Genomic DNA, 55623 nt, shown 5'->3' on the forward strand with positions numbered 1-55623 from the left:
GACTCGGGCAGGCGCTTGCGCAGCCACCAGATAAACAGCGCGAACACAGCGCTGGCCAATACAACCCAACGCCAGCCGGCCACACCCAATGGCGCCTGGGGCACCAGCCACCAGGACATCAACGCTACTGCTGGAACAGACAGGAATTGTACGAAGAAGGCGAAGGCAAAGGCCGCGCTGCGCAAGCGCTTAGGCACCAGTTCGCTCAAGTAGGTATCGATGGTCACCAGTTCGATGCCAAGGCCTATGCCTACGAAAAACCGGCAGAGAATAATCCCCATGGCGGTGCTTTGCAGGCCCATGACCACGGTTGCCAGGGTGTACCACACCAGCGCGAAGGTAAAAATGGCTCGTCGCCCGAACCGGTCGGCGATAGGGCTGAGCAGGCTGGCGCCGATGAACAGGCCAAGGAAGGTAGACGAGGCAAACGCGGCCTGATCCGATACTCCGAATGCGCCCTCAGCACCCTTTTTAAAGATGCCTGCGTCGAACAGGCCCGGGCTGATGTAAGCGGTCTGGAACAAATCGTAGAGTTCGAAGAACCCGCCAATGGACAACAACGCTACCAGACGCCAAAGGGTTTTCACCGAAGGCAACCGGTCAATGCGCGCGGAGATGCCTGATGCGCGAGCGTGGGCAGGGTCAGTAAAGGCCGATGACGTCATTGGGCGGTTATCCAGTCAGTTGAGGCTACCCATAGTACTGAGTGCTCAAGGAATAGCGTGTGCAAAGATAGGGAGCGAACCAGAAGATTGAGCAACAAAGCACTCATTTTTATTGTTTTATTAAAATAAAAAACCAATATCAGCGCGACGTTGGCTTTTCCAAAGTTGCATCAATCTTAATGATTCTTACCATCGGGGTAATGAAATTCCGAATTCCGCTCAGGCGCGTAACATTGGCACTACGAAATACAGCATTCCTTCAAAAGGTAGACAGATTATGAAACGCGCATTCGCACTGAGTATTGCACTCACCCTTATGGCCAGCGGCAGTGCCTACGCACGTTCCCAGGCTAACCACCCGCTGGACCACGTCACCAGCGCGCACAGCTCCAGTTATAGCCAGACCGTAGCCGAAGATGGCGCCGACCGCCGCCTCAACAGCGTGGCCGAAGATGGCGCCGACCGTTACCTGAACGCCATTGCCCAAGACGGCGCCGAGCGCCAGCTCAATAGCGCTAGCTGAAGCCTGCCGTTAGGCATCGGGCACGGTTTGAACCCGTGGGCACGCACTTGATGGGTCGTTCACCCAGCGGCTTGCGGTGCCAGCAATGGCTACGGCCAGTTTGTCGATTAGCTGTTGGTGTGCCAGTACCAAGTCATTGATGCTGCCGTTGGCGTTCTGCCGCAGTAGCGTAGAGCAGGTGAGGGTACGCTGACCCGATGCGGCAGGTGACCTCAACCCTAGGCTCCACACCACGTCTACCAGCGCATATTGGCCTGGCACGGTTTCGAACCTACGCACATCGGTACGCAGCGACAATAACGGCATGCCGGGCGTACGTGGCATGCCCGCGATGTCTCGGGTCCCCAGCCGCTGTTCCAGGCGCTGGGTCAGGGCATCGTGGTACTCATCCGCCAGCGGCGCCCCCCAACGTTCACTTTCCAGTATCGCCAGGCTGCCTTGGCCTTGGCGCACGACCAGTTGTGGCTGGTCCACTTGCACCGGCATGCGCACCTGTTGCACCTCGAATTGAAAGCCCGGGGTAGCTACCGGGTGTGCATCAGGCACCGCCTGCGGCGCCAGCAAGGTGTGGTAGCCGGTAGGGGCGGAGGCGCACGCGGCCAAGGCCAGGGGGGCGAGCCACGTCAGGGCACGAAAGGAGTTAGCGTTCATCGGGCTTGGGCTTCCCTTGAAGTGGGTGTGGTGGAGCGATAGGCGTCGGGTTGCCCTTCACGGGTACGGCCGCGGATCAAGGATTCCGGATGGCGCCCCAGGTAGTCAGTCAGTGCCCGCACGGATTTGGCCGTGCGCTCCACCTCGCCCATGGCATCGCTCAACTGCTGACGCTGAGGCGAATCCTCGCCCAGGGTTTGCTCGGCGGCGGCCAGGGTTTTGCGGGTTTGGTCCAGCGTGTCGTTAAGCTGTGGCAACATGCGGGTATTGACCTGCCGAAGGGTTTTGCTCATCTCGCTCAAGCTGCCGTTGAGGTTAATGGCGATCTGGTCCAGAGGTAGCTTGCTGAATTTGTCCACGATGGCTTGTAGTTGCTCCTGAAGTTTATCCAGGCTGCCAGGTACCGTCGGGATCAACAGAGGCCGCGCGGCCGTGTCGAAGTTGACCGGCGCGGCCCGGGGAACGAAGTCCAGAGAGATATACAACTGCCCGGTGATCAGGTTGGCGGTACGGGCCTGGGCCCGCAGGCCTTGCTTGACGAAAGCGGCCATCAATTGTGCGGAACGGCTGTCGTCCTCGGCGCCCCACTGGGAGAGAATTTTCTCATGGGCCTTGCCCAGGCGGGCGGGGTAGATCACCGCACCCACCATGGTAGGGAAGTTCTTTTTGTCCTGGTCGTAATCGAGGTCCACCGACACCACCCGGCCCAGGTTCACGCCGTGAAATTCCACCGGCGCATTGACCGTCAGGCCCCGCAGGGATTGCTCGAAGCGCATGCGTATATACCGTGGCTCGCCATCTGGCGGCGCCAAGGCAGACTCTTGGTCTCCATACAGCTGGAACTGGGCGTGCTCTTCGGCCGGGGTGGCGTCCGGGCTCCAGCGCGGCTCCACGAAAGCGATGCCGCCAGCCAGAATCGACGACACCGACTGGGTGTTGACCTTCAGCCCATTGGCGCCGAGGGAAACGTCCACGCCGCTGGCGTTCCAGAAGCGGCTATCGGACGAGACGAACTTGTCATTGGGCGAATTGATAAAGACTTCGACATCCACCCCCTTGCCGTCTTCAGCCAGTTCATAGCCGATCACCTGGCCTACCTGAATCCGCCGGTAGTACACAGGCGAGCCGATATCCAGCGAGCCCAGGTCTTCGGTGTGCAGCATAAAGCGCCGGCCTTGCTGGCCGTAGATGATGGCCGGCGGTGTTTCGCTGCCCACGAACTCCTTGCGGCGTTCTTTCGAAGAGCCCGCATCGGCCCCGATAAAGGCACCGGAGAGCAGGGTGTCTACCCCGGACACACCTTGGGTGCCAATACGCGGGCGTACCACCCAGAACACCGAGTCGGCGGCGGTAAAGCCTGCTGCCGAAGCGTTAAGGGCAACGCTGGCCACCACATGGCTGCGGTCTGGGGCCAGCTCGATGTCGGTGACGTGGCCGATGACCACATTCTTGTATTTGACCTGTGTTTTATTGGCTTCCAGGCCTTCGGCGGTCTGGAACTGCACGGTGATCTTCGGGCCAGCGGAAAGGGTGTCGTGTACCAGCATCGACAGCCCCACCAGGGCCGCGGCAATGGGCACCAGCCACACCAGCGACACATTGAAGCGGCGCTTGCGCACCGTGGGAGGGGTTACGCCCCGAGGCTCGTCGGGGTGGCCGTGTTCATTCATCGTCAACCTCTGCGTCCCAGATCAACCGGGGATCGAAACTCATGGCGGCAAGTATCGTTAGCACGACCACCAAACCGAAAAACAGAATGCCCAAGCGTGGCTCTATGGAGCTTAACGCGTGAAACTGCACCAACGCGGCCACCAAGGCCACGACCAGTACGTCCAACATGGACCAATAGCCGATCAGTTCGATAAACCGAAACAGCCGAGAGCGTTCGCGCATTGCCCACAGGCTGCGCTTGCGAACCGTGATCAGTAGCAGCGCCAGAGCAAAGAATTTTAAGCTCGGCACCACCACGCTGGCGAAAAATATCAACAGGGCGATGTCCCACGAGCCGCTTTCCCAGAATTCCAGCACCCCGCTCATAATGGTGTTTTCGCTCGCGTTACCGAACATGTTGGTGTTCATCACCGGCAACAGGTTCGCCGGTATGTAGAAGATCAGGGCGGCGATCAGCAAGGCCCAGGTGCGTACCAGGCTGTTGGGCTTGCGCCGGTGCAAGGGCGCATGACAGCGCAGGCAGTGGGTGTCGCTCAAGGGGCAGGCTTGGCCGCACAGGTGACACAACTGAAGACCGGCCTCCCTGGCATATGGCAGCCGACTCATGGCAGGCGCCCTTCGAAATCGTCCCACAGGTAGCGGATCTCACGCCCACCCAGTGCAATGAGCAGCACCGTTAGCATTGCCAACGCCCATAACCCTACACCAGGGTGTACGTTGAGCATGCCCCCAAGCTTGATGATCGCCACCAGAATGCCCAGCAGGCACACTTCCAGCATGCTCCAGGGGCGCAGGTACTCAAGGGCCCGCATGCAGGCGCGAAAGCCCGGCGCGGCTTTATCTTGGCAGGCAAAGCCCAATACCCAACACAGCAACGTGACCTGCAACAAAGGCGCGAGAATGATGGTCAGGCCGGTGACTGCCGCCATGGGGGTGATACGGCCGTGGTTAAGGGCCTGTACCGACTGCAACAGGGTTGCGGCGTTGTTCAGCCCTTCCAGGCTGATGCCCATCACCGGGAAGGCATTGGCGAACACGAACAACAACGCGGCGGTCAGCGCCAGAGCAAAATGCTGCTGCACCGAAAGCCGCCGTGCCCGACTCAGTACCGCGCCGCAACGGCAACAGCTAGATGACTGGCCGCGCCCCAGGGTGATGGGTTCATAGAGGGTGTCGCAGTGCTCGCAAATCAACCATGAAGGGGTATTCGCGCGAGCAGCGGACGGGGGCGAGCTGGAGGTCAATGGCATGGAACAGCATTCTCGTTAAACTGGCTTGCCCTGTCCATAAGGGGCCGCCGATAGCGGTTGGATAGCAGCGCCGGGCAAATGATCCACCCGAATGACAGCAGATTCATCCCTTGCCCCAACCGCGCTTTAGCAGATGCCGCAGTCCCTCCAGTACCAACACCGCTACCGCGGCCCATATCGCGGCATAGGTGGGCCATTGCTCGTTGCTGATGGTTTCGCCCAGCAGTAATGACACGGCAACCAGCAGTACAGGCTCCACATAGCTGAGCAGACCGAACAGGCTAAACGGCAGTTGCCGGCTGGCCATGACGTAGCTGACCAGCGCCAAGGCGCTGATAAGTCCCAATCCCGGAATCAGCCCCCATAGCGCCGGGCGCAGGGCTACGTCCTGAACCGATAGCGGGCCGGTGATTACGAACAGCAACGCCACTGGCGTCATCAATAGCATGTCCGTCCATAGCCCGCCTAAGTGATCGGTGCGAAAACGCCGGCGCAGAATAAAATACAACGGGTAACCCAGGGTGACCACCAGTGTTTCCCAGGCAAAGCTGCCGTGACGCAACAATTCATGGCCCACGCCCAGTGCAGCGAGCAGCACGGCCAGGGTTTGCGCCCTGGACAACGACTCGCCCCACATCACCTTACCCGTCAATACCATGGCCAAGGGCAGCAGGAAGTAACCCATGGACACTTCCAGGCTGCGCCCGTGCAAGGGCGCCCAAAGGAACAGCCAGAGCTGTACGCCCATCAGGCCTGCCGTGGCTGCCGGGCCAGCCAGCCGGATGGGTTTGTCAGCGATTCGTCGCAGTACCCCAAGGGCCAGCCGCCAATCGCCGGTGATCAACAAAAACAGGGTGACGCAAGGCAGGGTGAGGAGCATGCGCCAGCCAAAGATCTCTTCCCCGGTCAAGGGGCTGAGCAAGGAGGTGTAGTAATACATCAGCGCAAACAGCGTAGACGCGAGAACGGATGCAGCGATACCTCGGGACACAACGACCTCTTGAGCGAAACAGCGACAGCGTGGGCGCGGCACGTTACCCCAGCGCGGCCGCCGATGCCAGCGGGGGCTGTGGTACCCGCAAGCCGGCCCGTGCGTAGCTGGCGAACAGGTCCGCGGGCATGGGCTTGGCGAACAGATACCCCTGCAGGTAGGCTACGCCTTGCCCGGCCAAATACTGCTGCTGCTCCGGGGTTTCCACCCCCTCGGCTACCACGTCCAGGTTTAGCTTGCCGCACAGCTCGATGATGCTGTCCAAAATGTGCCGGCCAAGGGCCTGACTGCCGATCATGGTAACGAAGCTGCGGTCGATTTTGAGGTAGTCCATGCTGAATTGATGCAGGTAGGACAAGCTCGAATGGCCGGTACCGAAGTCATCCAGCGCGATCCGCACGCCCATGTTGCGTAATTGCGCGAAGATAGCCAGGGTATCAGGCGCGGGCACCACCAGTTCGCGCTCGGTCAGTTCCAGCACCAGTTGAATACGGCCAGGGGGGAAGTTATCCAAAAAGCGCTGGCAATCGACGACTAGCGAAGGCTCGCGAAAATGCGCCGCGGCGATATTGATTCCAATATGAAAGCCATCATCGAGCACTGGTGCTAGAGGCAGCAGGGCCACGGCGGTTTGCTGCATCAAATGGCGGGTCATGGGTACGATCAAACCATTGGCCTCGGCATAGGGAATGAATAAGTCGGGCTTTACCAAGCCTTCCCGCGGGTGCCGCCAACGCATAAGCACCTCCGCGCCAGTACAGGCGCCGTTTGTGCTGGTAACCACGGGTTGGAAGAAAGGTACGAACTCACCGGCGGCCAATGCACGGAGCAACTCCTGGCGCTGGGAGCCGGCCCGGCGTTGTAGCCAGTGACAGCTGACACCTGCCGCAAGCCCTAAAGCGGCCAGCAAAGCAAGGGTCGCATAGTCGCCCCATACCCGTTTCCAAGCGGCGCCTTCGGCAAAACCTGCGTGGAGTCGCAAGGGGTAGGTGGGCGAGGTTAGCGTGGCCTGGCCAGACGAAAAGCCTGCGGGCACGCCCTGGTGGACCTCACCCTGGGCTTGCATCCAACTGCCCCCGACCTGTAACACTAGCGCTTCGTCTGCTTCAGCTGGGACCAACAGATTGGCCAGATGCTGCCCGTCTACCGTAGCCAAGGCCGAACCTGCCGGGGTGGTTGCTCGATATATCAACAGGGCCCGGCCTGGGGTAACCGTATCGGCGGCGAACAAGCGCAAGCGGCCGTCCGCATAACCTTCCTGGCTAAATACTTCTTCAACGGGCCCGTAGAGCGAGCTGCAATAGGCGTGACCCTGGCTGACCAGGCTGGTGGAGCGTACGTAAGGGTTACGCGTGACCTGCTCGCGCAATGCCAAGGTAGCGCTGGAGCAACCTCGGCCCGCCAGAGGGGCCAGCGCATGCGCGGCACTGGCGGCATTGTCCACAATAACCGTAAGGCGCTTAAGGGCGGCGGCGACAGCCTGTTGGGATTGGGCCTGCAAATTGCGTTCGGCCTGCCAGGCCAGCAAGGGCAAGCCCAGCAATAAGGGCATCAGGGTAATCAAAACGGCCGCAGCCCTTCGAGCGAAACGCTGCGGCAAAGCCGGTAGTGCCATTGCATGTTCCTTGCGCCGGAAATTCGTAACCGGCGGGAGCATAGCGTTAACGGCTCAAGGCATCACTTTTTCTGATCGTCCTTTTGTTGCATCTGCACAGATCCCGGGGCGCTGTCGGCATTTTTCTGTGTCGTGTTCTTTTCACTGCTGTCAAAGCAGCCTGTCAGCAATACAAAGCTTGCGATAAGTACGGTAGAGGCAAAAACTTTCATTAAGGGCGCTCCAGTAAAGCAGGGTTCGCTACTGTGACCCGAACAGGCCCAAAGGGTTGCGCCGGAAAAAGGCCAACGACAAGTTCAATTACGCTGGGTAGAATCGATTTGCGCCTATAACAACAATCGCCCTTGGAGGCGTTCAATGCACCGGTACGGCTTCCTACTCTTGGTCGGCCAACATTTGGCCCGAAGCACCCGCGGTCTGCCGGGCGCGCCACCCTGTCACCCTCGTTAAGCGTTGTGTCTTTCCAATCGCACGAGGTGTACACCATGTCGGACATCTACGAAAACCCTATGGGCCTGCAAGGCTTTGAGTTCATTGAGCTTGCCTCGCCCACCCCTGGCCTGCTTGGGCCGGTATTGGCCATGATGGGCTTTACTCTCATCGCCAACCACCGCTCCAAGCAGGTACAGTTGTATCGCCAGGGCGGCATCAACCTGATCGTCAATAACGAGCCCAGGAGTGTAGGGGCCTATTTCGCCGCCGAACATGGGCCATCGATTTGCGGCATGGCGTTCCGCGTGGACAATGCGCAGCATGCCTATGCCAGGGCTTTGGAGCTGGGGGCGCAGCCGGTCGAGATTGCCACCGGGCCCATGGAGCTGCGCCTGCCAGCCATCAAGGGCATAGGCGGCGCGCCCCTGTATTTGATCGACCGCTTCGGCGAGGGCAGTTCGATCTACGACATCGACTTTGTATTCCTGCCTGGCGTTGACCGGCATCCCAAAGGCGCGGGGTTGAAAGTGATCGACCACCTCACCCATAACGTGTACCGAGGGCGAATGGCGTACTGGGCTGGGTTTTACGAAAAACTGTTCAACTTCCGCGAGCTGCGCTATTTCGATATCACCGGGGAATACACCGGCCTGACGTCCAAGGCGATGAGCGCGCCGGATGGGCTTATTCGCATTCCGTTGAACGAAGAGTCATCCCGGGGCGCGGGGCAGATCGAAGAGTTTTTGCTCAAGTTCAATGGCGAAGGCATACAGCATGTGGCCTTCCTGACCGATGACTTGATTGCGACCTGGGATGCGCTCAAGGCGCTGGGCATGCGCTTTATGACGGCCCCGCCGGCTACCTATTACGAAATGCTCGAAGAGCGTTTGCCCGGCCACGGTGAGCCTACCGAAGCACTGCGGGCGCGTGGCATTTTGCTCGACGGGGCCACTGCTGCGGGGGGTCAACGATTATTACTGCAGATCTTCTCCGAAACCCTATTGGGGCCGGTTTTTTTTGAGTTCATCCAACGCAAGGGCGACGATGGCTTTGGCGAGGGTAATTTCAAGGCTCTATTCGAATCCATCGAGCGTGATCAGGTACGCCGGGGCGTGTTGGCCCCCGAACCTTCGTAAGGCCTTTCGCGAGCTAGCGCTCACGCCTACACACGGGCGGGGCTGGCAACCCGTACCGTGTAGGAGCGAGCGCTAGCTCGCGAACATCCTCAGCACCCAGTGCGGTAACCTATGTCGCCTGTCGATGCCGTGTCAGCAGCCAGTGGCACAGCCAGCCGGTGAAGATGGACACCATGGTCAAGGCGCCTAGCACGGTAATCAATTTTTCGGTCAGCGAGCCCAGTACGTATTCAGCCGATACGCTGCTGTGCATGGCGTAGTCGAAGCGCATCGAGGGTGTGCTGGCGCGGTAACGAGGGTTTTGGCGCAGTTCGCCGCGCAACAGTGAGCCGTCATCCCAGAGGTATACCCCATTCACATGCAAGGCCACATCCGTTGTGCCGCTCACCAGATCGAGCCGGTCTACCACTAAACGGTTGTCCAGCGTTACGCTGATGCCAAAGGCTTCGCCGTTGTTACGCAGGGTGAGGGCGCCAAAGTCGTTGTGTAGCTTATCCGGGCCAAGCAAGGCCAGGTTCTGGTTGTCGAGCAGCACGGGCTCTCGGGCGATCGGTGGCGGCCGTGTCGAAGGCTTGCCACTGACGCTATCGCAGTAGGGTTCGCCTTTATAGAGCAGTGTGGCCGAGCGCAGCCATGGGTTTTGCGCAACCTGTTGGCGCATGACCGGCAAAGCCCTTTCGCAGCCTTGCCCGACCGAGGGCGCCAGGATTTCAGTGGTCTCCAGCGCCGCGCTCAACAAACGGTCCACTTGCTCCACGGCCGCGGTGCCTACCCGCAGGTTTTCCTTGCGTAACGATCCATCGGCCAGCGATAGCGTCAAGCTAACCCCTGCGATCATCGGCAAGGTGCCGGCAGTCAGTGACCACAAGGCCGTGGCAAGGGGTGAGCGGTGTTTGCCTATCCGTGACATAACTGATCCCTGTGAAATTTCGCCGGGCCAGGGTAGTGGGTGCCTGCCACCACTTCAGGGGCTGGGAGCAGGCAGGGTGTATAGGAAATTTCCCCTTATGTTGAGCGAAGTCCATAAAAGGGCAGAAAGGGGATCCGTTTCGTTGCGGTTGCCCGGCCAATGGTCAAGAATGCCAGGGTTAGTTGCATCCAGAGCCTGACCATGCCCTATACCGCACCTTTGCCTTTCCCGTATTCGTTAGGGGTAATGAGTGACCGCATCCGTGCCTATCCATGGCAGGACAGTGCGCTGGGCCCTTGGCAGCGTTGGCCTGAGCCGTTGCGATGCTCTGTGGTCAATGTATTGGCCTGTGGGTTTCCCCAATGCGTGATCTGGGGGGAGCGTCAACTGACCCTTTACAACGACGCTTTCGCCGATTTGCTCGGGCAGGGCGCGCCTGTGCTTGGGGAAACCTTCGAGCGCTTGTGGCCACATGCCGGGCCTCGGCTGGCGCCCATCGTGCGTCGGGCATTCGCCGGGCAGGCCTGTCATGACGAAAACCACTGCTTGCCCGTGCAGCGCAATGGCCGCTGCGAGCCCGCTTGGTACACCTTTTGTTTCAGCCCCCTGCGCGATGCTGCCGGTACGGTCGTCGGTGTATTGGGCACGGTCGTGGAAACCACCACCACCGTAGAAGCAGAGCGCGAACTCAAGGCCCTGGCCAGCCGCTTCGAGCGGGAAATCGCCGAGCGCACCGCAGACCGCAACCGGCTGTGGCAACTGTCCACCGACATCATGCTGGTTACCCGCGCGGACTTATCCATTACCGCCGTCAACCCAGCCTGGGAAACGGTATTAGGCAGGGCTGAGCCAGAGTTGCTGGGCCTTAGCGTCTTGGACTTGCTGCACCCCGATGATGTGGCTGTGTGTCGGCAGGCAGCGGTGGACCTGGGCGCGGGCCGCACCTTGCGTGACATGGACTGCCGCTTGCGCCACAAGCACGGCGGCTATCGTTGGATCAACTGGGCGGCCGTACCGGGCGATGGGTTTTTCAATGCCGTGGGCCGGGACGTAACCGTAGAACGTGAGCGCGCCGCCGCGTTGGAGCAAGCCGAAGAACTACTGCGTCATAGCCAGAAGATGGAAGCGGTGGGTCAACTGACTGGCGGGCTTGCCCATGACTTCAACAACTTGCTCACCGCAATATCCGGCAGCCTGGAGCTGATGGGGCGGCGCATCGAGCAAGGGCGAGTCGATCAACTCAGCCGCTATATCACCGCGGCACGTGGAGCGGCGGACCGTGCGGCATTGTTGACCCATCGCTTGCTGGCCTTTGCTCGGCGGCAAACCCTCGATACTCGCCCAGTAACGGTCAGCTCGCTGGTAACAGGGCTCGAAGAGCTCATACGGCAAACCCTAGGGCCGAAGATTCACTGCGAGCGCAACTTGGGCGAGCAGCCTTGGTGCGTACTGGCTGACGCCAACCAGTTGGAAAGCGCCTTGCTCAACCTATGCATCAACGCCCGGGACGCCATGCCGGATGGCGGCACGCTGACCGTGGAGTGCAACGGCCATGTGCAAGCCACCGCCGGAACCGATAGGGACGGGCTCAGCCCAGGAGAATATGTAGCCATCAGCGTTACGGACACCGGCCATGGCATGGGGCCGTCAGTGCTGGCCAGGGTCTTTGATCCGTTTTTCACCACCAAACCGCTAGGGCAGGGCACAGGGCTTGGGCTGTCGATGGTGTATGGGTTCGCCCGGCAATCCGGGGGCACGGTACGAATCGACTCAGTGCCAGGGCAAGGCACCCGAGTCACGGTGCTGCTCCCTCGGCACTGTGAGATCGTTGATACACCTACCGCGCCCTTGGAGGCGCAGCTGGCCGAACCTGCTGCCGGTGGTGAGTGCATTTTGCTTATCGACGACGAAACCACCATTCGCGAACTGGTAACCGAAACCTTGGAGGGCCTGGGTTATGAGGTGATCAGCGCGGGTGACGGCGCCACTGGGTTGGCGGCCTTGGGGCGGGCCACGCATGTAGACTTGGTGATCACTGACATTGGTTTGCCTGGAGGCCTTACCGGCCTACAAGTTGCCCAGGCCATGCGCGCGATCAAGCCTACGTTGCCCGTGCTGTTTATCACCGGCTATGCAGAGCAATCGTCCTTGATCAGCAATGGCCTGGAGGCGGGTATGGAAATACTCACCAAGCCCTTCTCCCTGAACGATTTCGCCCAGCGGGTAGCGCAGATGCTGAGTCAGCCGGGAGGGTGATACCGTCTTGATCCGCATCGCAAAAGCGCGATTGCCGTAGGAGCCAGCAGAGCTGGTGAATAGGGCCCCGAGGGTTGCCTGAGCCGTATGTTCGCGAGTTTGCGCTCGCTCCTACGGACGAGCGTTAGTCGCTGAGGCTGGAGCTTCATTCGTAACGCCACGCCTGCTTTTGCGTTCCAGCACCAGGTACACCACGCAGGCGATCGCTAGCGGCATCAGGAAGTACAGAGCCCGATAGGCGATCAGCGCCGCCAGCAACGCGCCTTTGCTGTACTGCCCTTGCAGCAAGGAAATAAAGATCGTTTCCAACACGCCAAGGCCGGCCGGAATGTGGGTAATGACCCCGGCAATGCTGCTGATCAGCAAAATTGCCAGCACCGTAAGGTAGCCGACCTTCTCCGGCAGCAGGGTAAAGATCAGCGCGCCCATCAGCGCCCAGTTGCATGCGCCAAACAGGGCTTGCAAAGCCGCCAGGCGGAATGATGGAAGGGTGATTTCCTGCTTGCGGATCGTCCACGTACGTTTTTTGGCAAAACGGCAAGCCAGCAAATAGGCAATACCCACGGCCACCATCGCCACGCCGATCAGCCTCAGCCCGGTGGAGCCGATTTTTACGCTATCGGGCAAGGCTGGCAGGCCCATGGCGAACACCACCCCGCCGAGCAGCAGATAACCCAGCCAATTGGTCACCAACCCCAGGCTCAGGATTTTGGTGATGGTAGAGACGCTCAGGCCCAGCTTGCCATACAGCCTGTAGCGCAACGCAATGCCACCGACCCAGGAGCTTAAGTTGAGGTTAAACGCGTAGCACACGAAGGCCAGCGGCACTACCTTGCTGGTAGGCAGCTTATGGCCGGTATAGCGCCGGGACAGCAGGTCGTACGAGCTGAACACCAGGTAACTGGCCAGGGCTATCAAGGCGCCAAACGCCAGCGTGCTGCCTTTGTACGAACGCAGCGCGTGAGTCACTTCTTGCCAGTCCAGATTGCGTACCAGCATGAACAACAGCACAGGCACCAAGATGAAACAGCTCCACGTCATCAGGCGCTTGGCCCATAACCATTTGCGCGACTTGGGTGTGTTGGCGCTGCCCTTGGCCTGCGGGTCGGCGGCAGGGTCTACAGAGCGGCTCATAGGCTTTTTTCCGCGTTCAAGGGGCTGCTCTGGGTTTGAGGTTCGCTCACCGTGGTCCAGGGTTTGAGCCTAGGGGCGTGCGCCGGCAGCAGGCCAATCCAGGCAGGGAAGTGCCTTAGGAAGTGAAAGCTCAGGAAGATCAACGGCGCCCGCCACCAGTAACCGCGCAACACTCGCTGCAAGGTAATGCTCTTGCACTCATGTTCAGCCAACGGCGCCAGATGGTCGTAAAGCCGAGCATTGAACGCGGCGTCGTCAATCATCAGGTTCGCTTCAAGGTTCAGAGACAAACTCAGGGGGTCCAGATTACTGGAGCCCACCGTCGACCATCGGCGGTCGATCAAAGCCACTTTGCCGTGCAAGGGCCGGGTGGTGTACTCGCGGATCACCACGCCGTCGCGCAGCAAATAGTTGTACAGCAGCCGAGAGCACAAGCGTACCAGCGGCATATCCGGCATGCCCTGTAGAATGAGCGTGACCTGTACGCCACGGCGAGCAGCGTTACGCAACTCGCGCAGCACGCGGTAACCCGGGAAGAAATAGGCGTTGGCGATCAGCACCCGCTCCTTGGCGCTTTTAATGGCGTTGAGGTAATGGGTTTCGATGTCGTCGGTGTGCTCGTTATTGTCTCGGATGCTCAACAATACCCGCGCCTGGGCGGTATCGGCCTGCAAGGGCACCCGGTCGGTCAGCCAAGGCTTGGGCTCACGCTTGACTCGGCTGGTCTGGTCCATCAGCGTCAGCGAGGCCTTGTGCAGGTCTGCCACGATGGGGCCGCGCACCTGTACCGCGTAATCCTGCTTGGCCATGGGGCCATAGTCGCCCAAATGGTCGGCGCAAAAGTTGATGCCCCCCACAAAGCCAATCTCGCCGTCGATGACCACGATCTTGCGGTGCAGCCGGCGGAACAGGTTGGTACGCATACCTAGGGTCGGCTTGCTGGGGTCGAAGGCTAGCACCCGCACCCCGGCTTCGGACAAGGTTTTCAGGGTAGAGGGCGACAGCTCGGCACTGCCATAGCCATCCACCAGCACTTCGATTCGCACCCCACGGCCCGCGGCGGCGGTCAGGGCTTCTTGCAGCTGATTGCCGACCTTGTCGTCACGTAGGATAAACGTCTCGATCAGCACCTCTTCCCGCGCCTGGGCAATGGCCTCGAGCACGCTGGCGTAGAACTCCTCGCCATTGATCAGCAACTGCAAGGCATTGTTGTCGCGCCATTGTTCATTCATAGGCACACCTCCACCGCAAGCGGCACATGGTCTGACAAGTGGGACCAAGGCTTGCGCGCCAGGGCCAATGGGGCCTTGGCGCGGGCATTGCGCAGGTAAATGCGGTCCAGCCTTAGCAAGGGCAGGCGTGCCGGGAAACTGCGCGCCGGGGCACCGTAAGCCTCCACAAAGGCCTCGTGTAGGCCACAACCGGCCAGTAGTTTGTCTGCCTGTTGGCGCCAGTCGTTGAAGTCCCCGGCCACAATCACCGGTTCCTGTGGGGGCAAGCCTTCAAGCAGCTCGCACAGCAGCTTGAGCTGTTGATGGCGCTGGCGCTCCTGGAGGCCCAAGTGCACGCAAATGGTATGCACCTGAGGGTGGCCCGGTACCGCCAGTATCGAATGCAACAGCCCACGCTCTTCCTGGCCCGCTACCGTCACGTCGTGGTTCTGGTGATGCAAGATAGGGAATTTCGACAGCAGCGCGTTGCCATGGTCCCCGTCGGGGTACACCGCGTTACGACCATACGCAAACACTGGCCAGATGCTGTCAGCGAGAAATTCATACTGAGGAACGTCGCTCCAATTGTCGTACCGCTCCCCATGACGGCGGTTCACGCCCAATACTTCTTGCAAAAACACCACATCCGCCGAAGTAGCCCGCACCGCCTCGCGTAGCTCGGGCAATACAAAGCGGCGATTCAGCGGGCTGAACCCCTTGTGGGTATTGACGGTAAGAATGTGCAGCGAAGTGACCGCCGCAGCACCCCGCGCAAGTACATCTTCTGCCTTGACCTGCTCATCCAGCGGCCGGAAATCCTGTGTTGCCATCGGCCAAGCTCTCCAAAAGCTCTCGGTTTAAAGTCCTGATAGTCGGACTGAGCAAGGTAGGGATGGTTCATACCGGCGGTGAGCAAGCTTTTAAAGGGGTAACTGCTTGTGTGGGGGCTCAAGATTCCTCGTCGAATCGGGCTTTAAAGGGCCTGAATAGCAAACCTGTAGCATAGGGTAGAAGGGAATCTGTTTTAAATCTAATATACTGGGCGTTAAGTGCTTAAATTTAGGTTTAGCCACAATATGTTGGATTTAGAATTTACCAAACCGAGCGAAATCGTTCAGCGGCTATGCAGTCGTATGCGGACCGAGCGCCTGGCACTGCAAATGACCCAGGTCGACGTGGCAGGGCGAGCGGGCATCACCGTCAATACGCTGTCCAACCTGGAAGCAGGCCGAAACGTGGGTTTCGAAAGCATGGTGCGGGTAGCGGTGGTGCTAGGTCGGGGTCAGGAGCTTGAAGCACTGTTCTTGCCCAGGCTGGACAACCTTGATGATATACGGCGGTATCATGCGACGGCCGAGCGCAAGCGTATCAGGAAGAAGTCCGATAATGCTTGAGCAAGTCAAGGTGTATTACAACGGCTGGGGCGAGCGCTGGCTTTGGGGAACGTTGGTGTCTACCACTGCGTTCGGCGGGCGCCCACACATTGCGTTTGAGTACAGTGATGCGGCAAGGCGTCGAGGTTTGGAGCTTTCCCTTTATAAACTCCCCCTGAAGGGGCCGCGGTTGCAGCGCAACTTCCCGCCTCACCAAATGGGGCTGCCGGGGCCGGTCTATGACGCTTTACCAGATGGGTGGGGCATGCTGCTGATGGATCGCTTATTCAAGCGCAGGGGGTTGAATGCCGCACGTGTAGGGCCTTTAGAGCGTTTGGCGTATGTTGGCAACAACGCCATGGGCGCACTGTCATTCGAGCCCGTTACCCCCGAGGGGCTGGAGCCCAGCGCTCATATCCCCCTTGAATTGCTGTCCGCCGAGGTCGAAAACGTTCTAAAGGGCGAGGGCGGCGAGTTTTTACAGAGTTTGCTCCTGGTAGGGGGGTCACCCCAGGGCGCCAGGCCCAAAGCGCTGGTTTACCGCGACCCTCAAACCGGAACGCTGACCACCGCAGCCAAAACAGGCTTTGAGGCCTGGATGGTCAAGTTCCCGGCAAAGCAGGAGCATCCCGAAGTGTGTGCCATCGAGATGGTATATGCCGAATGCTTACGCTTATGTGGCATTCAGACCCCAGATACGCAATATTTCAGCCTGCCCAACGGGCTCGCGGCATTCGCTACCAAACGCTTCGACCGTATGGGCGGGCAGCGGGTGCCAATGCAGAGCCTCGCAGCGTTTACGGGGGCTGATTATCGTGCCCCAGGTGCATTGGATTACGTTAACTTCCTGCGGGCTACGCAGATGTGTACCAATGACATGCGGGAAAAAGCCATTGCCTTTGAGCGAGCGGTTTTCAACGTGGCATTCAATAACCGGGATGACCACCCCAAAAACTTTGCTTATGTCATGTCGGCCACTGGGACCTGGAGCTTGGCACCGGCCTTTGACGTTACCTTTTGCGAAGGGCCTGGGGGATATCACCAGATGGACGTAATGGGCGAAGCGTTGGCCATTGGTCGAGCAGCGATGCTCAAATTGGCAGAGGAGGCAGAAATTGGCTTAACCGATGCCTGCGCTACCATTGACGGTATTTGCCAGGTGGCGGCTCACTTTGCCGAGATCGCTGAAAGGCTGTACTCCGGCGTGATCACTAACGATACGCTGGAGACGATTCAGGGCCGGATCAATGAAAATATTCAGCTATTAAACAAGTGATCATTGAGTTGAAAACTGAAAACGCATGCCATGCCAGCCTCCACAGGTGAGGGGCCTATCTGACATGACGTCATGCAAGGCGCTGTGAACCACTACATAAGTGGTTGTATTGATCATTTATGCGCCTTTGTCGCGGTGGTAGCCGATTCCATGAACTTCGCCAGATCGTGATTGAAACGAGGGGCCTCTTCCAGGAAGGGGGCATGACCTGAGTGTTCATATACCTTCGTTTGAATATGACCATTCAGCTGTCTGGCACGGGCCATGCTGGGTTGAACCTGGACAAGCTCATCCTTTGCGCCATACAGCATCAATACAGGTACGCGCGCCTTCGGCAAACCCTCAGCGACAGAGACGGTCATTGAAGGTGTGGCGCGGGTCATTGTCCAGGAAGCCATGGAAGCATTGGTTAATAGCAGTTCGAATGTCGATACATCTGGCTGGGTGTGAAAGCAGAGTGCAAGGAACGTGCGTACAGATTCCAAATGGGTCTTCAGATCGTCAGACGCCAGGCCGGCATACACGCCGGGGTGGGATGTAATCTGCGCAGCGTTAAGTTCGATTACGCCGTCGACATACATGACGCCACCAATATCAGCGTCACCATAAGCGGCAAGGTAATTGGACATGACCACGCCGCCCAATGACCAACCGACCAATACCGGGTGATTGCTGCCTGTTGCCTTGACCACCGCTGCCAAATCATCGGCATACCGGCGCCCGTCGCTGTATGCATCCCTATTTGCGGGCATATCAGAAAGACCATGGCCGCGCAGGTCATAGGTGACCATCCGGTAGCGTTGCAGCTCGGGACTATTCGTCTGCCTTTCCCAATTAAGGCGACTGCCAAGCAGACCATGAATGAAGATGATGGTGGGGCCGTTGGGGTTTCCTGACTCCTGCACCGCGAGTTTAACCCCATCCGGTGCCGTCACTGTGTAGCTCTTGTCTGCCGCCATGGTCATTGACGAGAGGCCTGCTAACAATGCGACAAGCCAAACGTTACGTAATAGCCGGGTGCGAAGAGAGTGATTCATGAGATTGCTTCCAGACTCAGGGGTGATGAAAAGAGTCTAGGTAGTGGAACCAGGACGGTCTATGATCTCAGGTATGTAGATATTGATCATTCGTCCTGACACCGCAGCGGTCTTCATTTGAAAACTATTTCCAGTGAGCTGATCAGCGAATTGCTGATTGGCATGCGCCTTTTTGGCGTTCAATTTCGCAGAATGGAAATCCCAGAATCGCTAGGGGTTGGCTTCAGCAACGAAATGGGACGAGCACAGTTTCATTTCGTTGGACGTGGGCCAGTCTGGCTACGCAGCCCGGGGGGAGATAGGTATAGGCTCGATACCGGGGATGCAGTGCTCATCCCCCGTGGAGGGCCCCATGTAGTGTTGTCCGCTGAAGACACGCGTGATTCAGATGTAAGGCCGCTTGCCTTGGATGTTGTGATTGAGAATGAACGCCACGAGCAGTTCGCCGCCGATGAGAAGAGCACGCAGCACGATGCGATTATCTTCAGCTGCTGCATGGAGCTGGAACTTGGCGGGATGCAGCCTCTCGTTGCTGCGATGCCGGAGGTACTGCTGGTGAGCACGCTACTTGAAACATCACCTGAGATCCGCCCCATGCTCGACGCAATGGAGCGGGAGTCGCTGACACTACAACCTGGGCACATTGGCATCTTGGCGCGCCTTGCCGAAGTGGTTGCAGCGCTTATCGTAAGAGGCTGGGTGGCGGGCGGATGCGGTAGCGCCACCGGTTGGTTAAGCGCGTTACAGGATCCCCGACTGAGCAGGGCGATCGTCATGATGCATAAGGATCCTGGTAAAAGGTGGACAGTGGCGACGCTTGCGAACGAGGCCAACCAGTCTCGCTCGGTTTTTGCACAGCGTTTTCTTCTGGCTACAGGCGTTTCTCCACTTCGATACCTGACAGATTTGAGAATGCGTTTGGCTTTTCTAAGTTTAAGCCGAGAGCATCAATCCGTCGAAGCCGTTGCCAGCCAACTAGGGTACGGCTCATTGGCCGCCTTTAGCCGAGCGTTCAAACGTTCAATGGGCTTGTCTCCAGGTGCTGTCCGTACCATGAACCCCGTAGCGGATTAGACAACGTCAGAATAACTTGATTATTCCTAACCCCAACCATGCGGCGCCCTTTCGGTCGGCCACTTCCTTGGAAGTGGATGGATATCCATGTCTATGGAAGGCAGAAAGAATCCGTCCTGCGGTCAACCCGACGACACCTAGAGACTATCCGGATCCCCAAAAAACATCTGCAACCTTGACCGCAACCAGCGCTCGCTAGGGTCGTTGTCCTGGGAGCCGCGCCAGGCCATGTGCAGCTCGAAGGTCTGAATATCCAGGGGCAGGTCCTCGGCCCGTAGCCCGCCAGCGGCGGTGAGGGCATCGGCGGTGTAGTCGGGGACGATGGCCAGGATGTCGGTGCCGGCCAGCAAGGTGCCCAGGCCGTTAAACTGAGGCACGGCCAGGACCACATGGCGCTTGCGCTCGATTTTCTCCAGGGTGATATCGATAAAACCGCTCAGGTCGCCGGCATAGGAGACCAAGGCGTGGGGTCGAGCGCAGAAGTCATCCAGGCTCATGGCCCCTGGCATGCTGTCGGCGCGCAGCAGGCGAGGGCGGCTGCGGCGCAGCACCTTGCGCTTGGCGTTGGCGGGCAGCTCGCTGGTGTAACTAACGCCTACCGAGATTTCCCCAGAAGCGAGCAATGCAGGCATAAGGATGTAATTGGCGCGCCGTACTACCAAGACGATGCCTGGCGCCTCGGCGCGAAGGCGCTTGAGCAATTGCGGTAGCAGGGCGAACTCCACGTCGTCGGACAGGCCGATACGAAACACGGCGTTGCTGGTGGCCGGGTCAAACTCTGCCGCCCGGCTTACCGCCGTGGAAATCGAATCCAGCGCCGGGGAGAGCAGGGCAAAGATTTCGGTAGCACGAGCGGTGGGCTCCATGCTGCGGCCGGTGCGTACGAACAATGGGTCATCGAACAGGCTGCGCAGGCGAGACAAGGCCGCGCTGATGGCAGGCTGGCCCAGGAACAGTTTCTCCGCCGCTCGGGTTACGCTGCGTTCATGCATCAGGGTTTCGAAAACAATCAGCAAATTCAGATCGACACGGCGCAGGTCGTTACGATTCATCTGGTCGCTCGGCAAGGTTTTTTCTGCGCTGAATAGTAAGGGCAATGCTTGCCTGGGTGCACGGCAAATATTAAATCGGCTGACTGACCATTGATCCGTCGATCAATCTTAGGCATGTTGACTATCAATTCCCCTCGGTGGTGTACCCGGCAAAGCCCGGATAACCTACGTGGTATTAGCAGTGATCAGACGAGGTTCGCGATGTCCCGCACAATCCGTTTTCACAGGTTTGGCCCTGCCGAAGTGCTCAAGTGCGAAACGCATGAGCCGCGGCTGCCTGGCCCCGGCGAAGTGCAGGTGCGGGTCGCGGCGATCGGTATTTCCTGGTTCGATATTCTCTGGCGGCAGAACCTTGCGCCGTCCCAGGCGCGCCTGCCCGCGGGCATAGGCCAGGAAATGGCCGGGGTAGTCACCGCGGTAGGCACCGACGTGCAGGGTTTCAAGCCAGGCGACGCGGTAGCCAGCTTCCCGGCGGCCAATGCCAATGATTACCCGGCCAGTGGCGAGTCAGTGGTCATGCCCGCCGCCGCGCTTATCCGTTACCCTGATGTGCTTACCCCGGCTCAGGCCGCGGTGCATTACACCCCGTTGCTGATGGCGTGGTTCGGCTATGTGAAACTTGCCCACGCGCAACCGGGGCAAACGGCATTGATCACCGATGCCAGCCATTGTTCAGGCCCCGCGTTCGTGCAGTTGGGCAAGGCCTTGGGCGTGAAGGTAATCGCTGCTACCCGTGGTGAGACGCAGCGCGAGCCCTTGCTGGCCCTGGGGGCAGACAACGTCATTGTGACCGACGAGCAAGACTTGCTGATGCAAGTGAACAAGTACACCGATGGCAAGGGTGTGAACATGGTGTTCGATGGCCTGGGCGGCCCGCAAATGTCCCTGCTTGGCGATGTGCTGGCGCCACGGGGTAGCCTGGTGCTGTATGGGCTGCAAGGGGGCAACCAAACGCCGTTCCCCGCGTGTGCGGCCTTCCAGAAGAACATTCAGTTCCATGTGCACTGCTTGGGCAACTTCACCGGCAAGCCGGAACTGGGCATTACCCAGGATGCCGAAGCGGTAAGCCAGGCTCTGACGCAGATCAACCAACTGACGGCCGACCGTGTGCTGTCTGCCCAGGCCATACGCGAGTTCCCCTTTGAGCAGTTCGTAGAGGCTCACCGGTATATGGACGATTGCCCATGCTGCGGCCGCGCGGTGCTGGTGGTTTCAGGGCAATAACGCGGCTCCCTCAATCTCGCTGCTAACCTCCCCAAAGCCAGGCCACTTAAAGTGCCCTGGCTTTTTTATTGCCCGCCGTTGCGCTTAATAAAAAAGTACTGGTCAAATATACAGTATTGGGGTAAAAATATACCCCATGACTACCCATGACCTTAACCTCCGTAGCCGTACCTTGCGTGCGTTCATTCGTAAGCATATTGCCCTGTACGGCCAATCACCGGGCATCAGCACGGCCTTGGGTATCGCCTTGGGTCACCTTGACCCTCTGGCTGTTAAAGCTATGCCACCTCATAGCCTGGTAGGCAAAGGCAGTTGCCGTGGGTGGATGGGGCCATGAGCGCCGCCGTGGTGAGCCTGGAGAGCCTGCTTGACGCCCGCCGCGTGTGGAAGGGGCGGCCGGCCCAGGCAGATGCCACCACTCAAGCGCCTCAAACCACCGGCCACGCTCAACTCGATCAGGCGTTGCCCTCTGGCGGCTGGCCTGCCGCTGCCCTGAGCGAAATCCTTGTGCCAGCCCCTGGGGGCGGGGAACTGCAACTGCTCTGGCCCACCTTGGCCCGACTGACCACCGAAGCTCGCCGCGTGGTGCTGGTGGCCCCGCCGTTCATTCCCTACCCTCAAGCCTGGGAGGCGGCAGGGGTAGACCTGCGCTGGCTTACCCTGGTGCGGGCCGAAGGTAGCGACGCCCTCTGGGCCGCCGAGCAATGTTTGCGCTCGGGCAGTTGCGCGGCAGTGGTGTGCTGGCCCGCTAGCGCGGACGACCGGGCGCTGCGGCGCCTGCAGGTGGCCGCCGAAGCGGGGCAGGCGTTGGGTTATGTCATTCGCGATGGCCAGGCGGCGGCAAACCCGTCCCCGGCTGCGCTGCGTATTGCCATCAGCCTGCAACCTAACGGCTGGCGTGTGCTCAAGTGCCGGGGCGGGCTCCCTCCGGCGCGGCCTATCAACTGGACGGCATACGCCTGAGGTCGCCATGGTGTGGGCTTGTATCCTTCTGCCTCAATTGGCCATGGATGTTGCCCTGCGGCAGCAGCCCGATCCCAATGCCCCTTTGGCGTTGGTCACCGGCACCGCGCAAAAACGCGTACTGCGGGCAGTCAACCCCGCTGCCCGCGCACTAGGGCTAAAACCTGGGCAAAGCCTGATTGCTGCCCAGGCCCTAAGCCGTGACTTCATACCGCTCGAATACGACCTTGCCCAAGTAGAGCGCGCCCAGCAGTTACTGGCGGCCTGGGCGTACGGCTTCAGTGCCCAGGTCAGCCTGCACTACCCGCGCGCAGTGCTGATGGAAGTGGCGTCCGTCATGGGGCTGTTTGGGCCCTGGCCCGCGTTCGAAGCCCGCTTGCGCCAGGAGCTGGCCGCCTTGGGGTTCGAGCATCGTATCGTGCTGGCCACCAACCCGGTGGCGGCGCGCATGCTGGCCAATGCCCATGATGGCCTGGCCGTTACCTGCGCAGCCGGGCTGGAACAAGCGCTGGGCCAATTGCCGGTGGACCGCATAGGCTTGCCGCGAGAGCAGGCCCATGCCCTGATGCGAATGGGGCTGCGCACCTTCGGGCAAGTATTGCAACTCGAGCGCGCGGCACTGAATCGGCGCTTCCCCGCGCAATTGCTCACCCAGCTGGATGTGTTACTGGGCGCGCGGCCCCTGGGCATGACCTATTTTGTTCCCCCTGAACACTTCGATTGCCGAATCGAGCTGAATTTCGATGTGGAGTCTACCCAGGCGCTGCTGTTCCCCCTACGCCGTTTGATCAACGACCTTGGGGTATTTCTGGCCAATCGCGACGGCGGTGTTCAGCGTTTCGTGGTGTACCTGGAGCACGCCCAGGGCGCACCGACCCAGGTGCCGGTGGGGCTGTTAAGCGCCGAGCGAGACCCTGGTCTGCTGTTCGAGCTGGCCCGTGGCAGGTTGGAGCCGGTGCAGGTTACCCAGCCGGTGCGCACTGTTCGCTTGCTGGCCGAAGAGCTGCCGGCCTATGTGCCAATGGCGCAGGGGTTGTTCGAGGCCCGCGGCGCGGCCGGGCAGGGGTGGGAGCAGCTTCGCGAACGCTTGCGCGCGCGCTTGGGGGACGATGCGGTCTATGGGCTGCATCGCCAGGCCGACCACCGCCCGGAGCGCGCGTGGTTAATAGATGCACCGGCCAGGGGGTTTCAGGCGCCCGCCCTTGGCCCCCTGCGCCCAGGCTGGTTGCTGCCCCAGGCCCAGCCACTGCCCGAGCACACGTGGGACTGCCTCGCCGGCCCTGAGCGAATTGAAAGCGGTTGGTGGGATGGCGGCGATGTACGCCGGGATTACCTGCGCGTGCGCTTGCCATCCGGCCGCCAAGCTTGGGTATACCGCACCCTGGGCGATGACACCCTTTGGTTGCAGGGGTGGTTTGGATGAGCGCTTACGCTGAGCTGCATTGCCTGTCCAATTTTAGTTTCCAGCGTGGTGCCTCCAGCGCGCTTGAGCTGTTCACGCGGGCCAAGCGCCTGGGCTACCAAGCCCTGGCCATCACCGACGAATGCACCCTGGCCGGGATCGTTCGCGCGTGGCAGGCGGCACGGGAGTGCGACTTGCCGTTGCTGGTGGGTAGCGAGCTGCACGTGGACAATGGCGCCCGAGTGGTACTGCTGGTGCGGGACCTATCCGGCTATCAGGCGCTGTGCCAGTTGATTACCCAGGCCCGACGGCGGGCGAAGAAGGGGAGCTATCAGGCCCTGGCCGAGGATTTTCTTGCGGTGGACCGCTCAGGCCTCTTGGCCTTATGGCTGCCCTCGGCCTTGCCAGCCCTGCGGCATGGCCGCTGGCTGCTGGAGCTGTTCGGCCCGCGCCTGTGGCTTGCGGTAGAACTGCACCGAGGGGCGGACGATGCTCAGCGCTTGGCGAGCCTGCAGGGCGCGGCCAAAACACTGGGCATTCCCTGTGTGGCCAGCGGTGACGTGCATATGCATGCAAGGGGCAGGCGCGCGTTGCAAGACACCCTGACTGCGATTCGCCATCATGTGACCCTGGCCGAAGCCGGGCCCTGGCTGTTCCCCAATGGCGAGCGGCACCTGCGCACCCTGGAGCAACTGGCACAGTTGTACCCGCCTGAGTTATTGGCGCAAACCCTGACGCTCAGCCAGCAGTGCCACTTCGACCTGGGCCAGTTGCGCTACCAGTACCCCCACGAAGTCGTTCCCCTTGGGCACACCCCCGATGGCTGGCTGCGGAAGTTGACCTATCGCGGCGCCAAGGCCCGCTGGCCCGAAGGCACACCCGCTCAGGTGCGGGACATGCTGGAGCGCGAGCTGGGAATCATCGCGGGCCTGAACTACGCGTCGTATTTTTTGACCGTTCACGACATCGTGGACTTTGCCCGCCGCCGGGCCATTCTCTGCCAGGGCCGGGGGTCGGCGGCCAACTCGGCCGTGTGTTATGCCCTGGGCATCACAGCCATCAACCCCGCCACTACCAGCATGTTGTTCGAGCGGTTCATTTCCCCCGAGCGCAACGAGCCCCCGGACATCGACGTGGATTTCGAGCATGACCGGCGCGAAGAGGTCATCCAGTATGTGTTCAAGCGCTACGGCCGGGACCGCGCCGCGCTGACCGCCATTGCCAGCACCTATAGGGGCACCGGTGCGATACGCGATGTGGCCAAGGCCTTGGGCCTGCCAGCGGACTCCATCAACGCCCTGGCTGCCTGTGTTGGGCGTTATAGCGATGAACCGCCGCCCGCCGAGCGTCTGGTAGAGGCGGGCTTTGACCCCGCAAGCTTGGTGCTCAAGCGCGTGCTGGCGCTGACTGGCGAGCTGATTGGCTTCCCACGGCACCTGTCTCAGCACCCCGGTGGGTTCGTAATCTCCGAACAGCCACTGCACACCCTGGTACCCGTGGAGAACGCCGCCATGGACGGCCGTACGGTGATCCAGTGGGATAAAGACGACCTGGACCTGGTCGGCCTGTTGAAGGTGGACCTGCTTGCCCTGGGCATGCTCAGTGCCCTGCGTCGGTGCCTTGACCTGATCAGGGACCACCGTGGGCGCCAGTGGACCTTGGCCAGCATCCCTCCGGACTGCCAGGCCACCTATGACATGCTCGGCAGGGCGGACACGGTAGGGGTGTTCCAGATCGAGTCACGCGCGCAGATGGCCATGCTCCCCCGGCTCAAGCCACGTAATTTCTATGACTTGGTCATCGAGGTGGCTATCGTGCGCCCAGGGCCTATCCAGGGGGATATGGTCCATCCCTACCTGCGGCGGCGCAACCAGGAAGAACCGGTCAGCTACCCTTCGCCCGAATTGGAAGCGGTGTTCAAGCGTACCCTGGGCGTACCGCTGTTCCAGGAGCAGGTGATGCAACTGGCCATAGTGGCGGCGGACTACAGCCCAGGGGAGGCCGACCAGTTGCGCCGAGCCATGGCTGCCTGGAAGCGCCATGGCGGGCTGGACGTTCATCAGGTACGGCTGCGCGAAGGCATGCTCAGGAACGGCTATAGCGAAGCTTTCGCCGCGCGCATCTTCGAGCAGATAAAAGGCTTTGGCAGCTATGGTTTTCCAGAGTCCCATGCCGCCAGCTTCGCCTTGCTCACCTACGCCAGCAGTTGGCTCAAATGCCATGAGCCCGCTGCCTTCGCCTGCGCTCTGATCAACAGCTGGCCCATGGGCTTTTACAGCCCAGACCAGGTACTCCAGGATGCCCGCCGCCACGGCATCGAGGTGCGCCCGGTGGATGTGCGCTATAGCGGCTGGGCCTGCGCCCTGGAAGCTACTGGCGAAGGGCAGCCGGCGCTGCGCCTGGGCCTGCGGATGATCCGCGGGTTGGCCCAAAGCGCTGCCCTGCGCCTGAGTCAGGCTCGTGCCGAGCGGCCCTTTGCGAGCGTGGAAGAGGTAGTATTACGTGCTGACCTTGACCAGCGTGCCCGCGCCCAACTGGCCGACGCCGGCGCTTTGCGCGGGCTGGCTGGGCATCGGCACCGGGCGCGCTGGGAAGTGGCCAGCGTGGCTCGGCAACTGCCATTGTTCGAAGGCATCGACTCGCCTGGCGAGCAAGAGGTCAGCTTACCGGTGCCCAGCGTGGGCGAAGACATGCACGCCGACTACGTCGTACTGGGCACTACCCTGGGCGCGCACCCCTTGGCCTTGTTACGCCGCGCCTTGGCCAAATGGCGCTGCCGACACGCCAAGGAGCTTGCCACATTCGGCCATGGTCGCTCGGTGAACATGACCGGGCTGGTCACCAGCAGGCAGCGGCCGTCTACAGCCAATGGCGTTACCTTCGTTACCCTTGAGGACGAATTCGGCATGGTCAACGTGATCGTGTGGCGCGACCTTGCCGAGCGCCAGCGAGGCGTGCTCATGGGTGCTCGCCTGCTCCAGGTGCAAGGCCGCTGGGAGCGGCAAGGGGACGTCTGCCACCTGGTGGCCCATCATTTGATGGATATGACATCGCTGTTGTCCGAGCTGGATGTCCGCAGCCGGGATTTCCACTGAGTTGGCAGTCCAGAGCGCTTACGGGTGCGTAGTGCTTACACAACCTGTAGCCTAAGGCGCTGTCACAGAGGGCTTAATAGCAGGCGGATGCAACAGTGAACATCAAAGGCGTGATTTTCGATTCGGACGGTACCTTGGTCGACAGCGAGCGTATGGCCGCGGGCCTGTTGTGGGAAATGCTCGCAAAGCGGGACATTCAGCTGCCTCAAGAAGAAGTGCTTCAGCGTTTTCGAGGTGTGCAGTTCGCGGTGTTCACTCAGCGCCTGGCCGAGGCCTATCCCTGGCTAGAACCTGAGCCGTTTATGCGCGCCTTTCGCGAAGACAGCTTGACGCTATTCGCCCGCGGCATGCGCCCCATGCCGGGCGCCGCGGCCTTCGTCAGTGGCCTGCGCTTGCCCAAATGCGTCGCCTCCAACGGCCCGCGGGCGAAGATCGAAACCTGCCTGGGCAGCGCGGGTTTGCTGTCGTATTTCGAGGGCCGCCTGGTCAGCGCTTACGAAGTCAACGCCTGGAAGCCTGCCCCTGGGCTGATCCTGGCCGCCGCCCAGGTACTGGGGCTGCCACCTGAAGATTGCCTGTTGGTGGATGACAGCCATGCTGGGGTAGAGGCAGGCCTGGCGGCGGGCAGTTGGGTGGCAGGCTTTGGCGATGAAGACTTCAGCGCCTACGCCCACGAGCCTCGCTTCCATATCACGCCAACCTACGACCAGGTGGCGGCATTGATAGCGGCGCGCTAAGTCACCCTGGCCGCTTATCGGTCCGTGGTTGAGCGGTTCAATCCACCTTGTTGCTGTTGCGCCGCTCGTAATGGTCCAGCAAGGGCTGGGTACTTATCCCATGCACTACGATGCTCAACGCCACGACGGTCAGGGTCAGGCTGATGCAGGTTTGCGCCATGGCTTCGGACAGGCCATGTTGCAAGGCATAGCACAGGTAGTAGAGCGAGCCGATCCCGCGAATGCCGAACCAGCCCAACAGCAAACGCTGATGTTGGCTGAGCAGGGAGCGGCCGCCCCCAAGGAGCCATACGGCCAAGGGACGGATCACGCAGAACAGCACCAGGCCGATACCGACACCTCGCCAGTCCCAGTGGCCCCAAAGCATGGCCCCGACCAGGGTAATCAACAGCACCTCCATGGACCGCTCCACCAGGCTACCGAACACCATCATGTCGCTCATCATGACGCCCGCGGCCACTTGCGGGGCCTCTAACTCATCCACGGCACCGGCCAGCGCTTCCTCCGGTGGCAAATCCCGATGGCCCAAACGCGGTTGTGTCAGGTGTTCGGAAGGCACCTCCGAGCCAGTGGATTTCAACTCGGCCTGCCGTAGCCCTAAGCCTGCGGCGAATACCGCCAGGAAGCCGTAGCCACCTATGGTGGTCGCTATGGCGTAGGCCAGGGCGATCAGCGCCAGGGCCAGAAAGTCATTGGGCGACAGGGTGCTGTCCTGATGTCGCACCCGTAAAAAGATCATCAGCTTACCGATGAGCCGCCCGAGGCCATAGCCGGTCAATAACCCAGCACTCACGCCCCAGAGTATGTCCTTGACCAGCCAATGGCTCACCCACTGGCTATCCAGGCCCCCTTGCTCGATCAGCAACAAACCAAATATCACGAAAGGGAAGGCCGTACCATCATTAAGCCCAGCTTCGCCTGACAACCCAAAGCGCACCCGGTCGAAATCCTGGGCGCTGTTGACCTGTACCATATTGGCCAGTACTGGATCGGTAGGGGCAAGCATAGCGCCGATCAGCAGTGAGGGGCCCCAATCCAGGTGCAGGGCAAAATGCGTCAGCACCGCCACGCCAATGATCGATGCAATCATTACCGGCCCGGCCAGCAGGTAGGCGCAACGCCAGGCGCTGCGGCCAAAGGTCAAGCGTAACTTGATGCCAGTGCCGAATAAGGAAAACAGCACTGCCGCCTCGGTCAAACGCTCAAGCCAATGGGAGGAGGCCTGAATGTCCAGATCCACCAACGCCAGGCCGGCCGGGCCTATACCCAGCCCCAAGGCCAGGCAAACCGCGGAAGTGGTGACGGGTAGCCACCGCAGGTAAGCGGAGGCCAGGGCCAGCAACAGCAGGATGGCCCCAAATATTGAAATACCAGTTAAAAAATTCATCGGTGCTCAATCGTAACGACAGGTAGCTTTGTGACTGCACCGAGCACTGTTAGTTGGTCTGGATTGCAGCCTCCAAGGCCAGGAGGGCTTTTTTACGCTCCACACCCCAGCGGTAACCGGATAACCCACCATCACTGCGCACCACCCGATGGCACGGAATAGCCACCGCGAGGTTGTTGGCCGCGCAGGCCCTGGCCACGGCACGCACCGCAGAAGGCATGCCAATGCGCTCGGCCAGTTGGGCATAGCTCAGGGTTTGCCCCGGCTCGATGGTTTGCAAGGCTCGCCATACCCGCTCTTGAAACAGCGTGCCCTGCAGATCCAGAGGTAACCCTATGCCAAGCCCCGGTTCTTCGATAAACCCGACCACCTGAGCCACCAAGGCCTCGAAGGTGGGATCGGCGCCGATCAGTCTCGCTTCAGGAAAGCGGTCCTGAAACTGCTCGAGCAGCGCTTGTGGCTCATCCCCCAACACAATGGCGCACAGGCCACGCGGGCTTTGCGCCACCAACAGCGCGCCCAGCCGGCACTGGCCCAGTGCAAAGTGTATATCTGTACCCTTGCCGCCCTTGCGCCAGGCGCTAGGGGTCATGCCCAGGCGGCTGGGCGCGCTTTCGTAAAAACGCCCGTGAGAGTTGAAACCCGCGGCATAAATGGCCTCGGTCACGTTGGTGGCGCCCTGTAGCACTGCCTGGGCACGCTGGGCCCGTGCTGCGATGGCGTAGGCCTTGGGCGAGAGCCCGGTCACCGCTTTGAACACCCGCTGAAAATGCCCGGGGCTTAGCCCGGCACCCTCGGCCAGTACCGCCAGGGAAACTGCCTCGGTGCTGGTTTCCAGGTGACGGCAGGCTTGGGTCACCACGTGTAAATGGCGCGCTCGGTGAGGGGTGAGCAGGGCAAGGGTGGTCATCGTTGAAGACTCATGGCAGGGTTGCTCCGACCCTTGGATAATGCCCGGCTTGCGCAGGCCCGGCACTCCGTTTCTTGCGATTGGGCGTTAGATAAGTGTGTTCCGGCGCGGCTGCGTATAGAATTAGCGCTTTCGATGCCGGCTCGAGGGTGGCTTAGCCCGGCTGGTACTGCGCACATTACACATAGGCAGGTCTGATATTGGAACAGCTTAAACGCCTTGCGACAGGAATAGCAGGCCTGGATGCGCTGCTCAAGGGAGGATTGGTGGCAGGGGCTTCCTACATTGTGCAGGGGCGGCCCGGCTCGGGGAAGACCATCCTGGCCAACCAACTGAGCTTTAATCACGCGCGCAACGGCGGCAAGGTGCTGGTAGCTACCTTGCTATCGGAGTCCCATGAGCGGTTGTTTCAGTACCTGTCCACGTTAAGCTTTTTCGATTCGGCATATATTGGCGCGCAAATCCAGTTCGTGAGTGCCTTTGATACTTTGCAAAATGAAGGCCTGGAAGAAGTAGTCAAGCTGCTGCGCCGCGAAATTGGTCGGCAAAAGGCCACTGTAATGGTGGTCGACGGTCTGCTCAATGCCCGCAATAAAGCCGACTCTCAGATCGATACGAAGAAATTCATTTCCGAACTGCAAGGCCATGCTGCCTTTGCCGGTTGCACCGTGCTGTTTCTGACCAGCTCTCGGCTGGATGATGGCAGCCCGGAACACACCATGGTCGACGGCGTGATCGAAATCGGTGAAGAAGCCATAGGCGCGCGCTCGGTTCGCCGTATTCAGTTGCGAAAAACCCGTGGCAGCGGCGCATTGTCGGGCCTGCATGACTGCGAAATCACCGAAGATGGGCTAGCGGTGTACCCGCGTCTCGAAAGTCTGTACAGCCATCCGTCCCGTCTAGACTCTGCCGACACCCTCAAAGTCAGCAGTGGCGTACCCAGCCTGGACGCTTTGATCGGCGGTGGCCTGGCCTGTGCCTCTGCCACTTTGGTCATAGGGCCGTCGGGGGTGGGTAAAACGTCGCTTGGGCTGCAATTTCTTGCCCAAGGCACACCGCAGGCACCTGCGCTGCACTTCGGCTTTTATGAAAGCCCTCAACGGCTGGTACTCAAAGCCGCGGCGCTGGGGATCGATTTGAGCGCCATGGAGCGCAGTGGTGCCCTGCATATGTGCTGGCAGCCCACTACCGAGGGGCTCCTTGATGGCCTGGGCGCGAAGTTACTGAAGACAGTGGATACCCACGGTATCAAGCGCCTGCTAATCGACAGCCTTGGCGGCATGACCCGGGTGTCGACTAACCCCAGCCGCTTGGGTGATTTTTTCAGTACCCTCACCGGTGAGCTAAGGGCTCGTGGCGTGACCGTACTGCTGACCAGCGAGACCCAACGGTTGATCGGCATGGAAATCAAAGCGCCCATGCCCGATATGTCCAGCGTGGTGGACAACATCTTCGTCATGCGTTTCGTTGAAGATGCGGCTGAACTAAAGCGAATGATGACGATTCTTAAAGTCAGGGACAGCGTGTATGACCCCTCTCTCCTGGAGGTTGTGATTGACGCACAGGGACTGGGCTTAAAGAAAGCCCGCATACACGCAGGGGCCGTGCTGACGGGCCAGGTCCCGTCCATAAGCCACTGACGTTGATTGGACCGATTAGACAATGACGACCATCCTCATAGTCGACGACGAGTATTTGATCGCCGATATCCTAGGATTTGCCTTGGAGGACGAGGGGTACATGGTGGTCAAGGCGGGCAATGGTCGCAAGGCACTAGAGGTGCTTGACCGCGAATACCCAAGCCTGGTGATCACTGACTTTATGATGCCGGTGATGGACGGCCTTGAATTTGCCCGTGCGGTACGCGAGCGGTCGGCCTTCGCCGACTTGCCTCTGTTTTTAATGAGTGGCGCCCAAGGCAGCATTGGCCGAGCCAGCCCGGAGCTGTTCGCGGCGGTGTTCGACAAGCCTTTTGATATCGATCAGGTGATTGAAAAGGTCATTGCTTTCATCGGGCGCCCCGTGGACTGATGAAAGGAGCGCTACATGCCCCATGATGGCAACTTGCTAGGCGCCGCGGTGGTGTTTTTGCTCGCCGCCGTGCTAGCCGTGCCTTTGGCCAAGCGCCTGCAATTAGGTGCTGTGCTGGGTTACCTCTTGGCCGGCGTGGCCATTGGCCCGGCCGTGCTTGGGGTGGTAGGGAACAGCCAGAGCCTTAATCACTTATCTGAACTGGGCGTGGTACTGCTGCTGTTCATCATTGGCCTGGAGCTTTCCCCCAAGCGCCTATGGCTGATGCGCAAGGCGGTGTTTGGCGTTGGCCTGGCTCAGGTGGTCTGCACAGCGTGCGTGATTGGCGCTGTGGCCATGTTCGCTTTCGGCCAGTCCTTCAACGCTGCCTTGGTGCTGGGCCTGGGGCTGGCGTTGTCATCCACCGCCTTTGGCTTGCAAAGCCTGGCCGAACGCCATGAGCTGCATAGCCCCCATGGGCGCCTGGCGTTCGCCATCCTGTTGTTCCAAGACATTGCCGCCATTCCCTTGATCGCCATGGTGCCATTGCTTGCCAGCGGCGGCGCCAGCCACTCCGCGCCCAGTTTGGAACACGGCCTGCAAATTCTGGGCAGTATTGCGCTGGTGGTGGTAGGCGGCCGTTACCTACTGCGCCCGGTATTTCGGGCTGTAGCCCGGACCGGTATCCAGGAAGTATCCACGGCCACCGCATTGCTCGTAGTGATAGGCACGGCTTGGTTGATGGACCAGGTAGGGGTGTCCATGGCCCTGGGCGCCTTTTTGGCGGGCCTGCTATTGGCGGATTCCGAATACCGCCATGAACTTGAAGCGCAGATCGAGCCCTTCAAGGGGCTGTTGCTTGGTTTGTTCTTTATTACCGTGGGCATGGGCGCCAACCTGAGCCTGCTGCTGGACGAACCTGCCGTGGTGGTGGGGTTGACCTTGCTGCTGCTGGGGCTGAAGTTCCCGATGCTGGCCTTGCTTGGGCGCTATGCCGGTGGGCTCAAGGGTATTTCAGCCCTTCGCCTGGGCTTGGTGTTGGCCACGGGCGGTGAGTTTGCCTTTGTGGTGTTCAAGCTTGGGCGGGACAGTGGCCTGTTTGATGAACGCCTGCATGACTTGCTGGTATTGGCCATTACCCTGTCCATGGCGGTAACGCCTCTGCTGATGCTAGCGGCGGGGCGTTTGCTGGCGCGCAAGGCGGCGCCGGTTCCGGTGCCAGATGAGTATCGAAATATCGACAGTGATGAACCTCGTGTGGTCATTGCCGGTATGGGGCGGATGGGGCAGATCGTGGCCCGTATTCTGCGCGCGCAAAAAATACCCTTTGTTGCCTTGGATACGTCCGTTGAAAGTATCGAGCTGTCCCGCAGTTTTTCCGGCCTACCGGTGTTTTATGGGGACCCACTACGGGCTGAGATTCTTCGCGCCGCCAAGGTGGAGCAGGCTGAGTACTTCGTGATCGCCACGGATGACCCTGATACCAATATCAAAACCGCGGAGCTGGTCAAACGGCTGTATCCGCACCTGAAGATCATCGCCCGCGCCCGTAACCGGCAGCATGTACACAAGCTGATCGACCTGGGCGCGGACCCTGTACGGGAAACCTATTACTCCAGCCTTGAAATGAGCCGCCGGACCTTGCTGGGGTTGGGCCTGACCGAGGCCCAGGCGCAAACCCGTATTGCCCGGTTCAAGGCCCATGACGAAAGCGTCCTGCGCACCCAGCACCGCCTTTATGACGATGATGCCAAGATCATTCAGAGCAACCAGGAGGCGCGAGCCGAACTTGCGCGCCTGTTCGAGGCTGACGAAGAACGTGAGGCGGGGGAACTGGAAGAAACCCGCTAGGCCGGCTTACAGGGACATTACCGCGTACAGACCCAAGGCCCCCAGGGCCACGCAGGCCAGTGCCAGGGCTAGCACCTCAGCCCAGGGCGCTTGGCCTCGACCTAGGTGCATGGCGTGCACGCTGCGCTGGTAGTGACGCTGCTGGCTCAATCCGATAGCCAAGGCCGCCGCCAGCGCCAAGCCCACCATCAGGTAAGCGAAGCGCCCGTGATGGGGTAGCCAGCGCAGGAATAGCAGGCTGGCGGCTACCAGAGAAACCAACGTGCGACGCCATGCCAGCCAGGTGCGCTCTGGTTGTAAACCAAGGTCCGCGTGCTGCTCGTGACTGGGCCTCATGCCGGCCGGAAAACGATAAACACCAGCAGTACTGCCGTCGCCAGGGCGCCGCCGATGGCCAGCAAGGGCACCAACCAGGGTAAGGGCAGCGGCCGCCCATGGCGCATGGCACGCTCCACGTTCAGCCAGCGCACCCCCGCGCTGGCGCTTAACACTAGCCCCAGCCCCAGTAGCAGCACCGCCAACCCTTTGCGGGCGTCGGCCGTGAACACCTGCGCGGTAAAGGCCTCTACGGCGATACCCCCGGCCATCAACGCCAGGGCCGTGCGTATCCAGGCCAGGAACGTGCGCTCATTGGCCAAGGTAAAGCGCGGGTCTGGTTCGGTACCGCCGCCTAGTAGCCTATTGCGAATGGACCGGGGCGGAGTAGGACTGGCGGGTGGGTTCATGGGCGATCCGTTGACGGGTAGGCGGGCAGTGCAACCATGCGAAGCGGCCGAGCCTCTATTTAAGCAGCTTGGCGAAATGTTGCACGGCCAGGCTATAACCATGAATGCCAAAGCCGGCAATCACCCCTACGGCCACCAGCGATACATAGGAGTGATGGCGAAAGCTTTCGCGCTTGTGCACATTGGAGATATGCACTTCCAGTACCGGCACCTCGGCCGCAATCAGCGCATCGTGCAACGCAATCGAGGTATGGGTCCATGCCGCTGGGTTGATGATGATTCCAGCCACTCTGCCACGGGCCTGGTGAATCCAGTCGATCATCTGGCCTTCGTGGTTGGTCTGCTCAAACTCCAGGTTTAAATCATGCGCTTCAGCGGTGGCCCTGCATTGGGCCTCTACGTCAGCCAGGGTGTCCTTGCCATACACCGCCGGCTCTCGGGTGCCAAGCATGTTCAGGTTAGGGCCATTGAGTACCAGCAGGGTATTTGCCATGAGCGTGATTCACTTGAGTGGCGAGGGGAGGGAAGCAGCCATGGTAATGGCCACCTCCGATCCCCGCTAGGGCTTCACGCCCCAGGCGCTACCGGCGGCAGGTAGTACTGAGCAAATCGTACGTTGTCCACGCCGTCCACCAGCTTCTTGAGTTTCTCATTGAACGCGCGGCCTACCGCGTATTGCCCGCCAGAAGTAGTACGGAACTGCGCCGTAAGGGTTATGCCGTTGAGGTCCATTTTGTCCACCCCAAACACCTGCAAAGGGCCCTGCAGATTGGTTTTGAGCAACAGGTCATCGGCAATCTGGTCCGCTGCTTGCTGGATCAGCGCCAGAGCGGTATCGATATCGCTGTCGTAGGTCACCTGGACCGAGAAGAAGGCGTTGGCGAACTGCCGAGACTGGTTGGTCACGGCTTTGATCTGGCCGAAGGGCACCGAATGCACGAAGCCTTTGCCATCACGCAGCCGCAAGGTGCGAATGGTCAGGCTTTCTACGGTACCGGCATGGCCGGAATCCAGCACCACCCAGTCGCCGATCGCAATGGTGTCTTCGATCAGGATGAACAGCCCGGTGATCACGTCCTGCACCAACTGCTGGGAGCCAAAACCGATAGCCAGGCCCACTACCCCGGCCCCGGCCAGCAGGGGCGCCACGTTGATGCCCAGATTAGCCATGGTGGTGATGGTACCGATCACCACCAATACGATTTTGGCGGCGTTGCGCAGCATCGGCAGGATGGTTTTGATTCGAGTACTGGGTTGGCGGCTGGCACGCTTGCCAATTGCAGGGGTAAGCGCTTGCTGGATGGCTGTATCGATCACTACCCATACCAGCCAGGTCACCAGCAGAATCAAACCGATGCTGCTCAAGGAGTTGCTGATGGCCCGGCCCACGCTGTTGCGCGCGGCAAACTCCAATACCGAGACGCCCCAGATACGCGCGAACAGTTCGATAAAGGCAATGGCAATGACGATCCGCGACAGCGCATGGCCCAGGCCGCGCAGCAGCTCCAGATAGGGGCGGGCGCGCTCAGGGTCGGGGTTGGCTTGGGGCTTGAGTACATGGTGCATCATGGTGCTGGCAAATACGGCGGCAATCAGCAGCACCGTACTCATCAAGGCGCGTTGCAGGGCCTGTTGGCTCTCTTCCCCAGCACCGATCAGGTGGATAGCCGACACCAGGATCATCAGCAGGATCGGGAAGTACCACACCGCCGAGAACACCCGTAGAGTCTCTTGCACGGCGCGGTGATCAAGGCGCTGGCGGTAGCCCCGGTTGCGGATCAGGTGTGCCACGGGGCGGCGCAAGCGCAAGATCAGGCTGGCAAAGGTCAGCGTGGCCACCAGGCCGCTGATCACCGCGATGCTACCGGTAAGGTTGGCCCCCAGCTGCCGGGCAATCTGTGCGCTGGTCAAGGCGTCGCCCAAGGCGGCCAGGAAGCCGATCACAAACAGCGAAGCCGGCGCATGACGGCGGATCACTCGCACCGCGGCGCGTTTGTGGCCTACGTTGAACAGGGTCACCACGCACAAGATCATGGTCGTGGAGAAAATCCCACTGCTGGTGGCATAGCCTAGGCACAGGGCCAGGGCGCGGGCATCGGAGGTGACCAGGTAGTGACGCACCAATAGGCAAAGCCCGAAGCTCAGCAACGCCGGGACCGTAAAGCGCAGCAAATAGCCCAGCACCTCGCGCAGCCGTTGGCGGCGGTGCAGGAAGCCTTTGCGCCCCACGCGGGACCACGCCAGCCGAGCCAAGGTATAGAGCGCAAGGAAGGTCACGACCCAGGTCAGGCTCAGTACCAGAAAGTCTCGCGCCAGCGTCCAGCCCGTGGTTTGCGAACGCTGTTCGAACAGCCTGCCGGCTTCCGCCGCCGCTCGGTCGGTACGCAGGCGCCAGGTATCGACCAGGTGTTCATTGATGTCGAGCTTGTCCTGTACGCCGTCCAGGCTGGAGGTAAGCGTACCCAGCAGGCCGCCTTGGACCAGCACGTCCTTTTCGGCGGGCGCGGGCTCGGCGGCAGGGGCAGGGGCAGGGGTATCAGCAAAGGTGGGGAGGGCGAACAGAAGGGTCAGCAGCAGGATGACGACACGAGGCACGGGGCACGGCTCCGGAAAAAAGATTCCCCTACTAGATCGCCTCAGGGCGGGCAAGTTCGCATGTAGGGGCAATCCGGCACGTAAACCAGCCACGGCCCTGGCAGGCCGCGGCTTATGACAGGTGTATCAGGCCGCGGCTTCCTTGGACAGGCTGGCCATGTCGATCACGAAGCGGTACTTCACATCGCTCTTGAGCATGCGGGTGTAGGCTTCGTTGATGTACTGCATGTCGATCATTTCAATGTCCGACACAATGTTGTGCTGGGCGCAGAAATCCAGCATCTCCTGGGTTTCCTGAATGCCGCCGATCAGCGAACCGGCCAGGCTACGCCGCTTGAAGATCAGGTTGAAGACCGTCGGCGAGGGGTGCGCATGTTCTGGGGCGCCCACCAGGGTCATGGTCCCGTCGCGCTTGAGCATGTTCAGGAAGGGGTCCAGATCGTGTGGGGCAGCTACGGTGTTGAGGATAAAGTCCAGGCTGTTGGCCTTGGCCTGCATCTCCTCCGGGTTGCGGGAGACGACCACTTCCTTGGCGCCCAGGCGCAGGCCGTCTTCACGCTTGCTTTCAGACGTGGTGAACAGCACCACATGTGCGCCCATGGCCGCGGCGATTTTCACGCCCATATGGCCCAGGCCGCCCAAGCCCACGATGCCGACCTTTTTGCCAGGGCCGACCTTCCAGTGGCTCAGGGGTGAGTAGGTGGTGATGCCCGCGCACAGCAGGGGCGCCACCGCTGCCAGATGTTCCTCGCCGTGGGTAATGCGCAAGGCGAAGCTTTCTTTTACCACCACGCGCTCGCTATAGCCGCCATAGGTGTTCTCGCCGCCAAACACCGGGCCGTTATAGGTGCCTGTGAAGCCGTTTTCGCAGTACTGTTCTTCACCCTCGGCACAGGAGGCGCAGGTTTGGCAGCTGTCAACCATGCAGCCAACACCCGCCAGGTCGCCTACCTTGAATTGAGTGACGCTGGCACCCACGGCGCTGACGCGGCCCACGATCTCGTGACCAGGTACTGAAGGGTAGAGGGTGTTTTGCCATTCGTTACGGGCGGTGTGAAGGTCGGAGTGGCACACACCGCAGTACAGGATTTCAATCTGGATGTCATCCGCCCCAGGCGTCCGGCGCTCGATAGCGTGAGGTTTAAGCGCGTCGGTGGCGCTTTGTGCGGCGTAGGTAAGGGTGGTGGTCATGCCTGTCTCCAATAAAAAATCGACCGAACCATGAAGGATAGTCCGCTGAAGCCGTTCATGTGATGAAACTTCATAGACGCCTGGGTTCAATCTGAATGGCCACGCGAGCGAAGCTGGCATGACCGTCCGTCGAATCGCACAGGGGGGGTGACGAATCATATTGGTTTGCGGTTGACGAAGGAGTATGGGCGCAGCAGCCCAGTACAGTACCCAAGGACTTGAACCATGCTTAACACTCCAACTTCTGCGAATGCTGGCTTACCAACAGAGCCCCGCCCTACGGTCATGGTGGTCGAGGATGAACAGATCATTCGCGAATTTGTTTGTGAAATCCTTCAGTTCGAAGGGTTTGATACTGTGGAATACGGAACCGCAGACGACGCGTGGAAAGCCTTCGGTGAAGGCGTAGATATCAAACTGCTGATTACTGATATTCGTATGCCTGGGGACATGGACGGTGCTCAATTGACCGAGCGCGTGCATACCCAGTGGCCGAAGCTGCCGATCATTGTGATGAGCGGCCACGAAACCCCTGAAACGGTCAACATTGCCAATGACGTTGCCTTCCTGCCAAAGCCTTGGACGATCGGCAAGCTCACGGATGAAGTGATGCGTGCCGTTTACCAAGAAGAGCTGAATGCGGCCCGCTAAGCAAAGCAGTGGTGACAGGGCCTCCATTAGGAGGCCAAAGTAGACTTATTGCTTCGTATCCCCAAGCCCGGTTGCCCTATGACCGCTATCGGAGGAACCGATAGGCAGCCCCTGGGTGCTCGGGCGCGAGCCTGTGCCCGCTTGCAAACAACTTATGCCGCAGGGTGCCCTCGTCATAAGCGGTTTTGTAGCGCCCGCGATTCTGCAATTCCGGTACTACGTATTCGATAAAGCTTTCATAGCTTTCAGGGGTAACCGTGCGGGTAAGGTTAAAACCGTCTAGCCCGGTTTCGTCTATCCAGCTCAACAGCCCATCTGCCACTGTCGAAGGTCCGCCGACCAGCGCGGGGTACCGGCCGCCTAAAGTGTTCTGTTGCAGATTCTTCACTCTAGGCAGGAACCGCTACGGGGTGAAATAGCATTTTCTGCTATCCATAAAACCCTGCGGTCAGTCTTGGGTCCCATTGGAAAGCCTCAGAGGTCGCCCTATGAAGATCGCCACCTTCAATATCAACGGTATTCGCGCACGCTTGCCCGCGCTGCTGGCATGGCTGGAAAAGGAAGCCCCCGATATTGTGTGCCTGCAGGAGTTGAAGGCCGCAGACGCTGCCTTGCCTCGCGCGGCCCTGGAAGACGCCGGCTACGGCGCGCTCTGGCACGGCCAAGCCAGCTGGAACGGCGTGGCCATTCTGGCCAAGGGCAGCGAGCCGCTAGAGATCCGTCGTGGCCTACCAGGCTTTGAGGAAGATACCCATAGCCGTTACCTGGAGGCCGCTGTACAGGGCATCGTTGTGGGCTGCCTGTACCTGCCCAATGGCAACCCGCAACCAGGGCCGAAGTTCGAGTACAAGCTGCGTTGGTTCGAGCACTTTATCGCCCATGCCCAGGGGCTCTACGACAGTGGCCACCCGGTGATATTGGCTGGCGACTACAACGTAGTGCCCACCGACGCCGACATCTACAACCCCAAGTCGTGGCGCAAGGACGCTTTGTTACAGCCTGAAAGCCGTGCCTGCTACCAGCGGTTGTTGGACCAAGGCTGGGCAGACGCCCTGCGGGTACAGTTCCCGGACCAGCAGGTGTACACCTTCTGGGATTACTTCCGCCAACACTGGCAGCAAGACAAAGGCCTGCGCATCGATCATCTGTTGCTCAGCCAAGGCCTCGCCCCACGCTTGGAAGCGGCAGGGGTAGACCGCTGGGTGCGTGATCAGGAGCACGCCAGTGACCATGCGCCGACCTGGGTGCGCCTCAAGCAGGGTTAAGCACACCGCCCCTGCGCCCTGGCCTTAAGCCAGGGGCGCAGGGGCTTTCACACATTTTGCGGAGCCAGACCATGAACGAACATCAAGCAGCGGGCACGGCCTACCGGCACCGGGTCAGCTACCTGTATAACGACCAACCTCAGCAACGGGAGCTTGAATACGAGCAGGCTAAACTGCCCCCAGAGGTGGCGGCGCTCAAGCTGCTGGAAATCCATTTTGGTGCTACCGAACATGCCCGGCTGGTACCCTCTGTCGACGCATCGCCCCAAGACGTAATGGACCAGGCGCAACTGATGGGTATTACCTTCATTGAGATTCAACACCGGGGGCGGGCTATCGGTGCCGCGCTGGATGAGCCTAGCAGCGCCACCCCTGAGTTTCCCCTCCATGCCCCAGGTGATGCATTGACGCTGAACGAGGGCGGCTTCGACCCGGCTCAAGACCCGTTCGATAAGCCCGAGGCCGACAAAGGTACCTAATGAAACGGCTAGGCCAACACTGCTACGCCTTTAATCTGCGCCCACATCTGGGCCCCTGGCGTAACCCCCAGTTGCGCCAGGGAATAGCGCGTCACCCGCGCCAGCAATGGCGTGCCTTGGCACTCCAGGGATAGCAGCACATCGGCACCTCCAGCGCTAGTTTGCTCGGCTGTAACCACCGCGGGCAAGCGGTTAAGAATGCTGCTATTGGCTTCGGCGTCCCTGCTCAGGCTTACATCTCGCGCCAGTACCCGTACCCGTAGCCGGCTGCCCACCGGGCGCTCTACATGGGGCACGCGCAAGGTAGACAAGCCTGGGCCAAGGCTTAGAGACAGCAGTTGCCACTGGGCATCGAAGCCCGTGACTTCACCCTCGATCACCACCCCGGCATCCAAGGCGCGGGCCAAGGGCAGGTCTAGGCGAGTGAGCAACTCGTTCAAAGGGCCGCTGGCCCGCGCGCGGCCCGCCTCCAGCCATACCAGGTGGTCAGCCAGGCGAGCGATTTCTTCGGCTGAATGGCTGACATAGATTACCGGAATCGCCAACGTGTCTCGCAGCCGTTCGAGGTACGGCAGGATCTCTCGTTTGCGTTCGTCGTCCAGGGCGGCCAGGGGTTCGTCCATCAGCAGCAGCCGCGGCGAGCGTAGCAAGGCGCGGGCGATCCCCACCCGTTGGCGCTCACCGCCCGATAATCCCTGTGGCTTGCGTTCGAGCAAATGCTCAATGCCCAGGGTGCGGCACAGCGCGGCCGCGTCCACGGTACGCTGAGCGGGGCGTAGGCGCCGTTGGCCATAGGCCAGGTTATCCCGAACGTTCAGGTGTTCGAACAGGCTTGGCTCTTGGAACACATAGCCGATAGGCCTGCGGTGAGGCGGCAAGCAACGGCCGCTGGCGCTATCCAGCCAGGTTTGCTCAGCTACCTGGATAAGCCCCGCTTGGGCTGGCTCCAACCCAGCCAGCGCACGCAGCACCGTGGTTTTGCCCGAACCGGAAGGGCCACTGATGGCGGTTATGCCCTGGCCGGGCAGGGTAAGGTCTAGGTTAAGGTCGAAGCCTGGCCGGGTGAGCTGTAGGCATAGGCGCATGGGCTGGCTCATCGCGTAGGCTCCTGGGTACCGCGGCGCTTTCGATACAGCAGCACCAATACCATGAAGGAGAACACCACCATACCCGCGGCCAAGGCGTGGGCCTGGGGGTAAGCCATGGCTTCGACATGGTCGAACAATTGGACCGACACCACACGGGTTTTTTCTGGAATATTGCCGCCGATCATCAGCACCACGCCAAACTCACCCACCGTATGGGCAAACCCCAATACGCTGGCGGTAAGCAGCCCTGGGCGGGCCAGAGGCAGGGCTATGGTGAAGAACCGGTCTAGAGGGGACGCGCCTAGGGTGGCGGCCACTTCCATGGGGCGCTCGCCCATGGCTTCGAAGGCGTTCTGTAGCGGTTGCACCACAAAGGGCAGGGAATAGATCACGGAGCCCAGTACCAGACCGGGGAAACTGAACACCAAGGTACCCAGCCCCAGGCCGGTGGTCAGTTGCCCCAGCCAACCCTGAGGGCCCATAAACACCAGCAAGTAAAACCCGATCACCGTTGGCGGCAGCACCAATGGCAGCGCCACTACCGCGCTTGCCACTGGCCGCCAGCGCGACGCGGTGCGCGCCAGCCACCAGGCCAGGGGCAGCCCCACCAGCAGCAAGATCACCGTGGTGATGGTTGCCAGTTTAAGGGTCAGCCAGATAGCGCCATAGTCACTGGTGCTGAGCATCGAGGGCGTAACCGTAGGCGCTGATGATCTGGCTCGCCTTCGGCCCGCGCAGGTAGTCCATGAAGGCCTTGGCGGCGGCGTTGTGCTCGCCCTTGCTCAGCAGTACGGCGTCTTGGCGGATAGGATCGTACAGCTCTTGCGCAACCCTCCAGGCCGAGCCTGTCGTGACCTTGCCGTCTTTAAACACCTGGCTCAAGGCCACGAAGCCCAGTTCGGCGTTGCCGCTTTGTACGAATTGAAACGCCTGGGTGATGCTCTGGCCTTGCACCAGTTTGGCCTGGGTGGCTTGGGTGAGCTTCAGGTGCTCCAGCACTTGAGTGGCGGCCAGGCCGTAGGGTGCGGTCGCCGGGTTGGCGATGGACAGGTGCTGGAAGCGATTAGCCGCAAGCACGTTGCCTTGAGCATCCACGTAATCTGCTTTGGGTGACCACAGGGCCAGGGTGCCGATGGCATAGGTGAAACGCGAGCCTTTGACGCTAGCGCCGTCGCTTTCCAGTTTGGCCGGGGTGGTAGCGTCGGCGGAGAGAAACACCTCATAAGGCGCGCCATTGCGCACCTGCGCGTACAACTGCCCGGTGGCGCCAGGAGAGGCGAGTACGTGGTGGCCGGTGTCTTGCTCGAACGCTGTGGAAATCGCCTGCAGCGGGGCGGTGAAGTTCGCGGCCACCGCCACCTGTACATCATCGGCATAGGCTTGGGCGCTGAGCAAGGCCGCAAGGGTGAACAGGGTGGCGGGCAACAGGTGAGGCAAAGGCATTGGGACTCCTGGCAGGTAGCGGTAGGCAGCGGACTATATAGCGCCAGCCGCGCCGCTTCCACCTTCAGGCAATGGACAGAGCCCGGCCGCGGCCAAGGCCGGCTGCTACGGTTGGGATCCGCGTAGCAGCCTGGCTTGCCAGCGACCGGCCACGCCGCCGTGTTGAGCCCGGTCCCGGCCAAGGCCGGCTGCTACGAGATGTATGGCTCCACTTGCGAGGTGAGAGGCAACACGGTATCTACCCATCAGGCATGGGCAATGCCAAGCAACTGCACATCCTCCTGAGGATCAGCGAAGACGAACTGCGCTTCGCCCAGGACATGAGTAAGGTCGCCCTTGAGGGCTACTTCGAACCGCACGCCGTTATCACCGGCCTGGAAGTCCTTCAGGTACGTGCGGTCAGTGGCGGCGCTGTAACTAACCTTCAGCGTGCCGTCCCGCCCTGTGCCCAAACCGGTGTAGCCCAGCGCGCTCACCTCGATCAGGTCGCGCTGGGTATCGAAGTCAGTGATCAGGTCGCAGGCGCCGCGCAGGCTATCGCCCACGGCGGTAAAGCGGAATACGTCCGCGCCTGAACCACCCGTCAGGGTATCCAGACCTGCGCCGCCGTATAGCCGGTCATCCCCAGCGCCGCCGAGTAGGCTGTCTCGGCCGGTACCGCCTGAGAGCCTGTCGTTGCCGCTGCCCCCGCTCAAGGTATCGGCACCGGCATCCCCGGTAAGGAGGTCGTTCCCAGCGGCGCCCTCCAGGGTATCGTTACCGCCCAGGCCGCGCAGGCGGTCGTCGCTGAAGTAGCCAATCAACTGGTCGTCGCCAGCGGTCGCGTCATCGATGAAGTAGTCGTCATAGCTGCTGGGGGCTTGGTTGAAATTCGTGGCCACTGGGTCGCCGAAGCGAATGGCGCGCTCATTGACGTAATCCTGATTCTCGAGCACCAATCTAAAGGTGTCGCCATCGGCGGTCGCGTCCAGGGACTCCAGTATCAGGCTATTGCCACCAGGCCTGCTGATGCGCAATGTATGGTCGTGGCCGTCGCCCAGGCCGATAAAGCCCAGGCCCGATAGGTTAAGCACGTCCACTTCGTAGTCAAAATCGATAATGGTATCGCTGTTATCCACCCCGGAAACCACATTGGCATAGCTATCACTCAAGGCGCTGAACACAAAGGTATCTACGCCCGCGCCACCCGTAAGGCGGTCGGCATCGGCGCCACCGATCAGGTAGTCAGCCCCGCCACCCCCGGCAAGGGTGTCGCTACCGTCAAGGCCACGGAGGGTTTCACTGACCTCGCTGTCGGTCAATTGATCGGCGGCAGCCGTGCCCTGCACCAGAGGTTGAAAATCACTGGCCTGCAGGCGGCCCAGGTAATTGCCAGCCAGCGCCAGTTGGAAGTACCCACCGTCGCCGGTGGCATCCAGGCTACGCAAGTAGGTGCGGTCGAGCTGTGCGTTATAGCTGATGCGCAAGGTGTCGTCGTGGCCATTGCCCAGCCCGCTGTAACCGAGGCTGGCCAGGTCTAGCAGGTCTTGGCCAGGCGTGAAGTCGGTGATCTGGTCGCTGGCCCCGCGCAGGCTGTCGCCGCTGGCGGTATAGCGGAAGGTATCGGCCCCTTCGCCCCCAGTTAGCCGGTCCCGACTGCTGCCGCCGTACAACACATCGTCATACCTGTCGCCCAGTAACCGATCATCGCCAGCGCCACCAAATAACAGGGTATCCCCGGCAGGGTTGGCCCGTAATACATCGTCGCTGGCGGTGCCTACGTTCACCAGCCCTTGGTAATTAGCGAAGGCATCGCTGTCGGTGCCGTACAGCAAGGCGCCGTCACCGAGCCGGCTGAAGTAGTTGTAGAACACGGTGTTATAGCCGGTGAGGTCTTCGTTGCGCTCGCTGACGCCGTAGGTCGCGTGGCCGCCGCTGATAATGTTGTTGTACACCGCGTTGCCGGTAGCGGCGCCTACGGCAGTAACATCCGCGTCATCCGACGCTTGGATGACAATCTCAGCATTGCCGTGGTCCACGGCATTGTTGTACAGCGTATTGCCAGCAATGGTGTTGCCACCGCTGCCGAACAGGCCGATGGCGGCGGCGCCATTCTCGTGCAAGGTCACGTTACTGACCCGCGACAGGTCCATCTGCTTGAGCACTAGGCCTTCCTCGCCATTGCCTACGACTTGCCCACCGGTGATCTGTGTCAGCTCACTGAACAGGTCACTACCCTCAGCACCCTGCACCAGCATGCCGCGCCCTTGGTTATAGCTGGCGTCGTTGTCCGCCAGGGTGGTGTGGTAGTCCTCCAGTAACACGGTAAAGCCATTGCGACCATTGCCGCTGCTGAGGTTGTCCTGGAACCCGCCAGCGTCGATATAGGGTGTATCGCCACCAACCAGGTGGGCGAAGAAGCCGTCCAGCCCGTTGCCTTGGGCGATGCTGTCAGTAACGCTCAAGCCCAGGGTTCCCGCCTGGGCGTTAAGGCCGTTGCCGCTGCAATTGATCAAGGCCACGCCACTGAGGCTTACCCCAGTATCGTGACTGCCACCCCAGGGCCCCGAACCGGTGGTGAAGCCATCGACCCGCCCACTGGTGTGGGCGCTATTGCCGTCCAGGGTGAGGTTATGAATACCCAGGTTCTGGGCATCACCGGTGGTTTGCACGAGGCCGGTCACGGCGTTGGCCCAGCCACTGGCCAGTTTGATGCTGGTAGCGCTGGCGCCTTCACCGACCAGGCTCACGCCGCTAGGCAACAGCAGGCAGGCGCTGGCGTTAGCGTCCGCGCTACCACGAACGCTATAGGTGCCTTCAGGCAGATACACCTCGCTGCCGGTGGCCGCGGCAGCATCGATCGCAGATTGAATGGCTTGAGTGTCATCGGTAAGACCGTCGCCGACCGCACCATAATCGCGGACGTTGAATTGAGTGCTCATAAAGCCTCCTGTGTGCGCGGATTGGCCAGCGCCTGGCAGAAATGGGGTAGGGCACTACAACCCTAGCCCAGCCCTAACGCTTGCGCACGCAGGCATAAAAAAACCCGGCGCCAGGGCCGGGGTTCCATACCGCGTACAGGTCGCCAGTGTTCAACTGGCAGCGCGGTCAGCCACAGGGGCTTGTTGAGGCGGTTGCATGCCCGCGGCGCGCCAGCGCACCTCGGTAATGCCAAATTTCTCCGCCATGGGTTTGGAGGTTCGTTTGATTTTGTCATGCCGGTGGCGGGGTATATGCCCCACACCCGCGTCGCAACTGGCCCAATGCCACGCCTCGGCATTGTCCATGCGGTCTAGGCGTATCACGAAACTCTTGGGGGCGCCATGAAGGCAATAGTCGATGACAAATAGCGTTGGGCTAGGCATTTCCAATCAGTCCCGTTGATCATTACCGACTTAACGGAGCCTCAGACCCTGCGCAAAATTCCATTGAGTTTACAAACGGCGCGCTTAAAGCCGATTAACGGTTTATTCAGGTACCAATGTGGCTACGGGCCAGTATCGCAATGGCGCCCGCCAGTCCAGCCAGGGCAAACAGCTTTTGCAACCAGGGCCCGCCTAGCCGCGAGGCCAACCAGCGCCCGGAAACAAGGCCCAGCAGCGTGCCCGCTATAAAGGGCAGGGCAAGACCAATATGGACCAGTCCGCTGGCGACAGTCGCGCCCCCGGTTGCCACGGCCACCACGGCGATTACCCCGAGGGAAGTGGCCACCACGCTGTTCATGCCCAAGTCCGTAAAGCGCCGCAGCGCCGGCACTATCACAAACCCGCCGCCTATACCCAGCAGGCCTGACAGCAACCCGGCCAGGGCTCCGGTCAGCGCCAGTGCCCGCGCGCACGGCAAGGTCCAATGCAGGCGTTGGGTTGCCGGGTCGAGCCGACAGGGGCAAGGTGCCTGAACGACCACTGTCGAACCCTGAGTTCCTTGCCATAGGCGTAGGCTCACAAGGGCTTGGACCACCATAAAGCACAGGGCCAACGCCAGCGGCGGCAATTGGTGGCTCAGCCATAGCCCGACCGGGGCCAACACTAGCCCACAGGCGGCGATCACCCCAGCGGCGCGGTAGCGCACGATGCCCTGGCGCAGGCCCAGGGTCGCGCCCAGCGCGGCGGCCAGGCCCACGGCCAAGAGGGCGACAGGCGCGGCGGCCGGTAGGCTCAAGCCTAGGCCAAACATCAGCAACGGCAGGGCGAGGATGCCCCCACCGGCGCCGGTCAACCCCAGCACCAGGCCCGCTACCGCCCCCAGCGCAACGGCCAGCGGCAATTCGATCAAGGGTGTTCGACCACTGCGGGGCGCGCTAGCCACTCACGACCCTTGAGCATGGCCTGCCAATACACCCAGGGTAGGGCGTTAGCTTTGAGCCACCAGGCCACGCGCGTGGGTTCGGTACCTTTGAGCAGCCAGTGGGGCAAGGAGGGCGCCAGTTGCCCGCCATAGGCAAACTCGGCCAGGACGATCCGCCCCCGTTCCACGGTCAAGGGGCAGGCGCCATAGCCGTCGTAGCGCGCGCTGCCTTGGGCCCGGCCTAAGGCAGCGGCCACGTTGTGGGCCACCACCGGTGCTTGTTTGCGTGCCGCCGCCACGGTTTTCGCGTTGCTGGTGTTAAGGGCATCGCCTACCCCATGAACATTGCTGAACTGCCGATGGCGCAGGCTATGTGGGTCCACGTCAAGCCAACCAGCGGCATCCGCCAGGGTACTGCCACGTAGGGCATCGGGTGCGCACTGTGGCGGCACCACATGCAACATGTCGAACCCACGGGTTTGATGCGACACCCCGCCTTCTGCGTCCTTGACTTCGAACACGGCCTGGCGCTTTGGGCCATCCACCGCGATCAGCCGGTGGCCCAGGCACAGGTCCACCTGGTAGCGCTCGATATAGCGCTGTAACGCGGGCACATAAGCGGCCACTCCGAACAAGCTGGGGTTGGCATTGAGAAAGGCCGCCTTGACCTGGCCTTGGCGGCCCTCGCGACGCCAGTGGTCACAGGCCAGGTACAACGCCTTTTGCGGCGCGCCAGCGCACTTGATGGGCATGCCAGGCTGGGTGAACAGGGCCTGGCCCTGCTTCAACGAACGCGTCAACTCCCAGGTATAGGGCGCCAGGTCGTAACGGTAGTTGGAGGTGACTCCATGCCGGCCCAGGCTGGCTTCCAAGCCATCGATGGCCGCCCAGTCCAGCTTTAAGCCGGGGCAAATGATGAGTTGCCGGTACCCTAGAGGGGCCTGGCCGTCTAGCAGTACCTGATTGAGCTCAGGGGCAAAACTTCTGACCGTCGCCTGGATCAGGCGAGCGCCCCGGGGGATCAACCCTGCGGTCGCGCGGCGGGTGCTGGCTTGGCTGAACACACCTGCGCCTACCAGCGTCCAGCCGGGTTGATAGTAATGCTCGCTGGCCGGGTCGATAAGCACCACGTCCAGGCCCGGAGCGCGCTTGAGCAAGCTGGCGGCGGTGGCGATACCGGCGGCGCCGGCACCGACGATGACCACGTCGTGGAAAGGCAGGGCTGAATTCATGAAGGGTCCTGGAACTGGTTCAAGGGAATGCGCAGGTGGCGCACGCCATGGGCATCGGGTTCGGGCAACTGGCCCGCGCGCAGGTTGACCTGTACCGCGGGCAGCATCAGCCCAGGCATGGCCAGCGTGGCGTCCCGGGCCTGGCGTAGGGCTACGAAGGTGGCCTCGGTGGTGCCCTCATGCACATGCACATTGGTAGCGCGCTGCTCCGCCACGCTGGTGTGCCAGATCAACGCTCGGTCGCCCGGGCGGTAATCGTGGCAAAGCAGCAGGCGTGTGGCGCAGGGCAGAGCCAGTACGCGCTGTACTGAGCGATACAGTGCCCGAGCGTCACCCCCGGGGAAGTCGCAGCGGGCCGTACCGTAGTCAGGGCTGAACAGCGTGTCGCCTACAAAAGCCAGTGGGGGGGCAGGCTGCTCCAGCAGATAGGTGACACAGGCTGGGGTATGGCCAGGGGTATGCATCACCCTCAGGTTAAGCGTGCCTACCGTTACCTGAGCGCCGTCGTCGAATAGCCCATCGAATGGCTGGCCGCCGCTCGCGTGCCCGGCCATCCCAAACCAGGGGCCGAAGGTGGCTTGTACCTGGCTGATGGCTGCGCCAATACCGATCCGCCCGCCCAGGGCTTGCTTAAGGTAGCTGGCGGCGGACAGGTGATCGGCATGCACATGGGTTTCTAGAAGCCATTCCACGCGCGCGCCCAGTTCCCGCACCCGCGCGATCATCCGGTCTGCGCTCGTAGTTGCGGTATGGCCGGTATTGGCCTGGTAATCCAATACGGCATCGATCAGCGCACAGGCGTTGGTGGCGGGGTCGAACAACAAATAGCTAAGGGTAGAGGTCGCTTCGTCGAAAAAGGGCTCTACCCGATAGGCCGCCTCAACTAAGGGCTGGAGGGCTTGATAGGGCATAAACAGCTCCGAGGCAGCCTTAAGGCCGCAGTGAGATATCAAGTTATGCTCAAGAACCGTGCCACCGGGCCCTTGCCTGCTATCGCTAGGCCAAGCTGCCCCATGGTCGTTAATGCACTGCCAGTTCTGCCATCGCTTGGCAGTGAGTGGCAGTAAATGGCAGTATTGCGCCTCTCTTTTGAGCCGGATCAGCTTATGGCTACCTTCGATGCCTCGGCGCTGGGCGCTTACCTGGAGCATGACCCACAGCCTGCCATCGTGCTGGATACCGACTATGGGATCGTGGCGGCAAATCGGGCTTACCGCGCCCAGTTCGGCGAGCAGGGGCGGGCACCATTGGGGCAGAAGTGCCATCAGGTGTCCCACGGTTACAGCGTGCCCTGCGACCGTGCTGGCGAGCATTGCCCCATGCGCAAGGCACGGGAAACCGGTTTGCCTGAGCGGGTGCTGCACGTGCATCACACCCCGCGTGGCCCGGAGCATGTGGAAGTAGAACTACGGCCATTGCTCAGTGCCGCTGGCCAGTTGATTGGCTATGTAGAGCGTTTGCGTTCGGTGGCGGTTGCCGCGGCTCAGCCCAGTGAGCATGGTTTGGTCGGGCGCGCCCCGGCCTTTCAGCGGGCGTTGGCCGACTTGGAGCGTGCCGCGCCCGCGCAGATCCCGGTGCTGTTACAGGGGGAATCGGGCACCGGCAAGGAATTGTTTGCCCGCGCCCTGCATGCCGCCAGCCCTCGGGCCGTTGGCCCATTGGTGGTGGTGGACTGCACGGGCTTGAGCGAAACCCTGTTTGAAAGCGAGCTGTTCGGCCACGAGAAAGGCGCCTTCACTGGCGCCGCTACCCGCAAGACCGGGCTGGCCGAGGCCGCCCATGGTGGTACGTTGTTTCTGGACGAGATTGCCGAGGTACCGCTGGCGACCCAGGCCAAACTATTGCGGCTGATCGAGTCAGGCAGCTTTCGCCCTGTAGGTGGGCTGCGCACCCTTCATGCGGACTTTCGCCTGGTGGCCGCCACCCATAAGCCGCTCAAGGAGATGGTTGCCGCTGGCAGTTTTCGTCAGGACCTGTTCTACCGCATCAACGCCTTTACCTTGCGCCTGCCAGCCTTGCGCGAGCGCGCAGAGGATTTGCCGTTGCTGATCGACAGCCTGCTGCGCCGCCATGCCCAAGGTGGGCCCTGGCAAGTGGCGCCCGATGCCATGGCGTGGCTGAGCGAGTACCACTACCCAGGTAATATTCGTGAACTGCGTAACCTGCTTGAGAGGGCCCAGCTACTGGCCAGTGATGGGGTAATCCGGCGGCGTGACTTGCCCGTGGAGGAGTTGCCGTTGGCGGTTACCCACCCGCCGCCAAGCTTGGCCCAGGTTGCCGCGGGTTTCAGCGGATCGCGCAAGGCCCTTGCGGCCCATCTAGGGTTGAGCGAGCGGACGCTTTATCGGCGGTTGAAGGCATTAGGGTTGGCGTAACGACCCCGACCAACGGCCTAGAAACCTATCAAACCTGCTAGCTGTAACCTGCTGCTAACTCGACGACCATAAACGTCTATGACCTGCTAGGTGCCCCGTGTCCTATGTACGTTTACGAACGCCTTTCAGCGTTACTGGTCCTGGAGTTCGCGGTGCCGTCTCACCGGCTTGACTTACGCGCCCGCCTGGCTGAGGACTTTCTATTGGGGAGTGAGCAGATCTGGGAATACAGCCAACGCGTGCAGGCGCTTTTTCCGCTAGCAGGCCTAAGCGGCCAATCAGTGGTGTTCACTACCGTGGAAGAAAGTGTACTGGCGGTGGAAGGCGCGTACGAGCTGACGCTGGACAGTACCCTGGCGTTGATCCGCCCGGTATTGGCCGCAAGGCTAGGTACCAACAGGTTTGATTACGACACGCGCTTGGGTCAACGTTTCAACCGCCACGACCGTGCGGCCGTGGCCTATGACCTACAAGGCGCCTTCGACACTCGTGGCTTGATCGGCAAAACCTTCACCGCCGTGGGGGATTTGGCGTTTTATATCGAAACCCAGCTCTACGGCCAGCGCCTAGCAGCCAACGCTTATGGCCTTAGGCCTCCTGAGGCACCACCAGCGCATACCCCTCCTCAGTGGCCCTGACCAGCCCGCAGGCGGTAAGCAAGGGCAACAGGCGGGTATGGAGCGTTGGCTCCACGAAGGCGTGCGCTACGGCCAGGTCGAAGGCGCCGTTCACTGGCAGCTCTGCCTTGATATAGGACAACCAGGCTTTTTTGAGCACTAGAACTACATCACTGGCGCTGGTGCTGGCGAACCGTCGGTGGGCCAGCGCGCCTTCGAATTCGAAGGTATGGCGTTGGGTATAGCCTGCATCCAGACCACCACTTTGTTCGCAGCGAATGCAGGTGCATGCGCCGGGGCCGAAGGCTGCCCGCAGGTAGGTATTGAAGTCCGCGACAGGCTTTAAGGCCAGTCGTTTGTCCACGTCGAACAGGTCCGCGGTCAGGGGTGCTTGCACGGCCAAGGGGCCTCCTGGTCTTGCCAATGATTGAGGGCGACACCTTAGCAGATCAGCGGTCACAAAACCTGGCAGATCTGCCAGCTGTGCGGGCAGCCTCCGTATTACAGAATCAGGCCTTACTTTGGCGAAAGGCAAGGCAATGGCTACGGTGGAAACGTCACTGATTCGGCTACTTAGCAGGCACCTGGGCAAGGATACGGCAGAGGTGACCCATGCCACGTTACTTGTCGAGGGTATGGGGTTGACGGACAACCAGATCGACGCGTTGGTGGAGGATGCAAGCGCGCAATTCAACGTGCCAAAGCTGCATCCCCCGGCACAGGGGTTTGTCACGCTGGGAGATATCGCCGACGCTCTGACTCATGCACGTAACGCCAGTAGAGGGCGCCGCTTTTGGTTTTGGCGTGGGTGAGCCAGCGCAGCGCCCGGCCATTCATCTGCCTTTGCACCCCAGGGCGGAATTCCTGGGCAGTGGTGGGTTCGAACCTGCACGACAAGACGTACTCGAGTTGCTTATGACTGCCTTGCAAAACCTTGCCTGCTCGAACCCTCAGCCCTTGCCCTCAATGGCACCGGCACGGGACCTTTACAACGCTCTGTTGCATCAGCCCGACCCTGGCGTGCTGGAGGCAGCGCGGCTGTACTTGAGTGACCGGCTCGAAGAAGCGGCGCAGGTCCCAGGTGGGCTGCCCGAGAGTTTCCAAGACCTTGAGCACTGGGTCGCCCGCAACGCAGCCGAGGTGGCCGGGCAGTACGCTGCCTACCTCAAGGCCCGTCACGAAGGCGCCCCTCGGCAGTATTTCAGCAACCGCTCCCATGCCTTGTTCTTTTTGCGCGCGGTAGCACCGACCAAGCTGGTCGACGGCGCCTGGCTCTATGGCACCCTGGGCCACTGGGCAGACGTGCGCTATCACGGCCTGATCCGCACCTACCTCGAAGAGCTAGGCGACGGGGAGCCGGCACAAAACCACGTGACCCTCTACCGGCGGCTGATCGCAGACCTCGAATGCGAGCCCCATCAGGGCGACTTGGACGAGGGTTACTATGTGCAGGGCGCGATCCAATTGGCCCTGGGTGCGCTGGGCAAGGACATGCTGCCAGAGGTCATCGGGTTTAACCTGGGCTACGAGCAGTTGCCCTTGCACCTGCTGATTACCTCCTTCGAACTCAACGAACTGGGCATCGACCCCTATTACTTCACGCTCCATGTGACCATCGACAACGCCAGCACCGGCCATGCGCAAAAAGCCGCCAACAGCGTGCGCGAATTGCTTCCGGTCATGGGGCGAGAGGCCTTCATGCAGCGGGTGAGGGCAGGCTATCAGCTCAATGAGCTAGGGATGGGGACCCAAGCCACCATCGCCGCCTTCGACCTGGAAGAAGAAGTGGTCGCTATGTTCGAGCGCAAGCAGGCGTTTGCGCAACACATGCACTCGGACTACTGCAAGATTGAAGGCCGTACCGTTAACCAGTGGCTGGCTGAGCCCGGTGGTATTCGCGCCTTTCTTGCCGCGCTGGAACGCAAAGGCTGGATCAAGCGCAAAGCCGACCCGGGCGAGAGCCGGTTCTGGCAACTGATAGAAGGGCCCGGGGCTGCGATGTTCGGCGTGTTCAGCGCCTATGAGAAGCAATTGCTCAGTGACTGGATCGCTGACGGCTTCGTGCCTGAGGCTGGGCAGCGCCGTGGCAGTAGCAACCCCTTCAGGTCTCAGTTCCGCCAACACCCCTTGGCTAATGCCCTGGCCCAGGCCGGTGGGCCTAGCCTGGAAGAGCGTGCCGAGGTTCAGGCCGCCCTGGCGTACGCTGGGCCTACGCCTAGGTTGGAGCGTCTGCTGCCGTTCCTTACGCCTCAGTGCCATTCCACTCCGGCAGGGCTATACGCCACGCGCCTGTTCGTACGGGAGCTGGCAGGCGAGCCGGGGATAAGCCGATGAGCGCGGCTGAGCCCTTAAGGCCTGCCCAGACGCACCTGTACGAGGCGGCACTGGAGACCCTAGGTGGTTATTTGGGCGAGCAGCGCTACCACTTTATTACCCCAACGCCCTTGACCCACAAGCGCAACCTAGACATACGCCCTGGCGTAGCCACCGATCTGCGCGGGGCCTTTGGCTGGAACCGCCCATTCGCTGCAAACCTGTTGCCCGTTGAGCTGTTTAACCAGTTGCGGGCCGCTGCTGTCATTGCGCAGGACCACTCAGGGCAGTGGCGCTCGACCCTACGTTGTTCTAGCTTGGGCGACCTAAGGTTATTCCATTCTGCCTACCCCACAGACGCGGCGGACGCTGTGTTCTTTGGCCCGGATACTTACCGCTTTGCCCGCTGCATTCAAGCCCACTTGGCACAGCGCCCGGTAACGCCAAAAACGGCAGTGGATATCGGCTGCGGCAGCGGTGCGGGCGGGTTGATAGTGGCGACAGCCTGCCCTCAAGCCAGGGTATGGGGCACGGATATCAATGACAAAGCCCTGACCTTGAGTAAGGTGAACGCCCAGTTGGCGGGCGTTGCAAACCTGCAGTTGCGCTTTAGCAACGTGCTGCGTGAGTTGGAAGGCCAGTTCGATCTGATTGTGGCTAACCCGCCGTATATGCAAGACCCTCAGGGCAGGGCCTACCGAGATGGCGGTAGTGGCATGGGCAGCGGGCTGTCCCTGCGCATCCTCGGTGAGGCCTTGGAGCGGCTCGCCCCAGGCGGCACGCTATTGCTCTACACCGGTGTGGCCATTGTGGACGGCAGGGATGTTTTCTTGGAAGGAGATAGCACGCTGGACGGCGCGCGTAAGCGCTTGGAGGGCTTTGCTGGACAGTGGCGCTACCAAGAACTGGACCCTGATGTATTCGGCGAAGACCTGGAGCAGCCTGGTTACGCGGGGGCTGAACGGATCGCGGTGGTGCTGCTTGAGGCCACCCGCCAGGGGTAAGGCGTACGTCTGTTGCCGCTATAGCCTGAAGCGCTGCTCCAGTGCCTGTTTGAGCAGCGCCAGGGCATGCGGGGCCAGGTCCGCCACGCTGTGGTTCTGAACTATCACGATTTCATGGGCAGGCAGCGCTGGCAGGCCTTCCATGATTTTCATCTTGGGCGTGAGCCGCCAGGGGTCCACCGCACTGATTCCAAGCCCGGCCTCCACGCTGGCTTCTACCGCCGCGCCTGAGGGCGTATCCAGCATCACCCGCCAAGCACTACCTGCATTGTCCAGGGCTGTGGTCATGGCATTTCGATAAGGGCAGGGCGACGCATACAGCGCCAGGGGCAAGGGTTCGCCGTCGGTAAGCCTAAAGCGCGGGGCGCATACCCAGACCGGCGTTGCCTGCTGCAGTACCCCTTGATGGTCGCCATTAAAGCCCAGGGTTTGAGCGATAACGGCCATATGCAATTTGCCCTTTGATACCTGTTCACGCAGTTCATCACTTGGCGCGGTGGTTACCTCCATCACCACGTTGGGCCAGGCCGCGGTGAACATCGG

The 55623-nt window shown here is 61.0% G+C and carries 54 protein-coding genes and 1 pseudogene (2 of these 55 running past the window's edge); 23 read left to right on the forward strand and 32 right to left on the reverse strand.

Annotated features, from left to right (window positions below):
- Positions 1-665 carry the beginning of an MFS transporter gene (locus ACWKV4_RS13400; protein WP_483832569.1) on the reverse strand. 742 nt of this gene lie to the left of the window's left edge, so only the first 665 of its 1407 coding nucleotides appear in the window; its start codon is at positions 663-665; its stop codon lies off the left edge, out of view.
- A 277-nt stretch (positions 666-942) separates the two neighbouring features.
- On the opposite strand from ACWKV4_RS13400, the gene ACWKV4_RS13405 reads away from it, so the two are divergent.
- The gene (locus tag ACWKV4_RS13405) at positions 943-1188 is read left to right on the forward strand and encodes a hypothetical protein (protein WP_483832570.1); all 246 of its coding nucleotides are present in this window, start codon (positions 943-945) and stop codon (positions 1186-1188) included.
- 9 nt (positions 1189-1197) lie between these two features.
- Here the strand turns inward: ACWKV4_RS13405 and ACWKV4_RS13410 are convergent, their stop codons facing one another.
- The 7 genes from ACWKV4_RS13410 to ACWKV4_RS13440 all read right to left on the reverse strand — a co-directional run bounded on the left by ACWKV4_RS13410 (position 1198) and on the right by ACWKV4_RS13440 (position 7578).
- Entirely contained in the window at positions 1198-1839 is a 642-nt protein-coding gene (locus ACWKV4_RS13410; protein WP_483832571.1) for a PqiC family protein, read from the reverse strand.
- A complete protein-coding gene (locus tag ACWKV4_RS13415; protein ID WP_483832572.1) occupies positions 1836-3509 on the reverse strand; it encodes a PqiB family protein in 1674 nt (557 codons plus the stop codon). Before ACWKV4_RS13415 ends, ACWKV4_RS13410 begins: the two co-directional genes overlap by 4 nt.
- Positions 3502-4116, reverse strand: a complete 615-nt coding sequence (locus ACWKV4_RS13420) for a paraquat-inducible protein A (RefSeq protein ID WP_483832573.1) — start codon at positions 4114-4116, stop codon at positions 3502-3504. The genes ACWKV4_RS13415 and ACWKV4_RS13420 overlap by 8 nt, the downstream gene beginning before the upstream one ends.
- Positions 4113-4760 (reverse strand): paraquat-inducible protein A, encoded by a 648-nt coding sequence (locus tag ACWKV4_RS13425; protein WP_483832574.1) that lies wholly within the window; start codon positions 4758-4760, stop codon positions 4113-4115. Before ACWKV4_RS13425 ends, ACWKV4_RS13420 begins: the two co-directional genes overlap by 4 nt.
- Before the next feature lie 103 nt (positions 4761-4863).
- Positions 4864-5751, reverse strand: coding sequence for an EamA family transporter RarD (gene rarD / locus ACWKV4_RS13430; protein ID WP_483832575.1), 888 nt, complete (start codon positions 5749-5751; stop codon positions 4864-4866).
- A gap of 43 nt (positions 5752-5794) precedes the next feature.
- Complete coding sequence (locus ACWKV4_RS13435; RefSeq protein WP_483832576.1) at positions 5795-7366, reverse strand: EAL domain-containing protein; 1572 nt, start codon at positions 7364-7366, stop codon at positions 5795-5797.
- A gap of 62 nt (positions 7367-7428) precedes the next feature.
- A complete protein-coding gene (locus tag ACWKV4_RS13440; RefSeq protein WP_483832577.1) occupies positions 7429-7578 on the reverse strand; it encodes a hypothetical protein in 150 nt (49 codons plus the stop codon).
- 273 nt (positions 7579-7851) lie between these two features.
- On the opposite strand from ACWKV4_RS13440, the gene hppD reads away from it, so the two are divergent.
- The gene (gene hppD / locus ACWKV4_RS13445; RefSeq protein ID WP_483832578.1) at positions 7852-8934 is read left to right on the forward strand and encodes a 4-hydroxyphenylpyruvate dioxygenase; all 1083 of its coding nucleotides are present in this window, start codon (positions 7852-7854) and stop codon (positions 8932-8934) included.
- Between the two features lie 109 nt (positions 8935-9043).
- On the opposite strand, the gene ACWKV4_RS13450 is transcribed toward hppD, so the two are convergent.
- Complete coding sequence (locus ACWKV4_RS13450; RefSeq protein WP_483832579.1) at positions 9044-9844, reverse strand: CSS-motif domain-containing protein; 801 nt, start codon at positions 9842-9844, stop codon at positions 9044-9046.
- A 201-nt stretch (positions 9845-10045) separates the two neighbouring features.
- On the opposite strand from ACWKV4_RS13450, the gene ACWKV4_RS13455 reads away from it, so the two are divergent.
- Positions 10046-12100: an ATP-binding protein gene (locus ACWKV4_RS13455; RefSeq protein ID WP_483832580.1), complete on the forward strand. Its 2055-nt coding sequence runs from the start codon at positions 10046-10048 to the stop codon at positions 12098-12100.
- A 111-nt stretch (positions 12101-12211) separates the two neighbouring features.
- On the opposite strand, the gene ACWKV4_RS13460 is transcribed toward ACWKV4_RS13455, so the two are convergent.
- The 3 genes from ACWKV4_RS13460 to ACWKV4_RS13470 are packed head-to-tail and all read right to left on the reverse strand — an operon-like array spanning position 12212 to position 15275.
- On the reverse strand, positions 12212-13234 hold the full coding sequence (locus ACWKV4_RS13460; RefSeq protein WP_483832581.1) for a lysylphosphatidylglycerol synthase domain-containing protein: 1023 nt from the start codon (positions 13232-13234) through the stop codon (positions 12212-12214).
- Positions 13231-14466, reverse strand: a complete 1236-nt coding sequence (gene clsB, locus ACWKV4_RS13465) for a cardiolipin synthase ClsB (RefSeq protein WP_483832582.1) — start codon at positions 14464-14466, stop codon at positions 13231-13233. The genes ACWKV4_RS13460 and clsB overlap by 4 nt, the downstream gene beginning before the upstream one ends.
- The gene (locus ACWKV4_RS13470; protein WP_483832583.1) at positions 14463-15275 is read right to left on the reverse strand and encodes an endonuclease/exonuclease/phosphatase family protein; all 813 of its coding nucleotides are present in this window, start codon (positions 15273-15275) and stop codon (positions 14463-14465) included. Before ACWKV4_RS13470 ends, clsB begins: the two co-directional genes overlap by 4 nt.
- A gap of 246 nt (positions 15276-15521) precedes the next feature.
- On the opposite strand from ACWKV4_RS13470, the gene ACWKV4_RS13475 reads away from it, so the two are divergent.
- The gene (locus ACWKV4_RS13475; RefSeq protein WP_483832584.1) at positions 15522-15839 is read left to right on the forward strand and encodes a helix-turn-helix domain-containing protein; all 318 of its coding nucleotides are present in this window, start codon (positions 15522-15524) and stop codon (positions 15837-15839) included.
- The gene (locus ACWKV4_RS13480) at positions 15832-17094 is read left to right on the forward strand and encodes a type II toxin-antitoxin system HipA family toxin (protein ID WP_483832585.1); all 1263 of its coding nucleotides are present in this window, start codon (positions 15832-15834) and stop codon (positions 17092-17094) included. The genes ACWKV4_RS13475 and ACWKV4_RS13480 overlap by 8 nt, the downstream gene beginning before the upstream one ends.
- Positions 17095-17207: 113 nt before the next feature.
- Here ACWKV4_RS13480 and ACWKV4_RS13485 read toward each other — a convergent pair whose 3' ends face one another.
- The gene (locus ACWKV4_RS13485; protein WP_483832586.1) at positions 17208-18131 is read right to left on the reverse strand and encodes an alpha/beta fold hydrolase; all 924 of its coding nucleotides are present in this window, start codon (positions 18129-18131) and stop codon (positions 17208-17210) included.
- A gap of 162 nt (positions 18132-18293) precedes the next feature.
- Here ACWKV4_RS13485 and ACWKV4_RS13490 point away from each other — a divergent pair, with 162 nt between their 5' ends.
- A complete protein-coding gene (locus ACWKV4_RS13490; protein ID WP_483832634.1) occupies positions 18294-19205 on the forward strand; it encodes a cupin domain-containing protein in 912 nt (303 codons plus the stop codon).
- A 137-nt stretch (positions 19206-19342) separates the two neighbouring features.
- On the opposite strand, the gene ACWKV4_RS13495 is transcribed toward ACWKV4_RS13490, so the two are convergent.
- Entirely contained in the window at positions 19343-20257 is a 915-nt protein-coding gene (locus ACWKV4_RS13495) for a LysR family transcriptional regulator (RefSeq protein ID WP_483832587.1), read from the reverse strand.
- Positions 20258-20458: 201 nt separating this feature from the next.
- Between ACWKV4_RS13495 and ACWKV4_RS13500 the strand changes: the two genes are divergently transcribed.
- The 6 genes from ACWKV4_RS13500 to ACWKV4_RS13525 all read left to right on the forward strand — a co-directional run bounded on the left by ACWKV4_RS13500 (position 20459) and on the right by ACWKV4_RS13525 (position 27678).
- Entirely contained in the window at positions 20459-21481 is a 1023-nt protein-coding gene (locus ACWKV4_RS13500; protein ID WP_483832588.1) for a zinc-dependent alcohol dehydrogenase family protein, read from the forward strand.
- Positions 21482-21617: 136 nt separating this feature from the next.
- Positions 21618-21818 carry a hypothetical protein gene (locus ACWKV4_RS13505; protein WP_483832589.1) on the forward strand — a complete coding sequence of 67 codons (201 nt, stop codon included), beginning with the start codon at positions 21618-21620 and terminating at the stop codon, positions 21816-21818.
- A complete protein-coding gene (gene imuA, locus ACWKV4_RS13510) occupies positions 21815-22444 on the forward strand; it encodes a translesion DNA synthesis-associated protein ImuA (RefSeq protein WP_483832590.1) in 630 nt (209 codons plus the stop codon). The genes ACWKV4_RS13505 and imuA overlap by 4 nt, the downstream gene beginning before the upstream one ends.
- 7 nt (positions 22445-22451) lie before the next feature.
- Positions 22452-23867 (forward strand): Y-family DNA polymerase, encoded by a 1416-nt coding sequence (locus ACWKV4_RS13515; protein WP_483832591.1) that lies wholly within the window; start codon positions 22452-22454, stop codon positions 23865-23867.
- Positions 23864-26941: an error-prone DNA polymerase gene (locus ACWKV4_RS13520; protein ID WP_483832592.1), complete on the forward strand. Its 3078-nt coding sequence runs from the start codon at positions 23864-23866 to the stop codon at positions 26939-26941. Before ACWKV4_RS13515 ends, ACWKV4_RS13520 begins: the two co-directional genes overlap by 4 nt.
- Positions 26942-27036: 95 nt before the next feature.
- Positions 27037-27678, forward strand: a complete 642-nt coding sequence (locus tag ACWKV4_RS13525) for an HAD family hydrolase (RefSeq protein ID WP_483832593.1) — start codon at positions 27037-27039, stop codon at positions 27676-27678.
- A 37-nt stretch (positions 27679-27715) separates the two neighbouring features.
- On the opposite strand, the gene ACWKV4_RS13530 is transcribed toward ACWKV4_RS13525, so the two are convergent.
- Together ACWKV4_RS13530 and ACWKV4_RS13535 are read right to left on the reverse strand one after the other, a co-directional pair.
- The gene (locus tag ACWKV4_RS13530) at positions 27716-29065 is read right to left on the reverse strand and encodes a cation:proton antiporter (protein ID WP_483832594.1); all 1350 of its coding nucleotides are present in this window, start codon (positions 29063-29065) and stop codon (positions 27716-27718) included.
- Between the two features lie 49 nt (positions 29066-29114).
- Complete coding sequence (locus ACWKV4_RS13535; RefSeq protein ID WP_483832595.1) at positions 29115-29975, reverse strand: methylated-DNA--[protein]-cysteine S-methyltransferase; 861 nt, start codon at positions 29973-29975, stop codon at positions 29115-29117.
- A 200-nt stretch (positions 29976-30175) separates the two neighbouring features.
- Here ACWKV4_RS13535 and ACWKV4_RS13540 point away from each other — a divergent pair, with 200 nt between their 5' ends.
- From ACWKV4_RS13540 to ACWKV4_RS13550, 3 genes are read left to right on the forward strand one after another with little or no spacing between them, the layout of a single operon-like run.
- The gene (locus ACWKV4_RS13540; RefSeq protein ID WP_483832596.1) at positions 30176-31615 is read left to right on the forward strand and encodes an ATPase domain-containing protein; all 1440 of its coding nucleotides are present in this window, start codon (positions 30176-30178) and stop codon (positions 31613-31615) included.
- A gap of 22 nt (positions 31616-31637) precedes the next feature.
- Positions 31638-32006: a response regulator gene (locus ACWKV4_RS13545; RefSeq protein WP_483832597.1), complete on the forward strand. Its 369-nt coding sequence runs from the start codon at positions 31638-31640 to the stop codon at positions 32004-32006.
- Between the two features lie 15 nt (positions 32007-32021).
- Positions 32022-33836 carry a monovalent cation:proton antiporter-2 (CPA2) family protein gene (locus ACWKV4_RS13550; RefSeq protein ID WP_483832598.1) on the forward strand — a complete coding sequence of 605 codons (1815 nt, stop codon included), beginning with the start codon at positions 32022-32024 and terminating at the stop codon, positions 33834-33836.
- A gap of 6 nt (positions 33837-33842) precedes the next feature.
- Here ACWKV4_RS13550 and ACWKV4_RS13555 read toward each other — a convergent pair whose 3' ends face one another.
- From ACWKV4_RS13555 to ACWKV4_RS13575, 5 genes are all read right to left on the reverse strand, one after another.
- Entirely contained in the window at positions 33843-34172 is a 330-nt protein-coding gene (locus tag ACWKV4_RS13555; RefSeq protein WP_483832599.1) for a DUF202 domain-containing protein, read from the reverse strand.
- Positions 34169-34561 (reverse strand): YidH family protein, encoded by a 393-nt coding sequence (locus ACWKV4_RS13560; RefSeq protein ID WP_483832600.1) that lies wholly within the window; start codon positions 34559-34561, stop codon positions 34169-34171. The genes ACWKV4_RS13555 and ACWKV4_RS13560 overlap by 4 nt, the downstream gene beginning before the upstream one ends.
- Before the next feature lie 55 nt (positions 34562-34616).
- Positions 34617-35054 carry a type II 3-dehydroquinate dehydratase gene (gene aroQ, locus ACWKV4_RS13565; protein ID WP_483832601.1) on the reverse strand — a complete coding sequence of 146 codons (438 nt, stop codon included), beginning with the start codon at positions 35052-35054 and terminating at the stop codon, positions 34617-34619.
- A 74-nt stretch (positions 35055-35128) separates the two neighbouring features.
- On the reverse strand, positions 35129-37156 hold the full coding sequence (locus ACWKV4_RS13570) for a mechanosensitive ion channel family protein (RefSeq protein ID WP_483832602.1): 2028 nt from the start codon (positions 37154-37156) through the stop codon (positions 35129-35131).
- 126 nt (positions 37157-37282) lie between these two features.
- Positions 37283-38347 carry an NAD(P)-dependent alcohol dehydrogenase gene (locus ACWKV4_RS13575; protein WP_483832603.1) on the reverse strand — a complete coding sequence of 355 codons (1065 nt, stop codon included), beginning with the start codon at positions 38345-38347 and terminating at the stop codon, positions 37283-37285.
- Between the two features lie 225 nt (positions 38348-38572).
- Between ACWKV4_RS13575 and ACWKV4_RS13580 the strand changes: the two genes are divergently transcribed.
- Complete coding sequence (locus ACWKV4_RS13580) at positions 38573-38998, forward strand: response regulator (RefSeq protein WP_483832604.1); 426 nt, start codon at positions 38573-38575, stop codon at positions 38996-38998.
- Between the two features lie 85 nt (positions 38999-39083).
- Here ACWKV4_RS13580 and ACWKV4_RS13585 read toward each other — a convergent pair.
- Positions 39084-39389: pseudogene (locus ACWKV4_RS13585) on the reverse strand (N5,N10-methylene tetrahydromethanopterin reductase); the annotation flags it as partial.
- 97 nt (positions 39390-39486) lie between these two features.
- On the opposite strand from ACWKV4_RS13585, the gene xth reads away from it, so the two are divergent.
- Complete coding sequence (xth, locus tag ACWKV4_RS13590) at positions 39487-40263, forward strand: exodeoxyribonuclease III (protein WP_483832605.1); 777 nt, start codon at positions 39487-39489, stop codon at positions 40261-40263.
- A gap of 71 nt (positions 40264-40334) precedes the next feature.
- The gene (locus tag ACWKV4_RS13595; RefSeq protein ID WP_483832606.1) at positions 40335-40742 is read left to right on the forward strand and encodes a hypothetical protein; all 408 of its coding nucleotides are present in this window, start codon (positions 40335-40337) and stop codon (positions 40740-40742) included.
- Positions 40743-40750: 8 nt separating this feature from the next.
- On the opposite strand, the gene modC is transcribed toward ACWKV4_RS13595, so the two are convergent.
- The 8 genes from modC to ACWKV4_RS13635 form a co-directional block, all read right to left on the reverse strand.
- Positions 40751-41839 (reverse strand): molybdenum ABC transporter ATP-binding protein, encoded by a 1089-nt coding sequence (gene modC / locus ACWKV4_RS13600; RefSeq protein WP_483832607.1) that lies wholly within the window; start codon positions 41837-41839, stop codon positions 40751-40753.
- Positions 41836-42516, reverse strand: a complete 681-nt coding sequence (modB, locus tag ACWKV4_RS13605) for a molybdate ABC transporter permease subunit (protein WP_483832608.1) — start codon at positions 42514-42516, stop codon at positions 41836-41838. Before modB ends, modC begins: the two co-directional genes overlap by 4 nt.
- Positions 42500-43273, reverse strand: coding sequence for a molybdate ABC transporter substrate-binding protein (modA, locus tag ACWKV4_RS13610; RefSeq protein ID WP_483832609.1), 774 nt, complete (start codon positions 43271-43273; stop codon positions 42500-42502). Before modA ends, modB begins: the two co-directional genes overlap by 17 nt.
- Positions 43274-43518: 245 nt before the next feature.
- Positions 43519-46194 (reverse strand): M10 family metallopeptidase C-terminal domain-containing protein, encoded by a 2676-nt coding sequence (locus ACWKV4_RS13615; protein ID WP_483832610.1) that lies wholly within the window; start codon positions 46192-46194, stop codon positions 43519-43521.
- 150 nt (positions 46195-46344) lie between these two features.
- Positions 46345-46617, reverse strand: a complete 273-nt coding sequence (locus ACWKV4_RS13620; protein ID WP_483832611.1) for a DUF6555 family protein — start codon at positions 46615-46617, stop codon at positions 46345-46347.
- 106 nt (positions 46618-46723) lie between these two features.
- Positions 46724-47560: a sulfite exporter TauE/SafE family protein gene (locus ACWKV4_RS13625; RefSeq protein WP_483832612.1), complete on the reverse strand. Its 837-nt coding sequence runs from the start codon at positions 47558-47560 to the stop codon at positions 46724-46726.
- Positions 47524-48771 (reverse strand): NAD(P)/FAD-dependent oxidoreductase, encoded by a 1248-nt coding sequence (locus tag ACWKV4_RS13630; protein ID WP_483832613.1) that lies wholly within the window; start codon positions 48769-48771, stop codon positions 47524-47526. Before ACWKV4_RS13630 ends, ACWKV4_RS13625 begins: the two co-directional genes overlap by 37 nt.
- Positions 48768-49682: an MBL fold metallo-hydrolase gene (locus ACWKV4_RS13635; protein WP_483832614.1), complete on the reverse strand. Its 915-nt coding sequence runs from the start codon at positions 49680-49682 to the stop codon at positions 48768-48770. Before ACWKV4_RS13635 ends, ACWKV4_RS13630 begins: the two co-directional genes overlap by 4 nt.
- A 195-nt stretch (positions 49683-49877) precedes the next feature.
- On the opposite strand from ACWKV4_RS13635, the gene ACWKV4_RS13640 reads away from it, so the two are divergent.
- Together ACWKV4_RS13640 and ACWKV4_RS13645 are read left to right on the forward strand one after the other, a co-directional pair.
- Positions 49878-51146: a sigma-54 interaction domain-containing protein gene (locus ACWKV4_RS13640; protein WP_483832615.1), complete on the forward strand. Its 1269-nt coding sequence runs from the start codon at positions 49878-49880 to the stop codon at positions 51144-51146.
- 104 nt (positions 51147-51250) lie between these two features.
- Complete coding sequence (locus tag ACWKV4_RS13645; protein WP_483832616.1) at positions 51251-51784, forward strand: hypothetical protein; 534 nt, start codon at positions 51251-51253, stop codon at positions 51782-51784.
- Here the strand turns inward: ACWKV4_RS13645 and ACWKV4_RS13650 are convergent.
- The gene (locus tag ACWKV4_RS13650; RefSeq protein WP_483832617.1) at positions 51735-52166 is read right to left on the reverse strand and encodes a hypothetical protein; all 432 of its coding nucleotides are present in this window, start codon (positions 52164-52166) and stop codon (positions 51735-51737) included. The two genes, ACWKV4_RS13645 and ACWKV4_RS13650, sit on opposite strands and share 50 nt — an antisense overlap.
- A gap of 136 nt (positions 52167-52302) precedes the next feature.
- On the opposite strand from ACWKV4_RS13650, the gene ACWKV4_RS13655 reads away from it, so the two are divergent.
- The 3 genes from ACWKV4_RS13655 to ACWKV4_RS13665 all read left to right on the forward strand — a co-directional run bounded on the left by ACWKV4_RS13655 (position 52303) and on the right by ACWKV4_RS13665 (position 55080).
- Positions 52303-52575 (forward strand): hypothetical protein, encoded by a 273-nt coding sequence (locus ACWKV4_RS13655; protein WP_483832618.1) that lies wholly within the window; start codon positions 52303-52305, stop codon positions 52573-52575.
- A gap of 103 nt (positions 52576-52678) precedes the next feature.
- Positions 52679-54097 (forward strand): iron-containing redox enzyme family protein, encoded by a 1419-nt coding sequence (locus ACWKV4_RS13660; RefSeq protein ID WP_483832635.1) that lies wholly within the window; start codon positions 52679-52681, stop codon positions 54095-54097.
- Entirely contained in the window at positions 54094-55080 is a 987-nt protein-coding gene (locus ACWKV4_RS13665) for a methyltransferase (RefSeq protein ID WP_483832619.1), read from the forward strand. The genes ACWKV4_RS13660 and ACWKV4_RS13665 overlap by 4 nt, the downstream gene beginning before the upstream one ends.
- Before the next feature lie 18 nt (positions 55081-55098).
- Here the strand turns inward: ACWKV4_RS13665 and ACWKV4_RS13670 are convergent, their stop codons facing one another.
- Positions 55099-55623: the 3' portion of a LysR substrate-binding domain-containing protein gene (locus tag ACWKV4_RS13670; protein WP_483832620.1), read on the reverse strand. The gene runs 336 nt beyond the window's last position; the window shows 525 of its 861 coding nt (coding positions 337-861); the start codon falls outside the window, past its right edge; its stop codon occupies positions 55099-55101.

Source organism: Pseudomonas artemisiae (assembly GCF_057128685.1).

Excerpts from the sequence above, each read along its gene's own strand:
- ACWKV4_RS13405 (WP_483832570.1), top strand. The coding sequence starts at position 943 with ATGAAACGCGCATTCGCACTGAGTATTGCACTCACCCTTATGGCCAGC.
- ACWKV4_RS13410 (WP_483832571.1), bottom strand. The coding sequence starts at position 1,839 with ATGAACGCTAACTCCTTTCGTGCCCTGACGTGGCTCGCCCCCCTGGCC.
- ACWKV4_RS13415 (WP_483832572.1), bottom strand. The coding sequence starts at position 3,509 with ATGAATGAACACGGCCACCCCGACGAGCCTCGGGGCGTAACCCCTCCC.
- ACWKV4_RS13420 (WP_483832573.1), bottom strand. The coding sequence starts at position 4,116 with ATGAGTCGGCTGCCATATGCCAGGGAGGCCGGTCTTCAGTTGTGTCAC.
- ACWKV4_RS13425 (WP_483832574.1), bottom strand. The coding sequence starts at position 4,760 with ATGCCATTGACCTCCAGCTCGCCCCCGTCCGCTGCTCGCGCGAATACC.
- ACWKV4_RS13435 (WP_483832576.1), bottom strand. The coding sequence starts at position 7,366 with ATGGCACTACCGGCTTTGCCGCAGCGTTTCGCTCGAAGGGCTGCGGCC.
- ACWKV4_RS13440 (WP_483832577.1), bottom strand. The coding sequence starts at position 7,578 with ATGAAAGTTTTTGCCTCTACCGTACTTATCGCAAGCTTTGTATTGCTG.
- hppD (WP_483832578.1), top strand. The coding sequence starts at position 7,852 with ATGTCGGACATCTACGAAAACCCTATGGGCCTGCAAGGCTTTGAGTTC.
- ACWKV4_RS13450 (WP_483832579.1), bottom strand. The coding sequence starts at position 9,844 with ATGTCACGGATAGGCAAACACCGCTCACCCCTTGCCACGGCCTTGTGG.
- ACWKV4_RS13455 (WP_483832580.1), top strand. The coding sequence starts at position 10,046 with ATGCCCTATACCGCACCTTTGCCTTTCCCGTATTCGTTAGGGGTAATG.
- ACWKV4_RS13460 (WP_483832581.1), bottom strand. The coding sequence starts at position 13,234 with ATGAGCCGCTCTGTAGACCCTGCCGCCGACCCGCAGGCCAAGGGCAGC.
- clsB (WP_483832582.1), bottom strand. The coding sequence starts at position 14,466 with ATGAATGAACAATGGCGCGACAACAATGCCTTGCAGTTGCTGATCAAT.
- ACWKV4_RS13470 (WP_483832583.1), bottom strand. The coding sequence starts at position 15,275 with ATGGCAACACAGGATTTCCGGCCGCTGGATGAGCAGGTCAAGGCAGAA.
- ACWKV4_RS13475 (WP_483832584.1), top strand. The coding sequence starts at position 15,522 with ATGTTGGATTTAGAATTTACCAAACCGAGCGAAATCGTTCAGCGGCTA.
- ACWKV4_RS13480 (WP_483832585.1), top strand. The coding sequence starts at position 15,832 with ATGCTTGAGCAAGTCAAGGTGTATTACAACGGCTGGGGCGAGCGCTGG.
- ACWKV4_RS13485 (WP_483832586.1), bottom strand. The coding sequence starts at position 18,131 with ATGAATCACTCTCTTCGCACCCGGCTATTACGTAACGTTTGGCTTGTC.
- ACWKV4_RS13490 (WP_483832634.1), top strand. The coding sequence starts at position 18,294 with ATGCGCCTTTTTGGCGTTCAATTTCGCAGAATGGAAATCCCAGAATCG.
- ACWKV4_RS13495 (WP_483832587.1), bottom strand. The coding sequence starts at position 20,257 with ATGAATCGTAACGACCTGCGCCGTGTCGATCTGAATTTGCTGATTGTT.
- ACWKV4_RS13500 (WP_483832588.1), top strand. The coding sequence starts at position 20,459 with ATGTCCCGCACAATCCGTTTTCACAGGTTTGGCCCTGCCGAAGTGCTC.
- ACWKV4_RS13505 (WP_483832589.1), top strand. The coding sequence starts at position 21,618 with ATGACTACCCATGACCTTAACCTCCGTAGCCGTACCTTGCGTGCGTTC.
- imuA (WP_483832590.1), top strand. The coding sequence starts at position 21,815 with ATGAGCGCCGCCGTGGTGAGCCTGGAGAGCCTGCTTGACGCCCGCCGC.
- ACWKV4_RS13515 (WP_483832591.1), top strand. The coding sequence starts at position 22,452 with ATGGTGTGGGCTTGTATCCTTCTGCCTCAATTGGCCATGGATGTTGCC.
- ACWKV4_RS13520 (WP_483832592.1), top strand. The coding sequence starts at position 23,864 with ATGAGCGCTTACGCTGAGCTGCATTGCCTGTCCAATTTTAGTTTCCAG.
- ACWKV4_RS13530 (WP_483832594.1), bottom strand. The coding sequence starts at position 29,065 with ATGAATTTTTTAACTGGTATTTCAATATTTGGGGCCATCCTGCTGTTG.
- ACWKV4_RS13535 (WP_483832595.1), bottom strand. The coding sequence starts at position 29,975 with ATGACCACCCTTGCCCTGCTCACCCCTCACCGAGCGCGCCATTTACAC.
- ACWKV4_RS13545 (WP_483832597.1), top strand. The coding sequence starts at position 31,638 with ATGACGACCATCCTCATAGTCGACGACGAGTATTTGATCGCCGATATC.
- ACWKV4_RS13550 (WP_483832598.1), top strand. The coding sequence starts at position 32,022 with ATGCCCCATGATGGCAACTTGCTAGGCGCCGCGGTGGTGTTTTTGCTC.
- ACWKV4_RS13555 (WP_483832599.1), bottom strand. The coding sequence starts at position 34,172 with ATGAGGCCCAGTCACGAGCAGCACGCGGACCTTGGTTTACAACCAGAG.
- ACWKV4_RS13560 (WP_483832600.1), bottom strand. The coding sequence starts at position 34,561 with ATGAACCCACCCGCCAGTCCTACTCCGCCCCGGTCCATTCGCAATAGG.
- aroQ (WP_483832601.1), bottom strand. The coding sequence starts at position 35,054 with ATGGCAAATACCCTGCTGGTACTCAATGGCCCTAACCTGAACATGCTT.
- ACWKV4_RS13575 (WP_483832603.1), bottom strand. The coding sequence starts at position 38,347 with ATGACCACCACCCTTACCTACGCCGCACAAAGCGCCACCGACGCGCTT.
- ACWKV4_RS13580 (WP_483832604.1), top strand. The coding sequence starts at position 38,573 with ATGCTTAACACTCCAACTTCTGCGAATGCTGGCTTACCAACAGAGCCC.
- xth (WP_483832605.1), top strand. The coding sequence starts at position 39,487 with ATGAAGATCGCCACCTTCAATATCAACGGTATTCGCGCACGCTTGCCC.
- ACWKV4_RS13595 (WP_483832606.1), top strand. The coding sequence starts at position 40,335 with ATGAACGAACATCAAGCAGCGGGCACGGCCTACCGGCACCGGGTCAGC.
- modC (WP_483832607.1), bottom strand. The coding sequence starts at position 41,839 with ATGAGCCAGCCCATGCGCCTATGCCTACAGCTCACCCGGCCAGGCTTC.
- modB (WP_483832608.1), bottom strand. The coding sequence starts at position 42,516 with ATGCTCAGCACCAGTGACTATGGCGCTATCTGGCTGACCCTTAAACTG.
- modA (WP_483832609.1), bottom strand. The coding sequence starts at position 43,273 with ATGCCTTTGCCTCACCTGTTGCCCGCCACCCTGTTCACCCTTGCGGCC.
- ACWKV4_RS13615 (WP_483832610.1), bottom strand. The coding sequence starts at position 46,194 with ATGAGCACTCAATTCAACGTCCGCGATTATGGTGCGGTCGGCGACGGT.
- ACWKV4_RS13620 (WP_483832611.1), bottom strand. The coding sequence starts at position 46,617 with ATGCCTAGCCCAACGCTATTTGTCATCGACTATTGCCTTCATGGCGCC.
- ACWKV4_RS13630 (WP_483832613.1), bottom strand. The coding sequence starts at position 48,771 with ATGAATTCAGCCCTGCCTTTCCACGACGTGGTCATCGTCGGTGCCGGC.
- ACWKV4_RS13635 (WP_483832614.1), bottom strand. The coding sequence starts at position 49,682 with ATGCCCTATCAAGCCCTCCAGCCCTTAGTTGAGGCGGCCTATCGGGTA.
- ACWKV4_RS13640 (WP_483832615.1), top strand. The coding sequence starts at position 49,878 with ATGGCTACCTTCGATGCCTCGGCGCTGGGCGCTTACCTGGAGCATGAC.
- ACWKV4_RS13645 (WP_483832616.1), top strand. The coding sequence starts at position 51,251 with ATGTACGTTTACGAACGCCTTTCAGCGTTACTGGTCCTGGAGTTCGCG.
- ACWKV4_RS13655 (WP_483832618.1), top strand. The coding sequence starts at position 52,303 with ATGGCTACGGTGGAAACGTCACTGATTCGGCTACTTAGCAGGCACCTG.
- ACWKV4_RS13660 (WP_483832635.1), top strand. The coding sequence starts at position 52,679 with ATGACTGCCTTGCAAAACCTTGCCTGCTCGAACCCTCAGCCCTTGCCC.
- ACWKV4_RS13665 (WP_483832619.1), top strand. The coding sequence starts at position 54,094 with ATGAGCGCGGCTGAGCCCTTAAGGCCTGCCCAGACGCACCTGTACGAG.